The following is a 56,596-nucleotide window of genomic DNA, read 5'->3' as shown; positions in this document are numbered from 1 at the left end:
CCGTAGGCGGGCGCGTAGCCCTCGTTGACGTTGACCGTGCCGGTACGGAGGCGGGCGGCGACCTCGGCGCCACGGCGGGCGTTCTTCGTCCAGACGGAGGAGTTCAGGCCGTACGGCGTGGCGTTGGCGCGGTCGATCGCCTCGTCGTCGGTGGCGAAGCGGTAGACCGACACGACCGGGCCGAAGGTCTCCTCCTCGCACACCGCCATCGAGTCCGCCACACCGTCGAGGATGGTGGGTTCGAAGAAGTACGGGCCGATGTCCGGGCGGGCCACTCCGCCCGCGATCGCCTTGGCGCCCTTGGCCAGGGCCTCCTGCACATGCCGTTCCACGGTCTTCAGCTGGCGCTCGCCCACCAGCGAGCCCATGTCGGCGCCGTAGGCGAGGGAGTTGCCGAGCCGCATCGCCCTGGTGCGGGCGGCGAAGCGCTCCAGGAAGGCGTCGGCGACCGACTCGTGGACGTAGAGCCGCTCGATGGAGATGCAGAGCTGGCCGGCGGAGGAGAAGCAGGCCCGTACGGCGCCCGCGGCGGCCTTCTCGATGTCGGCGTCGTCCAGCACCAGCATGGCGTTCTTGCCGCCGAGTTCGAGGGACACGCCGACCAGGCGGGCGGCGGCGCTCTGGGCGACCTCGCGGCCGGTGCGGGTGGAGCCGGTGAAGGAGACGTAGTCGGCGTGCCGGACCACCTCGGGGCCGACGACCGGGCCCTCGCCGAGGACGACCTGGAAGACGCCCTCGGGCAGACCGGCCTCGATCAGCAGGTCGCGGGCCCACAGCGCGGTCAGGCAGGTCTCCGTGTCCGGCTTCATCACCACGGCGTTGCCGGCCACGAAGGCGGGCAGGGCGTCGCCGACGGACAGCTCCAGGGGGTAGTTCCAGGGGACGATCTGGCCGACGACGCCGCGCGGGTGACGGAGTTCGGTGACCTTGGTCAGGGTCGGCATGGCGCCGGCGTGCCGCTTGGGCCGCAGATAGGCGGGGGCCTTCCTGCCGTAGTGGCGGGAGGCGATGGCGACGGCCTGGATCTCCTCGTGCGCGTGCAGCCGGGCCTTGCCGGTCTCCAGCTGGATCAGGTCCAGGACCTCGGCCTGCCGCTCCAGGAGCAGATCGTGGAAGCGGAGCAGGACGGCGGCCCGCTGCCGTACCGGGGTCCGCTCCCAGACGGCCTGCGCGGTCCGGGCCGCCGCGAAGGCCTCGCGGACGTCCTCGGGGGTGGACTCGGGCAGGTCGGCCAGCTTCTCGCCGGTGAAGGGGGTGTGGTTGGCGGTGCGGCCGGAGCCCACGACCCCCTTGGTGAGCCGGGCCACCAGTTCCGGCGTGACCACGTCGACGGCGGTGCGGGCGCCTTCGGGGGCGGGCGCGAGGGGGTTGGTACCGGCGATGTCCTGGGACTGCGTGTCCGTCATGACGCGCAGGGTATGCCGCGGCGGAGCCTTTGTGTACCCGTCGGTAACGGGGATTCACCGAGCGCTCACACACCGCCAGCGATCACTGGCAGAGAATGCGCTGATCAGGGCGGCGACGGGCGGGGAGCGCCGGACGATCATTCGACTCCGGGTTTCTTCGCCAGCAGCAGGCCGAGGGCGGCGAGGGGGGTACGGCGGCGGGGGTCGGGGGCGGGGCTGGGGGTGGGGGAAGGGGTCGGGGTGGGGTGCGGGTCGGGGTCCGGTACGGCGGTCAGGCCGAGGTGGTCGCGCAGTGCGGCGTCCACCTCCGCCGCGCCGGGCCGGGCCTCGGGCTCCTCGGCCTGGAGCCGGTCCAGCAGCGGTGCCAGCGGGCCGGGGTCCGTGGGCCCGAGGGCGGTGCGCAGCAGCGCGCCCAGCGACCACAGGTCGGAGGCGGGTCCGGCGCCGGGCCCCGCGGCGCGCTCCGGGGCGACGAACCCGGCGGCGGTGTCACCGGCGGAGCTGCCACCCGTGCCGAAGCCGGTGAGGACGACACGCCCGGTGGCGGTCTCCAGGAGGACGTTGGACGGCTTGACGTTCCGGTGCACGATGCCGACGGTGTGCGCGGCGCGTAGGGCACCGAGCACGGCGAGTCCCATCCGGGCGGCCTTGGCGGGCGGGAGCGGGCCGCGCCGCAGGGCCTCCCGCAGGGACTCGCCCGCGACCAGCTCCATGACGGTCCAGGGCACCCCGGCCTCGGTGACGACGTCGTACACCGTGACGGCGGAGGGGTGCCGCACCAGGGTGGCGGCCCGGGCCTCGTGGTACAGCCGGCGGGCGAGGCGCCGGCTCGCCTCGTCCGTCGCCGGATCTCCGGGCAGCAACGGCTGTCTGACGGCGACGTCCCGGTGCTCCTGCTCGTCCCGGGCCCGCCAGACGGTGCCGGACGGACCGGCCCCGAGCCGCCCGGCCAACCGGTAGCGGCCGCCGATCAGGCGTGCGTCGGGCGGGTGTTCGCCGTCTTCGGTCATGTCCCATGAGTACCGTGCCCGCCACGCCCTTGTCGAAGCGGACGGGCGTGGCGGTCAGGCCGTCTCCCGCCGGTGGAAGGTGAAGCCGCCGAGCTCACTCCGGACCTCCACGGCGCCCGTGCCGCCGAAGTGCGCCGGCACCACCAACGCCCGCTCCTGCGCCGCGCGTTCCAGGACCTGCCGCCGGGTCGCCGCCGCCTGCCGCGGGTCGAGGCAGAAGCAGCTGTTGCACTCGGGGTGCAGGATCTGGACCGGGCTGTGCAGCAGGTCGCCGACGAACACCGCGTGTTCGCCCCGGGATTCGAGGCGCAGTACCGAGGAGCCCGGGGTGTGTCCGGGGGCCGGCTCCAGCACCAGGTGTCCGTCGATCCGGTACGTGTCCTCCCACAACTCCGCCTGCCCGGCCCGGTGCACGGGGGCGACGCTGTCCTCGTAGACGAGCCGGTCGTCGGGCCGTACGCCGCCCGCGTAGCCGCCCGTCGGGCCGAAGTAGCGGTCGTCGGCGGCCGGCAGCAGATACCGCGCCCGGGGGAACGCCGGCACCCACTCCCCGCCGGCGTCCACGGTGTTCCAGCCGACGTGGTCGGCGTGCAGGTGGGTGTTGACCACGATGTCGACGTCCCCCGGCCGGATCCCGGCCCGCTCCAGCCGGTCCAGGAAGTCGCCCTGCCGGTGGTGGAAGAGCGGGTTGCCGGGCCGTTCGCGGCCGTTGCCCACCCCGGTGTCGACCAGCACGGTGGGTCCGTCGCCGCGCACCACCCAGGTCTGGAGCGCCACCACGGCCCGGTCCGAGCCGGGTTCCCGGTGGTCGGGGACGAGCTGGTCCGCGTGCGCCTGCCACACCTGAGGGCCGACCTCGGGGACGAGGGTGGCGGCGGGCACGTACGGTCCCCGCCACTCCACGATCCGCAGCACCTCGACGTCCCCGATCAGGAAACGCTGTACGTCGTCTTCTTCAGCCATGTCCACGACCCTAGGCGCCGGGAGTGAGCGTCCCAATGCTCTTGTGGCTCACACGGATACGCTGACGTCTCATGGACGTGTTGAGCGATGCGATCTCCGCGGTCCGGGTGGGCAGCCCCTCCTCCGACCGGCTCCGGGTCGGGGGCGACTGGTCCGTGCGGCTGGCGCCGTACGAGGGCGCGGGCTTCCATGTCGTGCTGAGCGGAGCCTGTCAGCTGCTGCCGGACGGGGGCGGCACGCCGGTGCGCCTCGGCCCGGGAGACGTGGTGCTGCTGCCGCACGGGGCCGGTCATGTGCTCGCCGACGCGGCGGCGGGCCCGGACGCGGCACGCCGGGCGGTGCCCTTCGAGACCGTCTCGGCGCGCCGGGCGGCGCCCTTCCCGACCGTGTCGGAAGATCTGCCGCGGCCGGGCGCCGAGGTCGAGCTGCTGTGCGGCAAGTACCGGCTCGACCGCAGCCGCACCCATCCCCTGCTGGCCGAGCTGCCGCAGGTCGTGCATCTGCCGCACCGGGCCGGCGAGCAGCCCGGACTGCGCGCGGCCGTCGACCTGCTGGCGCGGGAGCTGGAGGACCGGCGGCCCGGCGGCTGTCTGGCCCTGCCGAGCCTGCTGGACCTGCTGCTGATCTACATGATCCGCGCCTGGACCGCCCGCGCGGACACCGGCGCCTGGCCCGCGGTGCTGGCCGACCCGGTGACGACGGCCGCGCTGCGCGCCCTGCACACCGACCCGGCGGCGCCCTGGACGGCCGGCCGGCTGGCCGCCGCGGCCGGGGTGTCGCGCGCCACCCTCGCCCGCCGCTTCACCGCCCTGGTGGGCCGGCCGCCGATGGCCTACCTCACCTGGTGGCGGCTGACGCTGGCGGCGCGGCGGCTGCGCGAGACGGACGCGCCGCTCGCGGCCGTCGCGCGCGAGACCGGGTACGGCAGCCCGTACGCCCTCTCGCACGCCTTCAGCCGGGAGTTCGGCATCACTCCGGGCCGGTACCGGGCGCGTCAGTCTCCCGTGGCCGTGAAGGTGTCGACCGCCACGTCGAAGTACTCCCGCGCCTCCCGCACCCTGCCGACCGGCGCCGACACCCACACGTCGTACAGCCGCCCGCCCTCCTCCCAGCACAGGTCGTAGGTGTGCCGCGGGCCCTGTGCCGCGCTGAAGCCGTCCCAGGTGAACTCCCAGAGCGCGGCGGGGTGTCCGTGGTGGGTGGTCGCCGTGACCCGGCCGTCGCGGTAACCGGGGTTCGTCGCGGGCCCGTTGGCGGCCGACGCCTCCATCACGGCCTGCGGCCCGCCCGGCTGCGGGTCGCCGGCCCGGACGCCGAGGCGGTACGTCTCCCCGGGCGAGAGATAGAAGACCCGCTCGCCCTCGGGACTGCGGACGAAGTCCTGCGGCACGGCGAGGGAGAAGCCCGCCGGGTCGTGGGCCGTGCGGTACCCGGAGGGCGCCGGGCGGACGGCCGCGTGCGACGCGGTGGCGCCGGGCCCGGTGGACCCCGGCCGGCGCGTCCCGGTGGCCGTCGGGGAGGACGGTCCGCTGCCGCTGGTTCCGGGGCTGGTCGCCGGTGCCGTCGCCGTACCGCCCGGGGTTCCGCCGCCCCCGCCGCCGCGGCCGTGCAGCAGCAGCGTGGCGGCCGACACGCCGGCCCCGGCCAGGGCGGCGACGAGCAGGGCCGCGATCAGCACACCGCGCGTGGAGGACCGGGCCGGCGACTGCTCCGCCGGCGGGTGCGGGGAGGATCCGTGGTGCGGCAGGTCCCGCTCGGTCGGCGGGTGGTGCGCCGCGGCCTTCACCGCCCGGACCGCGTCGCCGAACCGGTGGCCGTGCCCGGCCGGCGGCGATCCGGCCACGCCCGGTGCCTGCGGGGTGCGGCCCGTCTCCAGATAGGCCCGCAGCATCTCCTCGGCCTCCGCCGCGCGCAGCCGCCGGTCCGGGTCGCGCTCCAGCAGGCCCCGTACGACGGGCAGCAGCGGCTCGGCCTGCGCGGGTGGCCGGATGTCATCGGTGACGACGGCGTGCAGGATGCCGCCGAGCGAGTCGCGCCGGAAGGGCGACTCGCCGCTGAGCGCCGTACACAGCAGCGCACCCAGCGACCACAGGTCGGACTCCGGACCGCTGCGCAGCCCCGCCATCCGCTCCGGCGCGGTGTACTCGGGCGAGCCGACGAAGGACCCGGTCTCGGTGAGCGTGGTCGCGCCGGAGACCTGCGCGATACCGAAGTCGGTGAGCACCACCCGGCCGGTGCCGGACTCGATCAGGACGTTCGCGGGTTTGATGTCCCGGTGCAGCACCCCGGCCTCGTGCGCGGTGCGCACCGCGCTGAGCAGCGCGATCCCGATCCGCGCGGCCTCGGCGGCGTCCACCGGGCCCTGCCGGGCGATCCGGTCCGCGAGCGAGCCGCCGTCGATCAGCTCCATCACCAGATACGGCCGTCCGCCCTGCTCGACGACGTCGTGCACGACGACGATGTGCGGATGGCTCAACTGGGCCACCGCACGGGCCTCGCGGAGGATGCGGTCGCGGCGGCGGCGCGCCTCGTCGTCCGCGCGCGCCTCCTCCGCCGCGCGCGGGTCGCCCGCGGAACGCGCGTCGCCCTCCGGGCGTGTGTCCTGGGCCGGCGCGTCGTCCCCGAGGAGTTCCTTGACCGCGACCCGCCGTCCCAGCACCTGATCGCTCGCCCGCCACACGACACCCATGCCGCCGCGCCCGATCCGTGCCTCCAGTCGGTAACGGCCCGCGATCACCCGGCAGTCGGCGCCCTCGGTCCCCATGCGCCCCATCATGCCGCACGGGGCGCATGCGCTCCGGGGCACCGATCGGCCAACCGGGCGGTCCAGCCTGCGGTTTTCAGCCGTCTCGGTCCGGCGCCCCGGCCCCGGTCAGCCCGTCTGCGGCTCCTGCCAGCCCTGCAACACCCAGGTGAACTGCTTGCTCGCCGTCGCCCAGTCGGCGGCGGGCGACGACATGTAGAGCGCGTACTCGGTGCCCGTGCGCGAGAAGTACGTCTCCTCGACGGCGTGCCGCGGCCCGGGGACGTACGGCGGGTCCTTCTTCAGCGCGGTCCAGGTGTACTCCCACCGCGAGCCCTTGCGGTCGCGGTAGATGTTCGCCTTCATCTTCACGCGGCGGTAGTCGACCAGCCGCTGAAGCTGCTGCTCCAGGTCCACCTGGTGCTGGTAGGCGTCGGCGAAGTCGGGCGAGCTGTCGATGGCGATGCGGACGAAGTGCTTGCCGTTGTCGGGCGTGTAGTCGATCTGCTTGAGCGCGCCCGAGATCTCGTAGACCTTCCGCTTCCAGCCCTTGGGCAGGGAGAGGCTGAAGCCCAGCGGGTCGTGGTGGACCACCCAGTTGTCCGGGATCGTGCCCGAGGCCGTCGTGGTGTTCGTGGTCGCGGGGGCCGGGTCGGTGAGGCCGTTCGCCACGGTGTCCTGCTGCATCGCGTTCCACTGCTGGACACCGACGGCGGCGCCTCCGCCGAGGACGGCCGCGAGGGCGACGACCAGCGCGAGCGTCCGCAGCCGGCGGCGCGGGCGGCCCGCCCGTCCGGAAGCGCCGCCCGCCGGGCCGGCGGGTGCGGAGGGCGGTGCGGGCGCCACGGCGGTCGGGCCGGTGACGGACGGGTGACCGGATGCCTGAGTGGGCGGATACCCGGACGCGGTGGCGCCGGGGCCGTAGCCCGGGCCCGGTGCGCCCGGGGTGGGCCGGTACCCGGCACCGGTCATCGTGCCCGTGCTCTGCGTCGGCACGAACGCCTGGGCCGCGCTGGGCCGTCGGCCCTCCGCCGCCTCGGCGAGCATCTGCTCGGTCTCCTCGGCGGTCGGCCGCTGAGCGGGCTCCTTGCGCAGTAGCGCGGCTATCACCGGCGCCAGCGGACCGGCGTGCCGCGGCTCGGCGGCGTCCTCCTCGACCACCGCCTGCATGGTGCTCAGCGGCGAGGTACGGCGGAACGGCGACCGTCCCTCGACCGCCGTGTACAGCGTGGCGCCGAGCGCCCACAGGTCGGAGGACGCGCCCGGATCGTGGCCGCGCACCCGCTCCGGCGCGAGGTAGTCCACCGAGCCGACGACCTCCCCGGTGCGGGTGATGGTCGTGTCGCCGTCGATCTGGGCGATGCCGAAGTCGGTGAGCAGCACCCGCCCGTCGCGGCCGAGGAGAACGTTGCCGGGCTTGACGTCCCGGTGCAGCACACCGGCGGAGTGCGCGGCGCGCAGCGCCCGCAGCACCCACAGCCCGATGCGGGCGGCCTCCCTCGGCTCCAGCCGCCCCCGCTCCTTGACCGCGTCGGCCAGCGAGTGGCCCTCGACCAGCTCCATCACGATCCACGGGCGGCCGTCGTGGTCGAGGACGTCGTGCACGGTGACGACGGCGGAGTGGGTGATCCGGGCGGCGGCCCGCGCCTCGGCCCGGGTGCGGGCGAGCAGGACGGCCTGGTCGCTGTCGGAGACGTAGAGCGCGGCGGTCAGCTCCTTGATCGCGACCGTCCGGTGCAACACCTCGTCGTGGGCGCGCCACACCCGGCCCATGCCGCCGCTGCCGATGGAATCGGCGAGCCGGTAGCGGCCCGCTATGAGCAGGCCCTGCATCTGATTCACGTTGCCCCGCAATGCTCTTGACAGGGTCAGACTAAGGACCGGCCCCCGGTCAGGGAACCGGCGGGGTGCCAAGGTGACAGCACTGTGACGGTTGGCGCTACGCGCGTGTACGGGGCGCTCAACCCGTGTAGCGGTACGTCGCCGTGGCCTGCTCGTACAGCCGGGTCACCGCGTCGCGCTGCGCGTCCGGACCCCGCACCTGGATGATGTGGTAGCGACCGTCGAGCAGGATCGCCATGTTGCGCACGAACAGGTCGCGGCCCTGGCCGTCGGTCCAGGTGAACTGCCCCTCGGCCATGGTCCGTCCACCCACCTCGATGGTTCTCAACCCGGTCGCCGTGGCCCAGCTGGAATCGCGGTACGGCTGGAGTTCACGCTCCTTGTCCCGCTGGTAGGCCATCGGATCGCCGCCGTAGGCCGCCGCGCCGTCCCGCCCGGGTACGACGATCAGCTCCAAGTCGCCGTGTGCGTAGACCACCTGACCGCTGCCGTTCTTCGGGGTGCGGTCCCAGCCCTCGGGGACGGCGACCTGGAAACCCTCCGGGTCCTGGCGCAGGGTGAAGCCGGAGGCGACGGAAGGGTCGCCGCCGGTCTGGGTCTGGGTGCCGGTGGCGGCCGCGCTGCTCTCCGGCGTGCTCTGCCCGGCGGTCGGCTGCCCCGACGGCTGTCCGGCGGAGTGCTGCCCGGCGCGCGAGGGTACGGGTCCGGTCCGGCCGACGGCCCCGGTCCGGTCCGTCCCGCCCTGTTTGGGCATGAACAGCATGGCGTAGGCGATCGCGCCGGCCAGCAGCAGGAGGATCAGCAGGAGCAGGATGCGGCCGAGGCTGCGGGGCGAACGCTCCGGCTCCCGGCCGCGCTTGTGCCGGCCGTGCGGGTGGGTCGCGGGCAGTCCGGCGCGCCGGCGCCGCACCAGTTCGCCGCGGCGCCGGACGATCGGCAGCCGCCGCGGGTCGGCGGACGGTACGGGCACCACATGCCTGCCCGCGTCCGGCTCCGGTGCGGAACGCACCAGGGAGCGCAGCCAGCCGCTCAGCTCCTCGACGTCCGGCCGCTCGGTCGGGTCCTGCCGCAGCAGCGACTCCACGACCGGCCGCAGCGGTCCGCACTCCTCGGCGAACGCGGGCGGCTCCGCGCACACCAGCTGCACCAGCTCGGCCGTGGACTCCTCCGGGTAGGGGGCGTGCCCTTGCACGGCCCGGAACAGCAGCGCGCCCAGCGCCCACAGGTCGGTGGCAGGGCCGACCGGCGCGGCGAGCTGCCAGTTCTCGTGCACGGGCCCGGCCTGTTCCGGCGCCCATCGCTCGGTCACCGGCCCGACGACGGTCATCCTCAGCTGCCGCGCCCGCTCCGCGGCCAGCGCGGTCCCGGGCCCGCGCCGCCCACCGCCCCCGCGCTCGTCCCACCGGGCCTGCGCGGGCAGCACGGAACCGTCCCCCGCCCCGGGATACGGCGAGTCGGCCTTCTCGGCCGGGACAGGGACGCGCCCGGAGCCGGGGCGCGGGACGGCGGCACGGGCGCCCGCCGCGCCGTAGGGGTCGGCTGTGGGTCCCGTCCGGGAGCCGTACGGCGACTGCGCCGCGCCGTCGGCCGTCCGGCCGGGCGGTGGCGTGGGTCCCGTCCCGGAGCCGTACGGCGCCTGCGCCGCGCCGTCGGCCCGGTCGGCACCGGTGCCGCTGTCGGCGGGGGTGCGGGCGCCGGGCAGGGCGGCGCGCCCGCTCTGCCGGTCGTCCTGGACCCGGGCGGCGGCACGGGTACCCGCCCGGTAGGCGGCGATCGCCCCGGCCCGGGCCGCCCGGATGTCGGCGCCGCTCTCCAGCGCCCGCGGCCCGGCCGGCCTGGACGCGCCGTTCGCCCCCGGCGCCGGCAGTCCTCCGGCCGCCCTCGCCTGGATCGCGGCCCGCCGCGCGGCCTCGGGATCACGATGGGCACCGGCACCGGCACCGGCACCGGCACCGGCACCGGCATCGATGTCGGCGGACAGCCCACCGGCCGTCTCCGACACCCCGGTCGGCGCCGCTTCCTCGTCGTCCTGGGCCGGCACCGGGTCGTACCCGCACAGGGCCTCCTCCGCCGCGCCGGTGGCGAGGCCGGTCAGCAGCACCCGGCCGTCGTCGCAGACCAGCACCGTGCGGGCGGTGACATTGCGGTGCACCCAGCCGTGGGCGTGCAGCACCCTCAGCGCCATGAGCACATCGGAGGCGACCTCGGCGGCCCGGTACGGCGTCAGCGGTTTCTCGGCGAGCAGCGCGGACAGCGGGCGCGCGGCCACCCACTCGCTGACGATCCACAGCGAACCGCCCTCGGCGAACACGTCGAAGACCTGGTCCAGCCGGGGATGGTCGGGTATGCGGGCCGCCGCCTGGGCGGCCTCGACGGCGCGCCGCACCGCGGGGTCGGCGGGCCGCCGGGTGGCGGCTCTGGTCTCCGGCGCCCGGCGGGTCCCGCGCGCACGCGCCGTGAACCCCTCGGGCAGCCCCTCCGCGTCGAGCACCTCGGCCTCGACGACCTCGGGCAACGGCACCTGCCGGACCAGGACTTCCTGTCCGCTGTAGGTGTCGAAGGCGCGGGTCTCGGTGAGTTCGTACTCGTCGGCCGGCGGCAGCGGCAGGCGGTAGCGGTCGGCGAGCACCCGCCCCGCGTAGTCCTCCACTGTGCCTCCCCCGGCCGCCCGGTTGCTCACATCCGTTCGCCTCGCGACCCGTTTCGCACAGACATCCGGCTGCGTACGGTCCGCAACCATTCACGATACGTGCCGGAGGCAACCCTCATGGAGAGGATGCCGGATTATCCCGGCCCGAACCGGTACGCCCTGCTCTGCAATACGCCCTGCCCTGCATTACGACTTGGGCTCGAAGGACTTCCGCAGCGTCTTCCAGGTGTCCTTGCGCAGCTCACTGTCCCAGTTCGCGGCTTTCGCGGTGTACATCAACGCATAGCCGAGATGACCGTTCACCACGAAACCCCGGTCGATGGTGCGGTACTTGGTGCCGCCGTCGACGTAGGTGAACTCCCAGTCGGCCGTGTTCCAGCCGCGGTAGCCGACCTTCTCGATCCGGATCCGCTGGTACTGGGGGCGGATCATGGCGTGTTCCTGGTTCTTCCAGTCCGCCACCGGGTCACCCTTGGGCGTGCCGGTCCAGGCCACGAGCAGCTTCTGTCCGCCGGGGCCGGTGTAGCGGTCGCCGGCCCCGTCGCTGGACTTGTACGCCCACCCCTTGGGCAGCCCGATCGAGTAGCCCTGGCCGCCCTTGCGCGTGCTGACGGCCGGCGCGCTGCCGGCGTCCTTCGCCGCGGCGGAGGCGGAGGCCTCGGCGGACGCGCTCGCACCGGAGGCCGCCGTGCCGCCCGGCGCCGCTCCGGTGCCGGTGGGGGCCGAACTCGCGCCGTCCGTCCGGGCTCCGGTGTCCGCGCTCGCGTCCTTGCCCTTCTGCTGCCGGGTGGTGGCCCCGGCCGTCGTACCGGACGTGGCCGAGGCGCCCTTGTCGCCGCTGTCGTCACCGTTCAGCGCGAAGGCCAGTACGGTGCCCAGCACCGCGAGCGCGACCACCACCGCGATGACCACCAGCGTGCGCCGGGGCACCACATCGGTCAGCGGGGCCCGCGGCACCGGGCGCGGCGGCAGGTCCAGGTCCGGCGGCGGCACCACGGGCCAGCCCGTGCCGGGCTTGTTGCCGGAGCCGGAGTTCGGCACGGTGGCGGAACCGGCGGCCGGACCCGCCGGTCTTGTTATGCCGTCCGCAGCCGCCCTGGCCGGGGGCACGGCCGGTCGCGTCCCGCGGGGTCCGGCCCCGCCCGCGCCGGGCGCACCACCGGCGCCCGGCACGGCCGTGCCGCTGCCACTACCGCTGCTGCCGCTGCCGCTTCGGGCCCGCGTCGCGCCCCCGGCGGTGGCCGCGCCGGCCGCCTTGCGCACCGACCGCAGCGCCCCGCGGAGCTTGTCCGCGGCGTCCTCGCCCCGCTTGCCCTCGCCCCCGCCGGGCGGCACCGGCAGCGGCACCACCCGGGTGGCGTCCATCGGCTCCGGCTCGGGCGCGTGGATCACGGCGTTGAGCATGGCCCGGGCCCCGGCGTCGTCGAGCCGCTTGGCCGGGTCCTTGGTGAGCAGGCCGTAGATGACGTCCCTGAGCGGGCCCGCGTGCTTGGGCTCGTCCAGGGGCTCGGTCATCACCGCGGTGAGCGTGGCGATCGCCGAGCCCTTGTCGTACGGCGGGACGCCCTCGACCGCCGCGTAGAGCAGGCCGCCGAGCGACCACAGGTCGGCCGCCGGCCCGGGCTTGTGGCCGCGGGCGCGCTCGGGGGCGATGTAGGAGGGGGCGCCGACGAGCATGCCGGTGGAGGTGATGGACGGGTCGCCCTCGACCTGGGCGATGCCGAAGTCGGTGAGCACGACCCGGCCGTCCTCGGCGATGAGCACGTTGGAGGGCTTCACATCCCGGTGCAGGATGCCCTGGCGGTGCGCGGAGCGGAGCACGTCCAGGATGGCGAGCCCCACCTCGGCGGCGCGCCTCGGCTCCAGCAGGCCGTCCTCGCGGATGACCTCGGCGAGGGACTTGCCCTCCACCAGCTCCATGACGATCCAGGGCCGGTCGTCCTCGTCGACCACGTCGAAGACCGTGACCGCGCTGTTGTTGCGGATCCGGGCGATCGCCTTGGCCTCACGCAGGGTGCGCGTGATCAGGCGCCGCTTCTCGTCCTCGTCGATGTTCGACGGGAACCGCAGCTCCTTGACCGCGACCGTACGGCCCAGGGTCTCGTCCTCGGCCCGCCAGACCGTGCCCATGCCGCCGCGGCCCAGCACGTCTCCCAGCCGGTACCGCCCGGCGAGGAGACGCCGTTCGCTCTTGTCCTGACGAGTCTCCTGACGAGATGTACCCGCCCGCTCCGCCTCCGACATGCGTCCCCTCATACAACCCGCCCTGACAGAGCCTCCATTGTCTCTCACCCGACAAGTGGCCGACGCCCAGGGGCCCCGGCACCGGCCCCCGCCTCCGTACGCCGGAAGCCCGGATGAAGGACGAATTCCGCTTACCGGGACGACAGTCCGCGCGAAAGTGCGTGCGAAAGGGAGGAACCGCCACCGAAGCCACCCGTGGCGCCGTGCCGCTGACTTGGTTTCAGGCGGTTCTCACAGCGGCACGATGTCCGGTGCGCCCAGGCGGGCCGCGTCCGCCGTCTGGTCGTCCGGCTGGAGCTGGGACTCCCGCTCCGCCTCCACCCGCTTCTCGTAGTGCTCGACCTCGCGCTCGATCTGGTCCTTGCCCCAGCCGAGGACCGGTGCCATCAGCTCGGCCGCCTCGCGGGCGCTGCGGGTGCCCCGGTCGAAGGTCTCGATGGAGATGCGGGTGCGCCGGGTGAGGACGTCGTCCAGGTGCCGGGCGCCCTCGTGCGAGGCCGCGTAGACCACTTCGGCGCGCAGATAGTCGTCCGCGCACCGGAGTGGTTCGCCGAGCGAGGGGTCGGCGGCGACGAGGTCGAGGACCTCCTCGGCCATCGAGCCGTACCGGTTCAGCAGGTGCTCGACACGGACCACGTGCAGTCCGGTGCGGGCGGCGATCCGGGCGCGGGCGTTCCACAGCGCCTGGTAGCCCTCCGCGCCGAGCAGCGGGGTCTCCTCGGTCACGCAGTCGGCGACGCGCCGGTCCAGTCCGTGCACGGCCTCGTCGACGGCGTCCTTGGCCATCACCCGGTAGGTGGTGTACTTGCCGCCCGCCACCACCACGAGCCCCGGTGCCGGGTGGGCGACCGTGTGCTCGCGGGACAGCTTGCTGGTGGCGTCGGACTCGCCGGCCAGCAGCGGGCGCAGACCGGCGTACACGCCCTGCACGTCGTCGCGGCTGAGCGGCACCGAGAGCACCGAGTTGACGTGCTCCAGCAGATAGTCGATGTCGGCGCTGGACGCGGCCGGGTGGGCCTTGTCGAGGTCCCAGTCGGTGTCGGTGGTGCCGACGATCCAGTGCCGCCCCCAGGGGATGACGAACAGGACGGACTTCTCGGTGCGCAGGATCAGCCCGGTGGTGGAGTGGATGCGGTCCTTGGGCACGACCAGGTGGATGCCCTTGGAGGCGCGGACGTGGAACCGGCCCCGCTCCCCCACCATGGCCTGCGTGTCGTCGGTCCACACGCCGGTGGCGTTGACGATCTGCTGGGCGCGGATCTCGTACTCGCCGCCGCCTTCCACGTCCCGCACCCGGGCGCCGACGACCCGCTCGCCCTCGCGCAGGAACGCCGTCACGCGCGCGCGGTTGGCCGCCTGGGCGCCGTAGGACACGGCCGTGCGCACCAGGGTGGCGACGAAGCGGGCGTCGTCCATCTGGGCGTCGTAGTACTGGAGGGCGCCGACCAGGGAGTCCTTCTTCAGGCAGGGGGCCACGCGCAGGGCGTGACGGCGGGTCAGGTGGCGGTGCAGGGGCAGGCCCCGGCCGTGCCCGCGGGCCATGGACATCGCGTCGTAGAGGGCCACGCCCGAGCCGGCGTACCACCGCTCCCAGCCCCGGTGCTGGAGCGGGTAGAGGAAGGGCACCGGTTTGACCAGGTGCGGGGCGAGCCGCTCCAGGAGCAGGCCGCGCTCCTTCAGCGCCTCGCGGACCAGCGCGAAGTCGAGCATCTCCAGATAGCGCAGGCCGCCGTGGATGAGCTTGCTGGACCGGCTGGAGGTGCCGGACGCCCAGTCGCGGGCCTCGACCAGGCCGGTGGACAGGCCGCGGGTGACGGCGTCCAGCGCGGTGCCGGCGCCGACCACGCCGCCGCCCACGACCAGTACGTCCAGCTCGCGCTCCGCCATCGCCGCCAGTGCCCCGGCGCGCTGCGCCGGGCCCAGAGTCGCTGTCCTCACCGCTGCCTCCCGCTGTCGCTGACCCGCTCGCGTCGGCCGCACCCGGGTGGGCGAAGCCCGGTTCATCCCCTCCTCATGCCCAAATTCTGACCGGCTTGCCCGGCTTCAGCCACCAGAGGCCGGGGCGCTGTGGACAACTCGTGCAGCCCCCTGGAAAGACACACGAACACAATCCCACATAACGGTCATATTTACTCCTAGTGTGACAGTGCGCTCGCTCATCTTGTCCACAGCGGTTGCGCACCTGTCCCGCTTCGGCTACTGGGAAGGACGGCTCACGCCATGCCCGCAGACCTCGCCGTCATCGGACTCGGTCCCTACGGTTTGCCGCTCGCCCAGGCCGCCGTCGCCGCAGGCATCCCCACCATCGGCTATGCCACCGGTCCGGAGGCGGGCTCGCTCAGCCCGGCCGAGCTGCGCCGGATGCACGCCTCCGGCTTCCGGCCCGCCACCGACCCGGCCCAGCTCGGCCGGGTGCGTACGGCGGTGATCTGCGCGCCGACCCCGCGCGGCGCCGACGGCGGCCTCGACCTCGGCCAGGTGGAGGCCGCCGCCCGAGCCCTCGCCGAACGGCTCCGCCCGCACACCACGGTCATCCTGGAGTCGCCGGTGCCGCCCGGCACCACCGAGGAGTTCCTGCGGCCGCTGCTGGAGCAGGGTTCGGGGCTGAGGGCCGGCCGCGACTTCCACCTCGCCTACTCGCCCAGCCGGGTCGACCCCGGCAACCGCGAGCACACCCCCGCCAACACCCCGAAGGTCATCGGCGGCCTCACGCCCGCGTGCACCGAGTCGGCCGCCGCCTTCTACGGCCGGCTCACCGACAAGGTGGTACGCGCGCGCGGCCTGCGCGAGGCGGAGACCGTGCAGCTGCTGGAGACCAACTTCCGGCACGTCAACATCGCCCTCGTCAACGAGATGGCCGTCCTCTGCCACGAGCTGGGCGTGGACCTGTGGGACGTCATCCGGTGCGCGGAGACCAGGCCGTTCGGCTTCCAGGCGTTCCGGCCCGGCCCCGGCGTCGGCGGCCACGGCGTCCCGCAGGACCTCACCGGGCAGACCCCCCGCGCGCTGCGCATGGTGGAACTGGCCCAGCAGGTCAACCACCGGATGCCGCGGTACGTCGTACAGCGCGCCGCCGCGCTCCTGAACGAGCACGGCAAGTCCGCCCGTGGTGCGCGCGTGCTGCTGCTCGGCGTGACCTACAAGGCCGACCTCGCCGACCAACAGGGCACACCGGCCCACGAGATCGCCGTACGGCTGATGGAACTCGGCGCGTCCGTCAGCTATCACGACCCGTACGTGCCCGCGTGGAGCGTCCTGGACCGCCCGGTGCCGCGCGCGGACTCCCTCTACGAGGCCGCCGCGGACGCCGACCTGACGATCCTGCTCCAGCAGCACCGCACATACGACCTCCAGGGGCTGTCGGTGAAGGCCCAGTTGCTGCTGGACACCCGCGGGGCCACGCCCACCGGGGCGGCGCACCGGCTCTGAGTGCGGGTCACGAACGGAGAACAGCCGTCACGAACGGAAAACGGCCGGGGGCTTTGTCGCCCCCGGCTGTTAGTCTCCCCCGGACTCGCCGCACACGCGCGTGTGTGTGCGAGCAAACGTTCTCCGTCTGTCCTTCAGCAGCCATGCTCCACCATCGGGGGGTTCCTGTCATGAGCCAGTCAGTTCCACCGCCGCACCAGCCCGGTCCCGCGGACGGCAACCCGTACGCGCAGCAGCCGCCGGCCGGCCAGCCGTACCCGCCGGCCGGTCAGCCGTATCCGCCGCAGCCGGGCGGCTTCGCCGGTCCGCCGGCGCCGCCCGCGCCGGGCCGCGACAACCTCGTCGGCGGCCTGCTCGCCGCCGTCGCGGCCGCCGTGATCGCCGCCGCGGTCTACGGCATCGTCATCGGCCTCACCAAGCACGAGATCGGCTGGGCGGCCGTCGGCGTCGGCTTCGTCATCGGTCTCGCGGCCGGCAAGGTCGGCGGCCGCAACCCCGCGCTGGCGGTCGTGAGCGCCCTGCTCGCGCTCGGCTCGGTCTACATGGGCCAGCTGGTCGGCGAGGCCGTGATCGGCGCCAACGCGCTCGACGTGAGCTTCACCGAGGTGTTCTTCCAGCACTTCGACGTCGTCCAGGAGGCCTGGAAGCAGGACGCGGACCCGCTGACCTTCGTGTTCTTCGCGATCGCCGCGGCCGCCGCGTTCTCCGGCACCAAGAAGGCCGCCCAGTAACCCAGCGCCCCTACGGGAGCACCCCCACACGAAAGGGCCCGGCCACCGCATCGGTGGCCGGGCCCTCGCGTCATCGCACAGCGGTCAGCGGCGGTGCTGGCTGTCCGCCACCGTCACCTCGACCCGCTGGAACTCCTTCAGCTCGCTGTAGCCGGTGGTGGCCATGGCGCGGCGCAGGGCACCGAAGAGGTTCATCGAGCCGTCCGGGGTGTGCGACGGGCCGGTGAGCACCTCCTCGATGGTGCCGACCGTGCCGAGGTCGACCTTCTTGCCGCGCGGCAGCTCCTCGTTGACCGCCTCCATGCCCCAGTGGTGGCCCTTGCCGGGCGCGTCCGTGGCGCGGGCCAGCGGGGAACCCATCATCACCGCGTCGGCGCCGCAGGCGATCGCCTTCGGCAGGTCGCCGGACCAGCCGACACCGCCGTCCGCGATCACGTGCACATAGCGGCCACCGGACTCGTCCATGTAGTCACGGCGGGCCGCCGCCACATCGGCCACCGCGGTGGCCATCGGGACCTGGATGCCCAGCACGTTCCGCGTGGTGTGCGCGGCGCCGCCGCCGAAGCCGACCAGCACGCCGGCCGCACCGGTGCGCATCAGGTGCAGAGCCGCGGTGTAGGTGGCGCAGCCACCGACGATCACCGGGACGTCCAGCTCGTAGATGAACTGCTTCAGGTTCAGCGGCTCGGCCGCGGACGACACGTGCTCCGCCGAGACCGTCGTACCGCGGATGACGAAGATGTCCACGCCCGCGTCCACGACCGCCTTGGAGAACTGGGCGGTGCGCTGCGGGGAGAGCGCGGCCGCCGTGACCACGCCGGAGTCGCGCACCTCCTTGAGGCGGGCACCGATCAGCTCTTCCTTGATGGGCGCCGCGTAGATCTCCTGGAGCCGGCGGGTGGCCCGCTCGGCCGGCAGCTCGGCGATCTCGTCGAGCAGCGGCTGCGGGTCCTCGTACCGCGTCCACAGGCCCTCGAGGTTGAGCACCCCCAGACCGCCCAGCTCACCGATGCGGATCGCGGTGGCCGGCGATACGACGGAGTCCATGGGGGCGGCCAGGAAGGGCAGCTCGAAGCGGTAGGCATCGATCTGCCAGGCGATCGAGACCTCCTTCGGGTCCCGCGTACGGCGGCTGGGGACGACGGCGATGTCGTCGAAGGCGTACGCCCGGCGGCCGCGCTTGCCGCGCCCGATCTCGATCTCAGTCACGTCTGTGGCCTTTCCCTGATGCGTTTCAGCGCCTTCCAGTATCGCCGACGGCTACGACACCGGCCCTCCGCGGGGACCACAAGGGCGGCCCCGGTTGCTCCGGAGCCGCCCTGGGCCGCGCTCACGCGCACGCGTGGAGGTGCGTGCGTGCTACCTGAGAGCTACTTCCTGCTGTAGTTCGGCGCCTCGACCGTCATCTGGATGTCGTGCGGGTGGCTCTCCTTCAGACCCGCCGAGGTGATCCGCACGAAACGCCCGTTGGTCTGGAGCTCGGGCACGGTCTTGCCGCCGACGTAGAACATCGACTGGCGCAGACCGCCGACCAGCTGGTGGACCACGGAGGACAGCGGGCCGCGGTAGGGCACCTGGCCCTCGATACCCTCGGGGATCAGCTGCTCGTCGGAGGCGACGCCCTCCTGGAAGTAGCGGTCCTTGGAGAAGGACTTGCGGTCGCCGCGGGACTGCATCGCGCCGAGCGAACCCATACCGCGGTACGACTTGAACTGCTTGCCGTTGATGAACAGCAGCTCGCCCGGGGACTCCTCGCAGCCCGCGAGCAGCGAGCCCAGCATCACCGTGTCGGCGCCCGCGACCAGGGCCTTCGCGATGTCGCCGGAGTACTGGAGGCCACCGTCGCCGATCACCGGGACACCGGCGGCCCGGGCGGCGAGCGCGGCCTCGTAGATCGCGGTGACCTGCGGGACGCCGACACCGGCGACCACGCGGGTGGTGCAGATGGAGCCCGGGCCGACACCGACCTTGATGCCGTCGGCGCCCGCGTCCACCAGCGCCTGGGCGCCGTCGCGCGTGGCGATGTTGCCGCCGATGACGTCCACGCCGGAGGAGTTCGACTTGATCTTGGCGATCATGTCGCCGACCAGCCGGGAGTGGCCGTGCGCGGTGTCCACGACGATGAAGTCGACACCGGCCTCGATCAGCGCCTGGGCGCGCTCGAAGGAGTCACCGGCCACACCGACCGCCGCGCCGACCAGCAGCCGGCCCTCGGCGTCCTTGGCCGCGTTCGGGTACTTCTCCGCCTTGACGAAGTCCTTGACCGTGATCAGGCCCTTGAGGACGCCCGAGTCGTCCACCAGCGGCAGCTTCTCGATCTTGTGCTTGCGCAGCAGCTCCATGGCCTCCGGGCCGGAGATGCCGACCTTGCCGGTGACCAGCGGCATCGGGGTCATGACCTCGTGCACGCGGCGGCTGCGGTCGCTCTCGAAGGCCATGTCACGGTTGGTGACGATGCCGAGGAGCTTCTTGTCGTTGTCCGTCACCGGGACGCCGCTGATGCGGAACCTGCCGCACAGCGCGTCCGCCTCGGCGAGCGTGGCCTCGGGGTGGATGGTGATGGGGTCGGTGACCATGCCGGACTCGGAGCGCTTCACCAGGTCGACCTGGTTGGCCTGGTCCTCGATGGACAGGTTGCGGTGCAGCACGCCGACACCGCCCTGGCGGGCCATCGCGATCGCCATGCGGGACTCGGTCACCTTGTCCATGGCGGCCGACAGCAGCGGGATGTTGACCCGCACGTTCTTGGAGACGTAGGAGGCGGTGTCGATCTCGTCGGGAGCCATGTCCGACGGGCCCGGCAGCAGCAACACGTCGTCGTAGGTCAGCCCGAGTGTCGCGAATTTACCGGGCACTCCGTCGACGTTGGCAGTCATGACACCTTCCCCAAATGGCCTTGATCGGTGCGGATGTCCATGCTAACGGGAAGCATCGCTAGCAAATTCCACGGTACTGGGTCGCTTCAGGCTTCGTATGTTCGTACGACAGCAAGCCTGCGCCTGGTCAGGAAAGGCCGCGGCGGGGGCTTTGCCCAAGGGGTTACTGCTCGGCGAGCGCGCGCAGCCGGCTCAGCGCCCGGTGCTGGGCGACCCGGACGGCTCCGGGTGACATTCCCAACATCTGCCCGGTCTCCTCCGCGGTCAAGCCCACGGCGATGCGCAGCAGCAGCAGTTCCCGCTGGTTCTCGGGCAGGTTGGCCAGCAGCTTCTTGGCCCACTCGGCGTCGCTGCTGAGCAGGGCGCGCTCCTCCGGGCCGAGGGAGTCGTCGGGCCGTTCCGGCATCTCGTCGGAGGGCACCGCCGTCGAACCGGGGTGGCGCATCGCGGCGCGCTGGAGGTCGGCGACCTTGTGGGAGGCGATGGCGAACACGAACGCCTCGAAGGGGCGGCCGGTGTCGCGGTAGCGGGGCAGCGCGAGCAGCACCGCCACGCAGACCTCCTGGGCGAGGTCCTCGACGAAGTGCCGGGCGTCGCCGGGCAGCCGGGACAGCCGGGTGCGGCAGTAGCGCAGCGCGAGGGGGTGGACATGGGCGAGCAGATCGTGCGTGGCCTGCTCGTCACCGTCGACGGCACGATGCACGAGGGAGCCGATCGCCCCCTGGGCTGTGCCCGCCTCGTCGTCGCGCATCGGTCCATGGTGCCCTGCGGCCGTCCGGTCCGTCGCATCGTGCTCGTGGTTGTGCACCGAAGCGTTATGAGCAGGTGCGCCGGCACTCATTCCCTGCGCCCTCCCCTTCCGCTCGACCGACTCGTCCCCGAGAGACTCCACACCTCAAGGATGCGGCATCCGCGCCGAAACGAGCAGCGGGCGTCCGCCAGACCCCCGCACCCCCCACCAACCGGCGCATCCGACCAGCCCGGCAGCGCCTGGCACATCCCGTCGCACGGGCGGCCGTCGAGGGCGGAGGGAATCACCACCGCGGGGGCCGGCGGAGAGGGGGGCGCCGGGCGGGTCGGCGCTGGGGCGGACGCGGTGGCGCCCACGCGGCCGAGGGCGTCTCTCGCCACCCCCGGAACGCTCCGGCCCGGACCGGCCCCCGAGGCAGCACTACACGCAGCGCGTGACTCGGCAGCCGACGCAGCGCCCGTGGCGGAGACAGCACCCGGCACAGCAGCCGAACGAGCCGCGGCCTGGCCGACAGGCAGAGCAGCCGGAACCCTCACAGCCTCGCCGACAGGCACAGCAGCCGGCACCGTCACGGCCCAACCGGCCCGCACAGCACCCGCCACCGTGCCCGGCACAACGCCGAACGCGCCCACGGCCACCGGCCGGGCGCCCCAGTCATCGCAACGGCAGCCACAGGCGGCGGACACCCCGAGGCGACCGGGCACGGAGACAGCCAGCACGGCAGGCACCCCAAGGCGACCGGGCACGGAGACAGCCAGCACGGCAGGCACCCCAAGGCGACCGGCCCCGGAGACAGTCAGCACGGCAGGCGCCCCAAGGCGACCGGCCCCGGAGACAGCCAGCACGGCAGGCGCCCCAAGGCGACCGGCCCCGGACACCGCAGCCACGCCAAACGCCCCGAGCCGACCTGTCACCGACACCGCAACCAGGCCAGACACCCCAAGGCGACCAGTCGCAGAAACGGCCGACACGTCAGACGCCCCGAAGCGACCGGCCCCGGACACCGCAGCCACGCCAAACGCCCCGAGCCGACCTGTCACCGACACCGCAACCAGGCCAGACACCCCAAGGCGACCAGCCGCAGAAACGGCCGACACGTCAGACGCCCCAAGGCGACCGGCCACCGACACCACAGCCACGCCAAACGCCCCGAGCCGACCTGTCACCGACACCGCAGCCACGCCAGACACCCCAAGGCGACCAGCCGCAGAAACGGCCGACGCCTCAGACGCCCCGAAGCGACCGGCCACGAAGACGGCCGACACACCAGACACTCCGAGCCGACCAGCCACCGACACCACAGCCACGCCAAACGCGCCAAAGCGACCGGCCACGAACACGGCCGACACGCCAGACACCCCGAGCCGACCACCCACGGCGACGACCCGCCCAGCCGGCACCGCAGCCGCGCCGCCGATCACCGCCGTACGACGCCCGCTCCCGGCGCTCCGGCCACAGGCGCCCCCGCCCGCACCCACCACCCCACCGCAGCCGGTGCCACCGGCACACCCGCTCGGGCCGGCCGGGGCCGGATGCCGAGGAGGGGGTGCCGAGGGGGTAGCCGTGGGTGGCGCGGGCGCCGCCGAGTCGCCCGGCCGCCACCGCCGATGCCGTTGCCCGTCGGGGGTGCCAGGTCCCGGGAGGCGGCCGGTGCGCTGGCGCGCCGTCCGCCCCGCAGGGCTGTGCATGTCCTACCGGACCAGACCCCAGCGGAAGCCGAGCGCCACCGCGTGGGCCCGGTCCGAGGCGCCGAGCTTCTTGAACAGGCGCCGCGCGTGCGTCTTCACGGTGTCCTCGGAGAGGAACAGCTCACGGCCGATCTCGGCGTTGGAACGGCCGTGGCTCATGCCCTCCAGCACCTGGATCTCGCGCGCGGTGAGCGTGGGCGCGGCGCCCATCTCGGCCGAGCGGAGACGGCGCGGCGCGAGGCGCCAGGTGGGGTCGGCGAGCGCCTGGGTCACCGTGGCCCGCAGTTCGGCGCGCGAGGCGTCCTTGTGCAGGTAGCCACGGGCGCCGGCGGCGACCGCGAGGGCCACGCCGTCCAGGTCCTCGGCGACCGTGAGCATGATGATGCGCGCGCCGGGGTCGGCGGAGAGCAGCCGGCGGACGGTTTCGACACCGCCGAGGCCGGGCATGCGCACGTCCATCAGGATGAGGTCGGAGCGGTCGGCGCCCCAGCGGCGGAGGACTTCCTCGCCGTTGGCCGCCGTCGTCACGCGCTCGACGCCGGGCACGGTCGCGACCGCGCGGCGGAGCGCTTCTCGGGCAAGCGGGGAGTCGTCGCAGACGAGGACGGATGTCATGACCGCCCTCCGCAGCTGATGCGCGTCACCTTGAGCCTCCAGGCTGGTACGGAATCGTCACCTGTGCGGTCGACCGCCTCGGACGCCTGCCCGAGCGCTTGTGTTCTCAACCGCCTCCGCACTCTCAACGACGGTCACTCGAAAGAGTTACGGGCCCGCGTGCCGTCTTCGGCACTCTACGTGAGGGGCCCGACACGGTGCAGTCACGAGCAAGAGACCCTCAACTTTTCATCACAACCTATGCCCCATTCGGACCCTTTTCTTCCCGTTTCGTGGTGTCCGAGGCTAGATTCGCAATGAGTCATATTTTCATCTCCTTAGACCGGAGATGTACGGTCGTTGGCACCGTATCCGCCCAGAACGGCTACAAGGGGTCACGTAATGGCAGATTTCTCCCGCCTTCCCGGACCGAACGCGGACCTGTGGGACTGGCAGCTGCTGGCTGCCTGCCGCGGGGTGGACAGCTCGCTCTTCTTTCACCCGGAAGGCGAGCGCGGGGCGGCACGGAGCGCTCGCGAGAACTCGGCCAAGGAGGTCTGCATGAGGTGCCCGGTCCGTGCGGAGTGCGCGGCGCACGCGCTGGCGGTGCGCGAGCCGTACGGAGTGTGGGGCGGCCTGACCGAGGACGAGCGCGAAGAGTTGATGGGGCGGGCACGCAACCGCCTGGTGCCGGCCTCGGCCGGCTCCGGCGGCACCGCCTCGACCGCCTGAGAAGAGCTTGAAGCACGCCTGAAGGAACGTTTCTGCGAAGAAGTACGCACACAGCAGGCCGCGCAGAAGCCGCACCCGCGGCTCCGGGTTCCTCCGGCCCCTACGGCCGCCGGGCCGCGCGGGCCAGCTGCTCCAGCGTCGCCGCCACGGCCGGCACCTGTGCCAGGTCGGGCAGGGTGAGGGCGACGATCTCCCGCCGTACCGCCGGTTCCAGCCGGACCGCACGCACCCCCCTGGGCCGTACCGACTCCACCGCCAGCTGGGGCAGTACGGCGACTCCGAGGCCCGCGCCGACCAGGCCGGCCACCGCCGGATAGTCGTCCGTGGCGAAGTCGATGCGCGGGCTGAAGCCGGCCCCCTCGCACACCTCCACCAGCTGGCCCCGGCAGCGCGGGCAGCCCGCGATCCAGGGCTCCTCGGCCAGCTCGCCGATGGCCACGGTCTCCGCGCGCGCGAGGCGGTGCCGTTCCGGTACGAGGGCCACCAGACGGTCCGTCAACAGGGGGCGGACGACGAGGTCGTCCCAGTCCTCGGCGACGGCCGCGCCCTCGTAGCGGAAGGCGAGCGTCAGGTCGCAGTCGCCGTCCCGGAGCAGGGCGACGGACTTCGGGGGCTCGGCCTCCTCCAGCGAGACACGGGTGCCGGGGTGGGCGGCGCGCAGGGCGGCCAGGGCGGTGGGGACCAGGGTGGAGCTGCCGCTGGGGAAGGAGACCAGCCGGACCCGGCCGGCCCTCAGGCCCGCGATGGCGGCGACCTCCTCCTCGGCGGCGGTGAGTCCGGCGAGGATGCCGGAGGCGTGCCGGACGAGGGCCTCGCCGGCCTGGGTGAGGCGCATCTCGCGGCCGCTGCGCACCAGCAGCGGGGTGCCCACGGAGGTCTCCAGGGCCTTCATCTGCTGGCTGACGGCGGGCTGGGTGCAGCCCAGTTCGCGCCCCGCCGCCGAGAAGGACCCGGTGGCGGCTACGGCGCGCAGGACGCGGAGATGACGTGCCTCGATCACCCCTTGAGCATAAGGCAGCCTTAGGGAAAGCGCCCAATAATCGCTCGACGCTTTGAGGCAGGCCCCGTACCGTACCGGCATGAAGCTTCTCTCCCTCAACCTGGGCCGTCCGCAGCGGGTGCCGTACACGAGCCAGCGGGACGGCGTGACGGGCATCGACAAGAAGCCGGTCGACGGGCCGGTGCGGGTGACGGCGCCGGGGCCCAAGGGGACCGGCGCGAGCGGGCTGGCCGGGGACGCGGTGTGCGAGCTGCGCCACCACGGCGGCGACGACCAGGCGGTGTACGCCTACGCGCGCGAGGACCTCGACGACTGGGAGCGCGAGCTGGGCCGACCGTTGGCCAACGGTTGCTTCGGCGAGAACCTCACGACGATCGGGCTGGAGGTCTCCCGGGCGCTGGTCGGCGAACGCTGGCGGATCGGCGCGGAACTGGTCCTGGAGGTGACCGCCGGGCGGATCCCGTGCCGCACCTTCGAGGGCCATTTGGGCGAGCGGGGATGGGTGAAGAGGTTCACCCGGAAGGCCGCGACCGGTGCCTACCTGCGGGTGATCGAGCCGGGTGAGATCCGCGCGGGCGACGCGATCGAGATCGTCCACCGGCCGGACCACGGGGTGACGGCGGAGATGCAGTTCCGCGCGGCCACCACGGAGCGGGAACTGCTGCCGCGGCTGCTCGCCGCGGGCGAGGCGCTGCACTCGGAGTCGCTGGCGGCGGCCCGCAAGTACGTGGCGGAACAGGCCGGCTGAGGGCCGGTCACCGGCAGCGGGCGCTGTCGGTGCGGGTCACTACCCTTGGGCCATGACAACGGCTCTGATTACGGGATCGACCGCGGGGATCGGTGCCGCGTTCGCGCGGCGGCTGGCGGCGGACGGACATGACCTGGTCCTGGTGGCCCGGGACACCCGCCGACTGCGCGAGCAGGCGACGGAACTGCACGACCGGCACGGCATCGAGGCGGAGGTGCTGACCGCCGACCTGTCCGAGGACAAGGGCATCGAGGCGGTGGCCGACCGGCTCGGCGACCGGAAGAACCCCGTCGACCTGCTGGTCAACAACGCGGGGTTCGGCAACAAGGGCCGCTATCTCGAGGTGCCCATGGCCGACGAGCTGAAGATGCTCAAGGTGCACTGCGAGGCGGTGCTGCGGCTGACCTCGGCGGCGGTCGAGGGGATGCGGGAGCGCGGCCGGGGCGGGGTCGTCAACGTCGCCTCGGTGGCGGCCTTCGTGCCCCGGGGGACCTATGGCGCCTCCAAGTCCTGGGTCGTGCAGTTCACCCAGGGCGCGGCGCGGGACCTGGCGGGCAGCGGGGTGCGGCTGATGGCGCTGTGCCCGGGCTTCGTGCGCACGGAGTTCCACCAGCGGGCCGGGATGGGCACGGACAACATCCCGGGCTGGCTGTGGCTGGACGCCGACAAGCTGGTCGCCACGGCGCTCGCCGATCTCGCGCGGGGCCGGACGCTGTCCATCCCGGACCCCCGGTACAAGGCGCTGATGGGCCTGGTGAAGGTGGCGCCCCGGGGGCTGCTCGGCGGGGTCACCTCGAAGACGGGGCGCAAGTACGGGCCGCAGTAGTGCCCGAGGGCCGCACCCGTCGGTGAACGGGTGGCGCCGTCGCCCCGGTGGGAAGATGGGCCTGACGGAAACCGGGCCAGGGGGGCCGGGAGGCGGCGTCATGACCTTCGTACAGCTCATCGAGTGCAGGACGAGCCGGCTGGACGAGATGAACCGGCTCATGGACGACTGGGTCGAGCAGACCAAGGGGAAGCGGACGGCGCGGCACGCGCTGGTCGGCAAGGACCGCTCGGACGCGTCGCACATCGTGGAAGTGGTGGAGTTCTCCTCCTACGAGGAGGCGATGCGGAACTCGAACCTGCCGGAGACCGACCGGATCTTCGAGGGGATGGTCGCGCTGTGCGACGAGATGCCGACCTTCGTCGACCTGGACGTCGTACGGGACGAGCGGCTGGCGGAGGACGCCGTCCGCAGGTTCTTCGCCGCGTTGGAGCAGGCCGGCGAGCTGGCTCCGTTCAACGACCTGCTGGAGGAGGACATCCACAGCCATGACCCGGTGAACCCGCAGGACACCATCGGGCTGGACAACGTCCGCAGCGAGTTCCGGATGTGGCGGGGCGCCTTCGACTTCACCTGGTCGCTCGAGGACGTGTTCACCGAGGGCGACCGGGCCTGTGCGCGGTGGACCTGGCGGGCCACGCACACCGGTGACTTCCTGGGCATCCCGCCCACCGGCCGGAAGGTCACCATGACCGGGATGACGCTGTTCCGGTTCGGTGCCGGCGGAAAGATCGCCGAGCTGTGGTGGCAGCACGACCAGCTGGGGCTGATGCAGCAGCTCGGCGCGCTGGACGAGCTGGAGCAGTGAACGGCCGATGGCCCGGCGCCGCAAGGGCGGCACCGGGCCATCGTCAGGGTCTGCGCGTCACAGGGCGCGCGGTGACCGGTTCGCTCAGTGGGCGTGGCCGTGGCCGTGGCCCGCGGCGGCCGGCTCTTCCTCTTCCTTCTTCTCGACGACCAGGGTCTCGGTCGTGAGCAGCAGGGAGGCGATGGAGGCGGCGTTCTCCAGGGCGGAGCGGGTGACCTTCACCGGGTCGATGACGCCGGCCTTGACCAGGTCGCCGTACTCGCCGGTGGCGGCGTTGTAGCCCTGCCCCTTCTCCAGGTCCTTGACCTTGGAGACGATGACGTAGCCCTCCTGGCCGGCGTTCTCGCCGATCCAGCGCAGCGGCTCGACCACGGCGTTGCGGACGACCGCGACACCGGTGGCCTCGTCGCCGGTCTTGCCGAGGTTGCCCTCGAGGACCTTGGAGGCGTGCACCAGGGCGGAGCCACCACCGGAGACGATGCCCTCCTCGACCGCGGCGCGGGTCGCGGAGATGGCGTCCTCCAGACGGTGCTTCTTCTCCTTCAGCTCCACCTCGGTGGCGGCGCCGACCTTGATCACGCACACGCCGCCGGCCAGCTTCGCGAGGCGCTCCTGGAGCTTCTCGCGGTCCCAGTCGGAGTCGGTGTTCTCGATCTCGGCCTTGATCTGCGCGACGCGGCCGGTGACGTCCTCGGACTTGCCGCCGCCGTCGACGATGGTGGTGTCGTCCTTGGTGACGGTGACGCGGCGGGCGGTGCCGAGCACGTCGAGACCGGCCTGGTCGAGCTTGAGGCCGACCTCCTCGGAGATGACGGTGGCGCCGGTGAGGACGGCCATGTCCTGGAGCATCGCCTTGCGGCGGTCGCCGAAGCCGGGGGCCTTCACCGCGACGGCGTTGAAGGTGCCGCGGATCTTGTTGACGACCAGGGTCGACAGGGCCTCGCCCTCGACGTCCTCGGCGATGATCAGCAGCGGCTTGGAGGCGCCGGCCTGGATGACCTTCTCCAGCAGCGGCAGCATGTCCTGGATGGAGGAGATCTTGCCCTGGTTGATCAGGATGTAGGGCTCGTCGAGGACGGCCTCCATGCGCTCCTGGTCCGTGACGAAGTACGGCGACAGGTAGCCCTTGTCGAAGGCCATGCCCTCGGTGAAGTCCAGCTCCAGACCGAAGGTGTTGGACTCCTCGACGGTGATGACACCGTCCTTGCCGACCTTGTCCATGGCCTCGGCGATCAGCTCGCCGACCTGCTGGTCCTGGGCGGACAGCGCGGCGACGGCGGCGATGTCGGACTTCTCGTCGATCGGACGGGCGGTGGCCAGCAGGTCGTCGGAGACGGCCTTGACCGCGGCGTCGATGCCCTTCTTCAGGGCGGCCGGGGAGGCACCGGCGGCGACGTTCTTCAGACCCTCGCGGACCAGCGCCTGGGCGAGGACGGTGGCGGTGGTGGTGCCGTCACCCGCGATGTCGTTGGTCTTGGTCGCCACCTCCTTCACCAGCTGCGCGCCGAGGTTCTCGTACGGGTCCTCGATCTCCACCTCACGGGCGATGGTGACGCCGTCGTTGGTGATGGTGGGGGCGCCGAACTTCTTGTCGATGACGACGTTGCGGCCCTTGGGGCCGATCGTCACCTTCACCGTGTCGGCCAGCTTGTTGACGCCGCGCTCGAGGGCGCGACGGGCGTCCTCGTCGAACTTCAGGATCTTCGCCATGACAGCGGGAGCCCTCTCGGAAATCTGTGGGTGAAAAACCGAACTGCGCCCCGGGCGCCCGGCTTCGTTATCGGTCGCGGGGGCCAGGGGCGCAGCTCAGAATGCTTGAGGTGGTCTTACTTCTCGATGATCGCGAGAACGTCGCGAGCCGAGAGGACGAGGTACTCCTCGCCGTTGTACTTCACCTCGGTGCCGCCGTACTTGCTGTAGAGGACGACGTCGCCGACCTTGACGTCGAGCGGCAGACGCTCGCCGTTCTCGAACCGGCCCGGGCCCACGGCGAGGACGGCGCCCTCCTGGGGCTTCTCCTTCGCGGTGTCCGGGATGACCAGGCCGGAAGCCGTGGTCTGCTCGGCGTCGAGCGGCTGGACCACGATGCGGTCCTCGAGCGGCTTGATGGCAACCTTGGAGCTGGCGGTCGTCACGATCCGACCTCCCCCTTCGGAGATCTCACGGGGTTAACTGTCTGAGGTGGCGACCAGGTCGATCCGTCGTCGCGGGTGCCGGACCTGCCCGTCGCGTTTGTTGGCACTCTCCAGGGGGGAGTGCCAGAGCGAGACTATGACCGCGATTAGCACTCGGTCAAGCCGAGTGCCAATTCCGGCCGCGCGTCGCCCACAGGTCCGGCCGAGCACACCGCGGCACGCCCCCCGTGGGCCGGCCCTAGAGGTAGTCCTCCAGCCGTCCGACCGTCAGTCCCCGTCGCTGGATGCGGCGCAGCAGCCGCGCGGTCCGCCGGCGCAGCGACGGGCCCGTCGTCCCGTCCGGGCCGACGAGGACGATGTCGCCGGGTTCGAGCCGGTGTTCGCCGTGCGTGTAGACGAGGTCGGCCGGGGTCATCACGGCCCGCCACAGCACGATCGCCGAGATGCCGCAGTCGGCCGCCGCGCGCAGGGTGACCGTGTCGTACGTGCCGTGGGGCGGGCGGAACAGCCGGGGGTGGACGCCGAGGCGGGCGGCGAGGCGGCTCTGCTGGCCGCAGATCTCGGCGCGCTGGCCGGCGTACGGCACTCCGCGCAGGGCGCGGTGGTCCAGGGTGTGGTTCTCGATGCCGGCGCCGAGCCGGTGCAGCCGGGCGACGTGCGGGTAGCCGCGGCCGGCGACGCTGTCGGTGAGGAAGAGGCTCACCGGGAGCCGGAGTTCGCGGACTATGGCGAGGAAGCGGGGGTCGCGCTCGGCGCCGTCGTCGTAGGTGAGGAAGACGACCCGGTCCCGGGTGGGGACGTGGTCCAGGACGGGCGGGGTGGCGCGGCCGCCCGGGCGCGCCGCGAGCGGGCGGCCGGCGGGCGGTGCGGGGGGCCGGGCGAGCGGTTCGCTCAGCCCCCAGTGGCGGTACGGCTGGTCGGGGGCGGGGCCGTGCGGGCGCACCTCCTGGGCGGCTTTTCTGCCCAGGCGTTCGATGGGGTCGACGGACTGGGCGCAGCCGGCGAGGAGGGCGGCCGCGAGGAGGGCCGCGGCGAGGACCGCGGCCGGGCCCCGCCGCGGCCTCACAGGTAGTCCTCCAGGCGGGCCACCGCGTAGCCCTCGCGCGTGATCCGGTTCAGGAAGCGGCGCATGTCGTCGACCATCGTGCCGTTCCAGTCGGAGCGGCCGCGGAAGTGGGTCAGGACGATGTCGCCCTTGCGGAACTGCTGGTCGTCCTCGCGGAACTCCCAGTGGTCGACGAAGACCTCCTCGTTCCAGATCGGCGCGTATCTGATGCCGCAGGCCTTGGCGGCGCGCAGGGTGTCCTGGTTGTAGTTGCCGTAGGGCGGGCGGAAGACGGTCGGGCGCTTGCCGAACTCCCGCTCCATGATGTCCTGCATGCCGCAGATCTCGTCCTTCTGCTCCTCGTAGGACAGACCCGGCAGGTAGGGGTGGTGCAGGGTGTGGTTGTTGAGGGTGTGGCCGTAGGACTGCATCTTCCGGAAGTAGCCGTAGTCGTCCTTCACCAGGTAGTTGCTGAGGAAGGCGGTGTACGGGATCTTCAGGTCCCGCATCATCTTCAGGAACCGGGGATCCTTCTCCGAGCCGTCGTCGATCGTGAGGAAGACGACCTTGTCGCGGGTCGGGATCGTGGTGAAGACCGGGGGCAGGTCCCAGTCCTCCTGGTGGTCGACCTCGAAGCCGGGGCGTGCGGTGATCTCCGGCTTCTTCCTGGGCGGGGCGGGCGGAGTGAGCGGGACCTCGTCCAGCCCCCAGCGCCGGGCGGCGGCGACCAGCCGGGCGTGTTCGGCGGCCCGCCGGGCCTTCGGCGACAGCACGTGGGCGGGGCCGCCCTGGCCGGGGGCGGCGGGGGCCGCGGGGGCGACGGAGTCGGGACCGGCGCAGCCGGCGAGGAGCGCGGCCGAGGCCAGCGCGGCGGCGGCGCAGCCGAGGGCCGTCCGGCGGACGCGGGCCCGGGGACCGCATCGCAGTCCGGCCCGATTTTTATCGTTTTGTACGACTACTCGCATGGTGCCGGATCCTCCCAGGCCCCACCCGGCCACCCCGCCCGACACCACCCACCGCACGCGCACCATCCACCGACTGGCCCACAATGACCCGGTGAACGACCTCGCTCTCCTCCTCACCCCCGAAGGCCGTGCCCTCCTCGCCGAGGTCCGCGACACCGCCCCGGCGGACGAACTCGCCGTCGCCACCCGGCTGCGCCGCGACCACCCGGCCGAGCTGGTGTCGGCCGCGCTCGGCCAGGCCCGGCTGCGGCAGCGGGCGGCGGCGAAGTTCGGCGCGGCGGACGCCCAGCGGATGTACTTCACGCCCAACGGGGTCGAGCAGTCGACGCGCGCGAGCGTGGCGGCGTACCGGGCGGCCCGGCTGAAGGAGCTGGGCGTCACCTCGGTGGCCGACCTGTGCTGCGGGATCGGCGGGGACGCGATCGCGCTCGCCCGGGCCGGGATCCGGGTGCTGGCCGTGGACCGGGACCCGGTGACGGCGGCCACGGCGCGCGCCAACGCCGAGGCGCTCGGGCTCGCCGGGCTGATCGAGGTGCGGGAGGCCGATGTCACGGAGGTGGACACCGCCGGGTACGACGCGGTGTTCGTGGACCCCGCCCGGCGCGGGGGCCGCGGGCGGATCTTCGACCCGGAGGCGTACTCACCGCCGCTGTCCTGGGCCGTCGGCAAGGCCCTGGCGGCGCCCCGCGCCGCGCTGAAGATCGCGCCCGGCATCCCGCACGAGGCGGTGCCCGCCGAGGCCGAGGCGGAGTGGATCTCCGACGGCGGCGATGTGAAGGAGGCGGTGCTGTGGTTCGGGACCGGGGCGCCCGGCACGGTCCGGGCCACGCTGCTGCCCGGCCCGCGCACGCTGCTCGGCCGGGGGCTGCCCGATCCCGCGGTACGGCCGGTGGGGCGCTATCTGTACGAGCCGGACGGCGCCGTGATCCGCGCGCACCTGGTCGCCGAGGTGGCCGAGCAGGTCGGCGGCGGACTGATCGACGCGACCATCGCGTACGTCACCGCCGACGAGCTGCGACCCGTGCCGTACGCCTCGGCCTACGAGATCACGGACGTGCTGCCCTTCAACGTGAAGAAGCTGAAGGCGCTGCTGCGGGAGCGGGAGGTCGGCACGCTGACCGTGAAGAAGCGCGGGTCGGCCGTCGAGCCGGAGGAGCTGCGCAGGAAGGTCAAGCCGCAGGGCCCGAACGCGGCGACCGTCTTCCTGACCCGGGTGGCCGGCGCCCCGACCATGCTCGTCGGCCGCCCCGCCTGATCCGAAGAACCCCCCTAGTCCGGCGTCTCGGCGGCGCGGCGCAGCAGCAGGGTGCGTTCGCGTGCGTTGCGGGTGAGGCCGGCCGCGCGCGTGAACTCGGCCCGTGCCTCCGTCGTACGGCCCAGCCGGGACAGCAGGTCGCCGCGGACGCTGGGCAGCAGGTGGTAGTCGCGCAGGGCCGGTTCGCCGGCCAGGGCGTCCACCAGCGCCAGGCCCGCGGCGGGGCCTTCGGCCATCGCGACGGCGACCGCGCGGTTCAGCTCCACCACGGGGGACGGAGCGCGGGCCGCGAGCAGGTCGTACAGGGTGGCGATGGTGGGCCAGTCGGTCTCCTCGTACGTGTACGCGTGCGCGTGGCAGGCGGCGATGGCCGCCTGGAGGGCGTACGGGCCCGGGGCGCCGGGGGCCAGGGCCTCGGCGCGGGAGAGGGCCTGCACGCCGCGGGCGATGAGCAGGCGGTTCCAGCGGCGCCGGTTCTGGTCCTGGAGCAGCACCGGTTCGCCGTCCGGGCCGGTGCGGGCCGCCGTGCGGGAGGCCTGGAACTCCAGCAGCGCGGTCAGCGCGTGCACCTCCGGTTCCTTGGGCATCAGCGCGGACAGCACACGGGCCAGCCGCAGGGCGTCCTCGCACAGCCCGGGGCGCAGCCAGTCGTCGCCCGCGGTGGCCGCGTACCCCTCGTTGAAGATCAGGTAGATGACGTCCAGGACGGAGCCGAGGCGGGCCGCGCGGTCCGGGCCGTACGGCACCTCGAAGGCGACGTTCCGCCGGGCCAGGGTGCGTTTGGCGCGGACGATGCGCTGGGCGACCGTCGGCTCCGGGACCAGGCAGGCGCGGGCGATCTCGGCGGTGGTCAGACCGCCGAGCAGACGCAGTGTGAGCGCGGTGCGGGCCTCGGCGGACAGCACCGGGTGGCAGGTGGTGAAGACCAGCCGGAGCAGGTCGTCGTCGATGTCGTCCGGGTCGGCGGGCTCGTCGTACGCCGGCGGGGCCGTCCGCAGGTCCCGGCCGATCTCGGCGAGCTTGCGGGCGTAGGTCTCGCGGCGCCGGATCAGGTCGACGGCGCGGTGCCGGGCGGTGGCCATGAGCCAGCCGCCCGGGTTGTCGGGCACGCCGTCCCGGGGCCACTGCTCCAGGGCCGCGACCAGCGCGTCCTGCGCCAGTTCCTCGGCGAGGCCGACGTCCCGGACGATCCGGGCGACGCCGGCGATCACGCGCGGGGACTCCAGACGGAAGACGGTCTCGATGGCCTGGGCGGTGTCGCGCCGGGCGGTGTCGTACACGACGGGCTCGGGGTGTGCCGGGGTGGGCTGTGGTTCCACAGCCCACCATGCAACACCCCCGTACCGCACCGCGCCAGGCGCCTCAGCCCTCGGCGATCTCGCGTACCTCACAGGTCACGGTCCAGTACTCCTCGTGGGCCTTGAGGAACCGCTTGGTCCACTCGATGGCCTCGTCCATGTCCTTGCACTGCATGAGGGCGTATCCGCCGACGACCTCCTTCGACTCGGTGAACGGCCCGTCCGTGACGGTGACCTGGCCGCCCTCCCAGCGCACTCGCCGGCCCTGGCTGTGCGGGGTGAGTCCGGCGGTGTCGAGCATGACGCCCGCCTTGGTGATCTCCTCGATCAGCGCGCCCATGCGCTCCATCAGCTCGGGGCTGGGGCCCTCGGCCGGGGCGGTGGACTCGTCGACGCGCACGATCGACAGGTAGCGGGGCATGGTGCACTCCTTCGGTGGTGGGCGGGGCCTCTCCCCCGCCGCTCACCTGTGTGTCGAACGGGCCCCACCCCGAATCGACACCCCGCCGAAGTTTTTTTCCGGCTGCCGGCGACGGCGCCTGACGGTACACGTGACTCCGAAAGTTTCGACTGAGCAACCGATTGACTTCGGAGGAATGTCGGGGCACCCATCCAACCCGTCAAAACATCAACTTTCGGCCACCGGCGCCGCCGTACTCGACCGCACCACCAGACTCGTCGCCAGCTCCACCCGGCTCGCCGCCGGCTCCTGCTGCTCGCGCCCCAGCTCCAGCACCAGCCGGGCGGCCGCCTCGGCCATCTCGGTCAGCGGCTGCCGTACGGTCGTCAGCGGCGGGCCGACCCAGCGGGCCACCGGCAGATCGTCGAAGCCGACCACGCTGAGGTCCTCCGGGATGCGCAGTCCCAGCTCGCGGGCGGCCTCGTACAGCCCGAGCGCCTGGAGGTCGTTGCCCGCGAAGACGGCCGTCGGCCGGTCCGGGCGGCGCAGCAGCTCCAGGCCCAGCCGGTAGCCGGCGTCGTGGTGGAAGTCGCCGGTCAGCACGAGCGAGGGGTCGACGGGCAGGCCGGCGGTCTCCAGGGCCGCCCGGTAGCCGTCGACCCGGGCCCGGGCGCACATCATCCGGGACGGGCCGCTGAGCGCGCCGATCCGGGTGTGCCCGAGGTCGACCAGGTGCCGGGTGGCGGCGAGCCCGCCCTGCCAGTTGGTGGCCCCGACGGACGGCACGTCCGGGCCCGGGTCGCCGGCCGGGTCCATCACCACGAACGGGATGGACCGGCTGGTCAGCAGCGCCCGCTGGGACTCGTCGAGCCCGGACAGCACCAGCACCACCCCGTGCGGCCGGCGGGCGGCGACCTGGTCGGCCCAGGTGCGGCCCGGGGTGAGCCGGCCGGCCGACTCGGACAGCACCACGCTCAGCCCGGCGTCCCGGGCCACGTTCTCCACGCCCCGGATGACCTCCATCGCCCAGGCGCTCTCCAGCTCGTGGAAGACCAGGTCGATCAGCGGGGAGCGGGAGGCCTCGGCGCGTCGGCGCCGGTAGCCGTAGGCGCGCAGCAGTTCCTCGACCCGGGTGCGGGTCGCCGGGGCCACGTCGGCACGGCCGTTGAGCACCTTCGAAACAGTCGGAGCGGAGACCCCGGCCTCACGGGCGATTTCGGCGAGGGTCGCCGTCTGCGTTTCTGCGGGCTTCGAAGGCTTCATGCCCGCGATCGTATCGCCGCAGCACCCCTTGACGAAGGCCTTCGCGAGCCATAGGTTCCCGGAACATTCGCTATACACTTCGAAACATTCGTAGTCGCCGTACAGAGAACCGAACAGCCACAGCCAAGAGTCCAGCTGAGTCAGACGGGAGTTCCATGACCACCGCCCCTTGGCGCGACCCCGACCTGCCCGCCGGCGCCCGCGTGGACGACCTGCTCTCCCGGATGACCCTGGAGGAGAAGGCCGCCCAGCTGTACGGCGTGTGGGTGGGCGCCGCCACGGACGGCGACGGAGTCGCCCCCCTGCAACGCGAGATGAGCGCCGCCTACGACTGGGACGAGCTGATCACCCTCGGCCTGGGCCAGCTGACCCGCTCCTTCGGCACGGCCCCGGTCGAGCCGGACGTCGCCGCCCGGGCCCTGGCCCGCGCCCAGCGCCGGATCGCCGGGGCCGGCCGGTTCGGCATCCCGGCCGTCGCACACGAGGAGTGCCTGGCCGGGTTCACCGCCTGGCAGGCGACGGCGTACCCGGTGCCGCTCGCCTGGGGCGCCTCCTTCGACCCGGAGCTGGTCGAGGAGATGGGCCGGCACATCGGCCGTGATCTGCGCTCGGCCGGGGTCCACCAAGGTCTGGCACCGGTGCTGGACGTCGTCCGCGACCCGCGGTGGGGACGGGTCGAGGAGACGATCGGCGAGGACCCGTACCTGGTCGGCACGGTCGGCACGGCCTATGTGCGCGGCCTGGAGTCGGCCGGCGTGGTGGCCACGCTCAAGCACTTCGCCGGCTACGCGTCCTCGGCGGGCGCCCGCAACCTGGCGCCGGTCCGGGCGGGCGTCCGGGAGTTCGCGGACCTCACCCTGCCGCCCTTCGAGATGGCCCTGCGCGAGGGCGGGGCCCGGTCGGTGATGGCGGCCTACACGGAGACCGACGGGGTGCCGGTCTCCGCCGACCCGCGGCTGCTGACCGATGTGCTGCGCGAGGAGTGGGGCTTCACCGGCACGGTGGTCGCCGACTACTTCGGCATCGCCTTCCTCCAGACCCTGCACCGGGTGGCGGCGGACGAGGAGGAGGCGGCCCACCGGGCGCTGGTGGCGGGCATCGACGTCGAGCTGCCCACCCTGAAGTGCTACGGCACCCCGCTGGTGGCCGCCGTCCGCGCGGGCCGGATCCCGGAGTCGCTGGTGGACCGCGCGGCCCGCCGGGTGCTGGTGCAGAAGTGTGAACTGGGCCTGCTGGACGAGGACTGGCGGCCGGAGCCGGAGGGCCCGGTCGACCTGGACTCGGCGGCGAACCGCACCCTCGCCCGCCGGCTGGCCGAGGAGTCGGTGATCCTGCTGGACAACCCGGGCGGCGCGCTGCCGCTGGCCCCCGACGCCCGGATCGCGGTCGTCGGGCCGCGTGCGGCGGACGCGTTCGCCATGCTCGGCTGCTACTCCTTCCCCTCCCATGTCCTGCCGCAGCACCCCGAGGTCCCGCTGGGCATCGAGATCCCGACCCTGCTGGACGCGCTGCGCGGCGAACTGCCGGACGCCAAGGTGACGTTCGCCGAGGGCTGCGGCGTCGCGGAGCCGGACACCGCCGGGTTCGCGGAGGCGGTGGCCCGGGCGGCGGAGGCGGACGTGTGCGTGGCGGTGCTCGGCGACCGGGCGGGCCTGTTCGGCCGGGGCACCTCGGGCGAGGGCTGCGACGTCGCCGACCTGAGCCTGCCGGGCGTGCAGGGGGAGTTGCTGGACGCGCTGGTCGAGACCGGCGTCCCGGTCGTCCTCGTGCTGCTGACCGGACGGCCGTACGCCCTCGGCCGCTGGCACGGGCGGCTCGGCGCGGTGGTCCAGGCCTTCTTCCCCGGGGAGGAGGGCGGCCCTGCGGTGGCCGGGGTGCTGTCCGGCCGGGTGAACCCCTCCGGCCGCCTGCCGGTGAGCGTGCCGCGCGTGCCCGGCGGCCAGCCGTGGACCTACCTCCAGCCGCCGCTCGGCCTGCCGAACGACGTCAGCAGCCTGGACCCGACCCCGCTGTACCCCTTCGGGCACGGCCTGTCGTACACCACCTTCGCCTGGGAGGACGTCCAGGCGACGGAAACAAGTGTTTCCACGGACGGCACCTGCGACCTCTCGCTGACCGTCCGCAACACCGGAGAACGTGAGGGGGCGGAGGTCGTCCAGCTGTATCTGCACGACCCGGTGGCGAGCGTGACCCGGCCCGACGTACGGCTGATCGGATACCGGCGGGTGGACCTCGCCCCCGGCGCGTCCCGCCGGCTCACCTTCCGCTTCCACGCCGACCTGTCCGCCTTCACGGACGGCACGGGGACGCGGGTGGTGGAGCCGGGCGCGCTGGAGCTGCGGCTGGGCACCTCCAGCGCGGAGATCCGGCACACGGCCCGGCTCGAACTGACCGGTCCGGTGCGGGTGGTGGGCGCGGAGCGCCGGCTGCGCTGCGAGACGCTCCTCGACGGGTCCTGAAACGACGAGACCCGCCTCCGGAGATTCGGAGGCGGGTCTCGGATGGAGCGCCGGGCAGGCCTTGCACCTGCATCTCCCCGCAGGAAGCGGGACGTCTTTCCTTGGACCACCAACGCACTGCGTCCGGGCCGGTGTTCCGGCCGTTCGCGGTGAGATGATCATAGCGGAAGTGCGGCCCGGTCCGTCAACTCACCTGCTCGAACCGCCAGCGGTGCACCGCCCGGGTCACCAGCTCCGGGTCCGGCTCGGGCAGTTCGGGCAGCTCCGCGTCGTACGGCGCGTCCCACCAGGTGATGACCAGCACCCGGTCCTGCGGCGCCCGGAAGGTCTCCCGGCGCACCGGCTCGGCGGCGAGGGGCTGCGCGCGCACCCAGTCCAGCAGCCGCCCGCCGCGCCCCTCGGCCGCCCGGGCCTCCCACATCAGCGCGACCGTCACGAGTACAGGTTCTCCTTGCTGACCTCGTGCACATGGTCGTGGTCGTGGCCGGGCACGTGCGGCTCGGTCACCGGCAGGGAGGAGTCGGCCGACAGGTCCCAGGCGGAGGCGGCCCGGTTCCGGGCGACCATCTCGGCGCCGAGCGCGGCCACCATCGCGCCGTTGTCCGTGCACAGCTTGGGGCGCGGGACGCGCAGCCGGATGCCGGCCGCCTCGCAGCGCTCCTGGGCGAGGGCGCGCAGCCGGGAGTTGGCCGCGACCCCGCCGCCGATCATCAGGTGGTCGACGCCCTCGTCCTTGCAGGCACGGACGGCCTTGCGGGTCAGCACGTCGACCACGGCCTCCTGGAAGGAGGCGGCCACGTCCCGGACCGGGACCTCCTCGCCGGCCGCGCGCTTGGCCTCGATCCAGCGGGCCACGGCCGTCTTCAGACCGGAGAAGGAGAAGTCGTAGGCGGGGTCGCGCGGGCCGGTCAGGCCGCGCGGGAAGGCGATGGCCTCCGGGTCGCCCTCGCGCGCGTACCGGTCGATGACCGGGCCGCCGGGGAAGCCCAGGTTCAGCACGCGGGCGATCTTGTCGAAGGCCTCGCCGGCCGCGTCGTCGATGGTCGAGCCCATGGGCCGTACGTCGGCGGTGATGTCCTCGGACAGCAGCAGCGAGGAGTGGCCGCCGGAGACCAGCAGGGCCATGGTCGGCTCGGGCAGCGGGCCGTGCTCCAGCTGGTCGACGCAGATGTGGGAGGCGAGGTGGTTGACGCCGTAGAGGGGCTTGCCGAGGGCGTAGGCGTACGCCTTGGCCGCCGAGACCCCGACCAGCAGGGCGCCCGCGAGCCCGGGACCGGCGGTGACGGCGATGCCGTCCAGGTCCCGGGCGCTCACCCCGGCCTCCTTCAGCGCGCGGTCGATGGTCGGGACCATCGCCTCCAGGTGCGCCCGGGACGCCACCTCCGGTACGACACCGCCGAAGCGGGCGTGCTCGTCCACGCTGGAGGCGACGGCGTCCGCCAGCAGGGTGGTGCCGCGGACGATGCCGACGCCGGTCTCGTCGCAGGAGGTCTCGATGCCGAGGACGAGCGGTTCGTCAGCCATTGATCTCGGTTCCTTGTACAGATGAGGCGGGGTCGGTCAGGCGCATGACCAGGGCATCCACGTTCCCCGGCTGGTAGTAGCCGCGTCTGAACCCGATGGGGGCGAAGCCGAAGCGCTCGTAGAGCTTCTGGGCACGGACGTTGTCGACCCGGCACTCGAGCATGACCTCGGTGCACTCGAAGGCGGTCGCGGCCCGCAGCAGCTCGGTCAGCAGCCGGGCGCCGAGGCCGGTGCCCTGGAGGTCGCGGGCGACGGCGATGGTCTGGATGTCACCGACCGCGGCGGAGCCGCTGTCGGACCCGGTGCCGGAGGCGGCGAGCCCGGCGTATCCGACGATCCGGCCGTCCTCCGCCGCCACCAGGTACCGGCGGCTCGCCTCGGGGCCCCGCGCGTGCGCCAGCTCGGACCAGAACATGCCCCGGGACCAGGCGTCCTCGGGGAACAGGTCCTTCTCCAGCTCCAGGACCGGGTCGATGTCCCACCAGCGCATCTCGCGCAGTCGTACCGTCACTTCGGGGTGACCACCTTGTAGTTCTTGGGAACCTGGGCGTCCGGGCGGCGCAGATACAGCGGGCGGGGCGCCGGCAGCTCCTCGCCGGCCGCCAGCCGGGCCGCGGCGAGCGAGGCGAGCGCGGCGGCGGACACGTGCTCGGGCTCGTGGACGCTCGGGAAGGTGTCCGGGTAGAGCAGCGCGCCCGCGCCGACCGCCGGAAGCCCGGCGACCTGCTCGGCGATGTCCGCCGGGCGGTCCACCGCCGGATCGGTCAGCCGGGTGTGCGAGTCGGCGTACTTCGCCCAGTAGACCTCCTTGCGCCGGGCGTCGGTCGCCACGACGAAGGGGCCGGTCTCGATGTCGGCGGCGTGGGCGAGGCCGTCCAGGGTGCAGACCCCGTGCACGGGGACGCCGAGCGCGAGCCCGAAGGTGTCGGCGGTCATCAGCCCGACGCGCAGGCCGGTGTAGGGGCCGGGTCCGATGCCGACGACGATCCCGGTGACCGCCTCCAGCTTCAGCCCGGCCTCGGCGAGCACGCGGTCGACGGCCGGCAGCAGCAGCTCTCCGTGCCGGCGCGCGTCCACCTGGCTCGACGAGGCGATGACGTCCGTGCCGTCGTGCAGCGCGACGGTGACGGCGGGTGTTGCGGTATCCAGAGCGAGCAAGAGCACGCGAACAGCCTACGGCGCCCGCGGCTCGCGCACGCCCGTCCGGGGCGCACGGTCACCGGCTGCTACGGTCTGTACGGAGTACGTCACGAAGTACGACATATGACAGCTCTTGTCCGGCAATCCTGTCCGGCATTTCCTGTCCGGCATTTCTTGTCCGGCATTCGGTGCGAGCAGAGGTGGGCGCAGGTGGCAGGGACCAGCTCGGGGATCGTGGCCGCTCTCACCGCGGCGGCCGTCGGCGCCGTCGGCTTCCTCGCCTACCAGGCCCAGGCGACCGTGCCGGCGGGCCTGGGCGGCAGGCCCGCGCCGGGCGCGTCCGCGTCGGCGGCCGCCAGCAAGGCGCCCCGGGACCGGCACAACCCGACCGCCCTGCCGAGCGGCTCCGGCACGGGTGAGCGGGTCGTGTACTCGGTGGACGACGACCGGGTCTGGCTGGTCGGCGAGAGCGGCCGGGTGGAGCGCTCGTTCCCGGTGTTCCCGGGCACCCTGGACCCGCTGCCGGGCACCTACTGGGTGTCGTCCCGCTCGAACGCGATCACCGGCACGGACGGGCTGCCCGTCGAACACGTGGTGCGGTTCACCAGCGTGGACGGGGTGGCGATCGGCTTCAGCGCGGCGGTCGGCAGCGGCGACTCCGGCTCCGGCGCGGGGCCCGAGCCGGGCGTCAAGACGGGCGGCATCCGGGAGAACCGGGAGGACGGCGACGCGATGTGGAAGTTCGCCACGATCGGGGTGCGGGTGGTCGTGATCCGCTAGGCGGCGTCACGGTGGGCACGGTCGGCAGGGTCGCGGTCCGCAGGGCCATGGTCCGCAGGGGGCTGCGGGGGTGTCCCGCCTTCGGGGGGTTCCGGAGCCCTCGAAATCGCGTCCGCCGCCGCGCACGACGCCAGCAGGTCGCTCATCGACACGTCGGACATGGACGCCTCCTGAGGTGCGGGGGCGGGCGGGGTTAGGCATGCCTAACCAAGGGCTGGATACCATGTCATCACGCCCGGAGGTCCCGCGCAACAGGTTGCCGACGGCCTGTCGGAAAAGGTCGGACGCCGAAAGGGTCGGACGCCGAACGGGTCAGACGGTCAGGGCGGCCAGGTCCGAGCCGGTCCACCGCGCGCCCAGCCCGGTCAGCGTCACATGCCGTACCTCGTCGGTGGTGTCGCCGACGGCACGGTGGATGACGACCTGGAGGCGGTCCTCGGTCAGCTCCTCGACCTTGCCCTCGCCCCACTCCACGACGATCACCGAGTCGGACAGCGAGACATCGAGGTCGAGGTCCTCCATCTCGTCCAGGCCGCCACCGAGCCGGTAGGCGTCCACGTGGACCAGCGGCGGACCGTCGCCGAGCGAGGGGTGCACCCGGGCGATCACGAAGGTCGGCGAGGTGACCGCGCCGCGCACGCCCAGGCCCTCGCCGAGTCCCCGGGTCAGCGTGGTCTTGCCCGCCCCCAGCTCACCGCTGAGCATCACCAGGTCGCCCGCGCGCAGCAGCGCGGCCAGCCGGCGGCCCAGCTCGCGCATCTGCTCGGGCGAGGTGATCGTCAGGCGGGTCTCAGCGGGGAGGTGCGGTGCTGCTGGTGCTTCCATAGCCCATAACCGTAGCCCCTGCGGGTACCGCACCCGCGCGGGTGAGCAGGTCGGCGAGGCGGTCGGTGACCACTTCCGGGTGTTCCAGCATCACCAGGTGCCCGGCGTCCGGCACCAGCACCAGCTCGGCGTCCGGGAGCAGGCCGGCGATGGCCTCGCTGTGCTCGCTCGGCGTCACCAGGTCCTGCATCCCGGCCAGCACCAGCACCGGCAGCTCCCGGAAGCAGGCCAGTGCCTCGGTCTTGTCGTGCTCGGTGAAGGCCGGATAGAACTCGGCGACCACGTCGATCGGGGTGGACTCGATCATCCGCTCGGCGAACCGCTCGACCGCCGGATCGACGTCCCGCCCGGCGAACGAGTACCGCTTGATGATCCCGGCGAACAGGTCGGCGGTGGCCCGGCGCCCCTTCTCCACCAGCTCCGCCTGCTGCCCGAGCGCCCTGAGCACCCCCGGGAGTATCCGGCGGATCGCGTTGACCCCGGCCATCGGCAGCCCGAAGTTGACCTCGCCCATCCGGCCGGAGGAGGTACCGACGAACGCGGTGGCGACGACCCGGTCCCGGATCAGCTCGGGAAAGTGCGCGGCGAGCGCCATCACCGTCATCCCGCCCATCGAGTGGCCGACCAGCACGATCGGCCCCTCCGGTACGGCGGCGTCCAGGACGGCCTTCAGATCGCGGCCGAGCTGGTCGATGGTGACGGGCACCCGGTCCCGGGTCTGGGCCACGCCCCGCCCGGAGCGCCCGTGGCTGCGCTGGTCCCAGTGCACGGTCCGGACCACCCCGCGCAGCGCCGCCCGCTGGAAGTGCCAGGCGTCCTGGTTGAGGCAGTAGCCGTGGCAGAGGACGACGGTGACCGGGGCGGGCGCCTTGCGGCCGAACAGCCGGCGCCGGCGCGGCGAGACCTGCGCGCCGGAGTCGGGCTCGACCTCGTCGACCTCGTAGTACAGCTCGGTGCCGTCGTCGGCGACGGCCTTGCCCGGGGTGCCGCGCAGGGTGCCGTACGGCCCCGCCGAGTCCAGCGCCAGCCGTGCCTTGCGGCGCACCCCGCGGCCGACCGTCATCCGCTCCAGGGCGACACCGGCCGCCGCTCCCGCGGCCAGCACGCCGATCGCGGCTCCGGCGAGGCCGGTCGCCCTGCGCCAGCTCCCGGCCGCCCCCGCGGCGGAGGCGGCGGCCGCCGAGGCCACGACGTCCGCCACGGCCTCCGCACTGCTCTCGCTCACGTACCGCTCCTCTTCGCCGTACCGCAGTTCGCCCGGACGGGTTACGCGTGCTCGTTCACATAGACGCGCGGAACCCGGGTTCCGATGCGCGTCACGATCTCGTACGCGATGGTGCCGCAGGCCTGCGCCCAGTCCTCGGCGGTGGGCTCACCGCGGTCCCCGGGCCCGAACAGCACGGCCTGGCTGCCCACCGCGGGCTCGTCGCCGCCCAGGTCCACCACGAACTGGTCCATCGCGACGCGCCCGGCGACCGTCCGCCACTTGCCGTCGACCAGCACCGGGCCGGTGCCGGAGGCGTGCCGCGGGATGCCGTCCGCGTACCCGACCGGGACCAGGCCGAGGGTGGTCTCGCCGGGGGTGACGTAGTGGTGGCCGTACGACACCCCGTGGCCGCCCGGGACATGCTTGACCAGCGCCAGCGAGGCGCTGAGCGTCATCACCGGGCGCAGCCCGAAGTCGGCGGGCGTGCCCAGCTCCGGGCTCGGCGCGATGCCGTACATCGCGACGCCCGTGCGGACCAGGTCGAAGTGGGTCTCGGGGAGGGTGAGCGCGGCCGCGGAGTTGGCGATGTGCCGCACCTCGGGGCGCACGCCCTGCCGCTCGGCGTACGACACCATCTCCCGGAAGCCGGCGAGCTGGGCGGCGATGGACGGATGGCCCGGCTCGTCGGCGCAGGCGAAGTGCGACCACAGGCCGGTGACCCGGACCAGCCCGGCGGCCTCGGCGCGCAGCGCCTCGGCGACCAGTTCGGCCCAGTCGGCGCCGGGCTGGCAGCCGTTCCGGCCGAGCCCGGTGTCCGCCTTGAGCTGCACCCGGGCGACCCGGCCGGCCTGCCGGGCGGCCGCCACGACCTCCTCGAGGGCCCACATCCCGCTCAGCGACACGTCGATGTCCGCCTCGATCGCCTGCCGCCAGGGGCCGCCGGGCACCCACAGCCAGCACAGGATCCGGCCCGGCAGCCCGGCCGCCCGCAGTGCCAGGGCCTCCTCGGGCGTGGCCGTGCCGAGCCAGGTCGCACCGGCCTTGAGGGCCGCGCGGGCACAGGGCACCGCCCCGTGGCCGTAACCGTCGGACTTGACGACGGCCATCAGGGCGGCGCCGTTCACCCGGGCGCGCAGGGTCCGCACATTGGCGCGCAGGGCGCCGAGATCGATCTCGGCGCGGGCGCGCAGGGGGGCGGTCGGCACAGCTGCTGTCTCACTCATCGCGCCCCCAGTCTCTCAGAGGCCCGAACGGGGCCTCGGGTGCCGTCTCAGGTACCCGGGCGCCGCCCCCACACATACACGTGGTCGCCCTTCTTCGTGACATCCCACAGCTTGCGCGCGTCGGCGAGCTTGAGGTTGACGCAGCCCATGGAACCGACGGTGGTGTAGATGCTGCCGTAGACGGCGTGGAAGGCCTGGCCGCCGTCGAAGAACTGGGCGTACGGCATCGGCTGGTTGTAGAGGGTCGAGACATGGTTCTTGTGCCGCCAGTAGATGGTGTGCCAGCCCTTGCGGGTGACATATCCCTTGCGGCCGCTGCGGATCGGCACCGGGCCGAACACCACCTTCGACCCCTTTTGCACCCAGGTGAGCTGACGGTCCAGATCGACGCAGGCGACCCGGTACGACCGCACCGGGCACTTCTTGGCCGCGTTCGGGTTCTTCTTGGCCGAGAGCAGCATCATGGTCGACCAGGTCACCGGCCCGGCGAAGCCGATCGCGGGCTTGATCTTGTAGGTGATCTGGAAGGCGCGGATCGCCTTGCAGTCGGAGGCGGACTGCTTGCCGTCCACCTTCAGCTTCAGCCAGCGCTCGACCTGGCGCTGGTAGGGGCCGGCCTGTTTGCTGCACGTCACCTTGGCGACGGCGTCGTTCAGGGGCACGTACTCGATGAGGTCGTACGTCCCCGGTGCCGCGTCCCTGGGCTCTACGGCGTCCTCCTGCCGGCTCGGCGTGTACACCTTCGGCGGCAACGCCTGGTCGGGCGTGTCGATCTGCCAGGGCTGACCGGGACGGGGGGCGACACCCGGGACGAGGTCGGTGGTGGGGGTCGGGGAGACGGGGTGCGCCGCCGCGGGCTCGGCGGCTGCGGTGAGGGCCCCGGCGGGAAGGGTCACCGCTGCCGCGAGCAGCACGGCGAGGCCTCGCTGTGCGATTTGTCTGCTGATCACCTCTTCAGCCAAGCGTGGGGCTCCGCCGGTTCAGCGGTGGCGCGCGGGAAGGTCACCCGGGTGGAGCGGAGCCCGAGCTGCGGGCAGTCGTGCCGCTGGGGCGGCACGGGTGGGCGCAGCGGCACCTCTCAGCGAGCAGCGCCCTGTCCCACCCCCGCCCAACCACAGCACCGCGCACACCCTCACACGCCCCGCACATCACGCCACGCCTCCGGGATGCGGTCCGAGACGTCATGCGCCCCCACCGGCGCCCCCGCCGCCGCGAACCGCCCCGCCAGGCCGTGCAGATACGCGCCCACACTCCCCGCATCCCGCGCCGACAGCCCCGCCGCCAGCAAGGAGCCCGCCAGCCCGGACAGCACATCCCCGCTCCCGGCCGTGGCCAGCCACCCCGTGCCCGTGGGGTTCACCCGCACCGCCCCGGCGCCCCCCGCCTCGGCGACCAGCGTCGTCGACCCCTTCAGCAGCACCGCCGCCCGGTACCGCGCCGCCAACTCCCGTACCGCCGCCAGCCGGCCGCCCTCGACCTCCTCCCGCCGTACCCCCAGCAGCGCGGCCGCCTCCCCGGCGTGCGGCGTCATCAGGGTCGGCGCCGTACGCCCCCGTACCGACTCCGGCTCCGCCAGCCGCAGCCCGTCCGCGTCGAGCAGGACCGGCACATCCGCCGCCAGCACCTCGGCCACGGTCGCCGCGTCCTCGCCGGCCCCCGGTCCGACCACCCACGCCTGCACCCGCCCGGCCTTCGCGGGTCCGGCGTCGGACACCAGCGTCTCGGGGAACCGGGCGATGACCGCGTCCCCGGCCGGCCCCACATAGCGCACCGCCCCGGCCCCGCCCCGCAGCGCCCCGGAGACGGCGAGGACCGCGGCCCCGGGATACCGCGCGGATCCGGCGGCGATGCCCACCACCCCGCGCCGGTACTTGTCGCTCTCCGCCGCCGGCACCGGCAGCAGCCGCGCCACCTCGGCGTGCTGCAAGGCCTCCAGCTCGCCCTCGGCGGGCAGTTCGAGCCCGATGTCGACGAGCCGTACGACACCGGCGTACTCCCGCGCGGGATCCACCAGCAGCCCCGGCTTGTACGTCCCGAAGGTGACGGTCACATCGGCCGCGAGCGCGGCGCCCCGCACCTCGCCGGTGTCCGCCTCCACCCCGCTGGGCAGGTCCACCGCCACCACCGCCGCCCGGGACCGCGCCACCACCCCGGCCAGCCGCTCGGCGTCCGGCCGCAGCCCGCCTCTGCCGCCGATCCCGACGATCCCGTCCACCACCAGATCGGCCCGCAGCAGCAGGTCCTCGGCGCGGTCCGGGGAGGTCACCGTCCCACCGGCCCGCCGCAGCGCGGCCAGGCCGCCGGCGTGCGTCCGGTCCGGCGCGAGGAGCACGGCGGTGACCCCGGCGCCGCGCCGGGCCAGCCGGGCTCCCGCGTACAGCGCGTCCCCGCCGTTGTCGCCGCTGCCCACGAGCAGTACCACCCGGCTGCCGTACACCCGCCCGAGCAGTTCGGCGCAGGCGGCGGCCAGCCCGGCGGCGGCCCGCTGCATCAGCGCGCCCTCCGGCAGCCGTGCCATGAGGGCCCGTTCGGCCGTCCTTACCGTCTCCACGCTGTACGCAGTACGCATGGAACCGAGTCTGCCCGGTATCCCCCGCCCGCCACACCCGGTCCGGGCCGCTCAGCCCTCCGCGACCACCACCGCGGAGGCGACGCCCGCGTCATGGCTCAACGACACGTGCCAGGAGCGCACTCCCAGCTCCGCCGCCCGGGCGGCCACCGTCCCGCGCACCCGCAGCCGGGGCTGCCCGCTGTCCTCCACGTACACCTCGGCATCGGTCCAGTGCAGTCCCGGCGGCGCCCCCAGCGCCTTGGCCAGCGCCTCCTTCGCCGCGAACCGCGCCGCGAGCGAGGCGATGCCGCGCCGCTCCCCGCCGGGCAGCAGCAACTCCCGCTCCACGAACAGCCGGTCGGCCAGCCCCGGCGTCCGCTCCAGGGACGCCCGGAAGCGGTCGATCTCGGCGACGTCGATGCCCACCCCGATGATGCTCATGCCGAGAACCCTAAGGCGCGACCGGGCAACGCACCCTCGGCGCGGCGCCGTAGAGTGACCGGATGTCCGAGCCCTCCCGTCCGCCCGCCGACCCGGGCACCGCCCCGGAGCAGTTGTACGAGCTGGCCCTGGCCGCGCCCGACCGGTACCGGACCGCCGAGCTGTCCCGCGCCCTCGCCGAGCACTACGCGCAGGAGTCCGCCGACTGGGCCGTACGGCTGGCCGCGGATCTGGCCGCGGTGCGGGACCCGGAGTCCTGGCGGCGGCTGGTACGGCAGATCGCCTGGCAGCTGTCCCGGCGGACCAGCCTCGTCACACTCCGGCCGCTGTTCGAGACCCACTCCCCCGTCGCCCTCGACGACCCGGCGACCGAGGTCCGCGCCTGTCTGCTGTACGAACTGGCCCTGCGCTCCGGCTTCCACCACCCCCGCCACCACGCGGCCTACCTCGCCTACGGCGCCGGGCTGCGCGACCTCGGCCACCCGCTGGCCTGGCTGCCGCTCACCTCGTACCGCTTCGAGCAGGTGATGTGGCTGTCCAGCCGTACCGAACACGGTGCCGTCGGCTCGGACGGCCCGGAGCGCCTGCGCGCCGGCTACCCCGAGATACCGCCCACCGCCGGCGGGGCCCGCGCCGGACGGGCCGCACACCGGATCGCGGACCCCGCCCGCACCACGGCCGCGGCCGGCGGCTTCGGCCAACTCGCGCAGCAGGAAGCGGTGTTCTACGCGCTCCCGGAGCCCCTCGACCCGGCCGACTTCAACGGCGCCCTGCTCGCCGAGCTGGACGCGGAGTGCCTGGAGGCCACCACCGGCGACACCGTCACCACGGTCCACACCACCGCGGACGACCTCGCCGGCGACCTCTTCCTCGCCGATTTCGGCGGCGGCTGCTACGGCGAACCGCAGTACGGCGCCTACGCCCGGCTGCACGCCTGGCAGAGCCTGTACGCGGTACTGGACCTCGGTCCGGAGACCCCGCACGCGGAGGCGATCCGCCGCGCCGCCGACTTCCGCTTTCTGCGTTTCGCCCTCCCCCAGCACTCCGACAACCGCTGGTTCACCTGGGACTTCACGGACACCGCGTTCGCCTGTCTGGACCCGGACCGCACCCGGGTCACCGTCCTCGCGGCGAGCGAGACCGACTGACGGACCGTCCGGCCCCCTCGCCCACACACCCCTTAGCCTGCACGCATGACGCCGCAGACGTATCTCTCCGAGTTGTTCTCCCTCGAGGGCCGGGTCGCCCTCGTCACCGGCGGCAGCTCCGGCATAGGCCGGGCCATCGCCGAGGCGCTGGCGCTGGCCGGCGCCCAGGTGGTGGTCGTCGCCCGCGGCAAGGAACAACTGGCCGCCACCGTCGAGGAGTTGCGGGCGGCCGGCGGCCGGGCCGACTGGGTGAGCGGGGACCTGACCGACCGTGCCGGGGTGCGGGCGGCGGCCGAGGAGGCGGCCGGGGTGTTCGGCGAACCCGACATCCTCGTCAACTCCGCCGGGATCAACCTGCGCCCGCCGATGAACGAGCTGGACGAGGACGTCTGGGACACCACCATGGCGGTGAACCTGACGGCGCCCTTCCTGCTGGGACAGCGGTTCGGCCCCGGCATGGCCGAGCGGGGCTTCGGCCGGATCATCCACATCACCTCCCAGCAGGCGCACCGCGCCTTCGTACAGAGCGGTGCGTACGGCGTGTCGAAGGGCGCGCTGGAGTCGCTGGCCCGCTCCCAGGCCGAGGCCTGGTCCCCGCACGGCGTCACCGTCAACACCCTGGTGCCCGGGTTCGTGATGACGCCGCTCAACCGGCGGCTGTCGTCCGACCCGGAGCGGGTCGCGGCGCTGGCCGCGCGCACCATGACCGGCCGCAACGGCCTCGCCGAGGACTTCGCGGGCGCCGCCGTCTTCCTCGCGAGCCGCGCCTCCGCCTACCTCACGGGCCAGTCGATCTGCGTGGACGGCGGCTTCTCCGTCCACTGACCACGCACACCGGCCGCGCTCCCCGCCGCTACTCCACCGTCACCGACTTCGCCAGGTTCCGCGGCTGGTCCACGTCGTTGCCCCGCGCCGTGGCCAGCTCGCAGGCGAAGACCTGGAGCGGCACCGTGGCCACCAGCGGCTGGAGCAGCGTCGGCGTGACCGGGATGCGGATCAGGTGGTCGGCGTACGGGACCACCGCCTCGTCACCCTCCTCCGCGATGACGATCGTGCGCGCACCCCGCGCCCTGATCTCCTGGATATTGGAGACGATCTTGTCGTGCAGGACCGAGCGGCCGCGCGGGGACGGTACGACGACCACCACCGGCAGGTCCTCCTCGATCAGCGCGATCGGGCCGTGCTTCAGCTCGCCCGCCGCGAAGCCCTCGGCGTGCATATAGGCGAGTTCCTTGAGCTTCAGGGCGCCTTCCAGGGCGACCGGGTAGCCGACGTGCCGGCCCAGGAAGAGGACCGTGTCCTTGTCGGCGAGGGTGCGGGCCAGCGCCCGTACCGGCTCCATCGTCTCCAGGACCCGGTCGACCTCCTCCGAGATGCGCGAGAGGTCCCTGATCACGGCCTGGATCTCGTCGCCCCACTTGGTGCCGCGCACCTGGCCCAGATAGAGGGCCACCAGATAGCAGGCGACCAGCTGGGTCAGGAACGCCTTGGTCGAGGCGACCGCCACCTCCGGGCCGGCGTGCGTGTACAGCACCGCGTCCGACTCGCGCGGGATCGTCGAGCCGTTGGTGTTGCAGATGGCCAGCACCTTCGAGCCCTGCTCGCGGGCGTGCCGCAGCGCCATCAGGGTGTCCATGGTCTCGCCGGACTGGGAGATCGCGATCACCAGCGAGCGGCTGTCCAGGATCGGGTCCCGGTAGCGGAACTCGCTGGCCAGCTCCACCTCGCAGGGGATCCGCGTCCAGTGCTCGATGGCGTACTTGGCGATCAGGCCGGAGTGGAAGGCCGTACCGCAGGCGACGATGACGACCTTGTCGATCTCGCGCAGCTCGGAGGGGCTGATCCGCACCTCGTCCAGCGTCAGCGAGCCGGACGGGTCGATCCGGCCGAGCAGGGTGTCGGCGACCGCCTTGGGCTGCTCGGCGATCTCCTTGAGCATGAAGTAGTCATAGCCGCCCTTCTCCGCCGCCGACGCGTCCCAGTCGACGTGGTAGGAGCGGACCTCCGCCGGGCGGCCGTCGAACCCGGTGACCGTCACGCCGTCGCGGCGCAGCTCCACCACCTGGTCCTGGCCCAGCTCGATCGCCGAGCGGGTGTGGGCGATGAACGCGGCGACGTCGGAGGCCAGGAACGCCTCACCCTCGCCGACGCCCACCACCAGCGGCGAGTTGCGGCGCGCGCCGACCACCACGTCCGGCTCGTCCGCGTGCACCGCGACCAGCGTGAACGCGCCCTCCAGCCGTCGGCACACCAGCCGCATCGCCTCCGCCAGGTCGGCGCAGGAGGAGAACTCCTCGGCGAGCAGGTGGGCGACCACCTCGGTGTCGGTCTCGGAGTTCAGCTCATGACCGCGCTCGGCCAGTTCGGCGCGCAGCACCGCGAAGTTCTCGATGATGCCGTTGTGGACGACGGCGACCCGGCCCGCGTTGTCCAGATGCGGGTGGGCGTTGGCGTCGGTGGGGCCGCCGTGGGTGGCCCACCGGGTGTGACCGATGCCCGTCGAGCCCGTCGGCAGCGGCCGCTCGACCAGCTCCTTCTCCAGGTTGACCAGCTTCCCCGCCTTCTTGCCCGCGGCCAGCCCGCCGTCGGCCAGCACGGCGACGCCCGCCGAGTCGTACCCCCGGTACTCCAGCCGCTTCAGCCCGGCCATCACGACATCGAGCGCCGACTGCGATCCCACGTATCCCACGATTCCGCACATGCGCCGCAGCCTACGGTCCACACGGCGCCGGAAACCGCTTCCGCGTGCCCGAATTCGGAAATTCCCACCGCCATACGAGCGCTCCGGCAGGCGTGACGGACCCCACCTCCCCGCGCCGTACAAACTCCGTTAACAATGGAATGTGATCTCACCGGTCTCCTCGATGCCCCGGAGCGCCCACCGGCACAGGCCGGAGGCGACTCCCTACGTCGACCTCACCCGCGCCGAGTGGAGCGCGCTGCGTGACAAGACGCCGCTCCCCCTCACCGCCGAGGAGGTGGAACGGCTGCGGGGCCTGGGCGATGTGATCGACCTGGAGGAGGTGCGGGACATCTACCTCCCGCTCTCGCGCCTGCTGAATCTCTACGTCGGCGCCACCGACGGCCTCAGAGGCGCGCTGAACACCTTCCTCGGCGAGCAGGGCTCCCAGTCCGGCACCCCGTTCGTCATAGGGATCGCCGGCTCCGTGGCCTGCGGCAAGTCGACCGTCGCCCGGCTCCTCCAGGCGCTGCTGTCCCGCTGGCCCGAGCACCCGCGGGTGGAGCGCGTCACCACCGACGGCTTCCTGCTGCCGACCAAGGAGCTCCAGGCCCGCGGCCTGATGTCGCGGAAAGGTTTCCCCGAGTCCTACGACCGCCGGGCCCTGACCCGGTTCGTCGCCGACATCAAGGCCGGCAAGGACGAGGTCACCGCCCCCGTCTACTCGCACCTGATCTACGACATCGTGCCGGGCGAGAAGCTCGTCGTCCGCCGCCCCGACATCCTGATCGTCGAGGGCCTCAACGTCCTCCAGCCCGCCCTGCCCGGCAAGGACGGCCGCACCCGGGTCGGTCTCGCCGACTACTTCGACTTCAGCGTGTACGTCGACGCGGCCGCCGACGACGTCGAGCGCTGGTACCTCAACCGCTTCCGGAAGCTGCGGCAGACCGCCTTCCAGGACCCCAACTCGTACTTCCGCAAGTACACCCAGGTGTCCGAGGAGGAGGCCCTCGACTACGCCCGCACCCAGTGGCGGACGATCAACAAGCCCAACCTGGTCGAGAACATCGCCCCCACCCGCGGCCGCGCCACCCTGGTCGTCCGCAAGGGCCCCGACCACAAGGTGCAGCGGCTGAGGCTGCGCAAGCTGTAGTCCACAGGGTTGGATGGGCGCCATGCTGCATCTGCGCCTGATCACCCCCTCTGACACGACGGACGAGGTGGTGCGGCTGATCGAGAAGACGGTCGGCACCGCCCACCTCGTCGTCCTGCCGGGAGCCGCCCGCAATCCCGTCGGCGACGTGGTGCTCTGCGACGTCGCCCGCGAGGCCGGCGACGAACTCCTCACCGAGCTGCGCCGCCTGGAGCTGGACCGCACCGGCTCCATCGCGGTGGAGAACATCGACCTGTCGCTGTCCCGCCGGGCCGACAAGGCGGAACAGGAGGCGCCGGGCGAGGGCGCGGACGCCGTGCTGTGGGAGGGGCTGACGGACGCCACGCACGAGGAGTCCACGCTCTCCGTCACCTACGTCGCGTTCCTGGCCGTGGCCACCATGCTCGCCGCCTGCGGTGTGATGCTGGACAACGCGATCCTGATCGTGGGCGCGATGGCGGTCGGCCCGGAGTTCGGTCCGCTCGCGGGCATCTCCACGGCCCTGGTGCAGCGGGCCCCGGCCCTGGTGGCGCGGTCGCTGTGGGCGCTACTGGCCGGATTCGCCGCCGCGATGGTGCTGACGGCGGGCTTCAGCTGGCTGATGGACCAGCTGGGGTACTTCGACCGCTCCATGGTGGAGGCGGCCCGCCCGAACACCGGGTTCATCTGGAAACCGGACGCGATGTCCTTCGTCGTGGCCTTCCTGGCCGGCATCGCCGGAACCCTGTCCCTCACGTCCGCGAAGTCCGGTGCGCTGATCGGCGTGGCGATCTCGGTGACCACGGTTCCGGCGGCGGCGAACGCGGCGGTGGCCCTCAGCTACACCGACTACTCCCAGACCTGGGGCTCGACCTGGCAGCTCCTCGCCAACCTCGGCGGCATCGTACTGGCCGGCACCCTCACGCTGCTGGCCCAGAAGTGGTTCTGGGCCAGGCAGCGGGCACGTACCGCGAAGACCGGGAGCTTCTCGTAGTGCAGCGCGCGGTCCGGGCCGATGCGGCCACCGGGCCGTCACTGCCCACCGAGTCACTCCATGCCGGCTAGCCCAGCGCCGACTTCACCGCGTCGGCCAGCCGGCCGGCGACCGAGCGGGCCTGCTCGATGTCCGCGGCCTCGACCATCACCCGCACCAGCGGCTCGGTCCCCGAGGGACGCAGCAGCACCCGCCCGGTGTGGCCCAGCTCCCGCTCGGCCTCGGTGACGGCTGCGGCCAGGTCGCCGGACGTCCTCACCCGCGACTTGTCCACGTCCGGCACGTTGATGAGCACCTGCGGCAGCCGCTCCATCACCGACGCCAGCTCCCGCAGCGACCGCCCGGTCTCCGCGACCCGCGCCGCCAGCAGCAGCCCGGTCAGCGTGCCGTCCCCGGTCGTCGCGTGATCGAGGATGATCACGTGCCCGGACTGCTCGCCGCCGAGCGCGTACCCGTGCTCCTTCATCTCCTCGAGCACATAGCGGTCGCCCACCGCCGTCTGCACCAGCTGGATCCCGGCCCGCTCCATCGCCAGCTTGAAGCCCAGGTTGGACATCACCGTGGCGACGACCGTGTCGCTGCGCAGCGCCGACCGCTCCCGCATCGCCAGCGCCAGGACGGCGAGGATCTGGTCGCCGTCCACCTCGGCGCCGGTGTGGTCCACGGCCAGGCACCGGTCGGCGTCACCGTCGTGCGCGACCCCGAAGTCCGCGCCGTGCTCCACGACCGCGGCCTTCAGCCGGTCCAGATGGGTCGAACCGCAACCGTCGTTGATGTTGAGCCCGTCCGGCTCGGCGCCGATCGTCACGACCTGGGCACCGGCCCGCGCGAACACCTCCGGCGAGACCCCCGAGGCCGCGCCGTGCGCTTCGTCCAGGACGATCTTCAGTCCGTCGAGCCGGTTGGGCAGCACCGACAGCAGATGGCCGACGTACTGCTCGAAACCCTCGTCGTAGGGCCGGACGCGGCCCACCCCGGCGCCCGTCGGGCGCTCCCAGGGCTCACCGTGGCGGTGCGACTCGTAGACCGCCTCGATCCGGTCCTCCAGCTCGTCGGCGAGCTTGTGGCCGCCGCGGGCGAAGAACTTGATGCCGTTGTCCGGCATGGCGTTGTGGCTGGCGGACAGCATCACGCCCAGGTCGGCACCGAGCGCACCGGTCAGGTACGCGACCGCCGGGGTCGGCAGCACGCCGACCGTCAGGACGTCGACGCCCGCGCTCGCCAGACCGGCGACCACGGCCGCCTCCAGGAACTCCCCGGACGCCCGCGGGTCCCGTCCGACCACGGCTTTCGGCTTGTGGCCCGCGAAGGTGCCCGCCTCGGCCAGCACATGCGCCGCGGCGACGGAGAGGCCGAGCGCCATCTCGGCCGTCAGATCCGCGTTGGCGACACCGCGCACGCCGTCCGTGCCGAAGAGTCGTCCCACTTGTCCTCCATCCGATCACACAAGCCGGTCACACAAGCCTCTGAGCGCCTGAACGTCTTGTGTCGTTATACGCCCTTGGCTTGGATAAACGAACGCCCCGACGGCACAAGTGGCGTGCCGCCGGGGCGTTCGGAGTACGCAGGGGCCGAAGCCCGTACACGTACGAGCAGGCAGCGAAGCTTAGCGCTTGCTGTACTGCGGAGCCTTGCGGGCCTTCTTCAGACCGGCCTTCTTGCGCTCGACCGCACGGTCGTCGCGCTTCAGGAAGCCGGCCTTCTTCAGCGGGCCGCGGTTGTTGTCGACGTCGGCCTCGTTCAGCGCACGGGCGACACCGAGACGGAGCGCACCGGCCTGACCGGAGACACCGCCACCGGCGATGCGGGCGATGACGTCGTAGCGGCCCTCCAGCTCGAGCACCTTGAAGGGCTCGTTGACTTCCTGCTGGTGCACCTTGTTCGGGAAGTAGTCCTCGAGGGTGCGGCCGTTGATCTTCCACTTGCCGGTGCCCGGAACGATCCGGACGCGGGCAATGGCGTTCTTACGGCGGCCCAGGCCGGCAGCCGGCTGGGGCTCACCGAAGCGCGAGGCGAGGGACTCGGAGGTGTACTCACCCTCCACCGGAACCTCGGACTCGGTGGTGTAGCTGTCGATGTCAAGCTCTTCGAGCGGCTGCTCGGCAGTGGTCTCGGCCACGATTCTCCTCAGATTCTCTTCAGTCTTAGGGGGTGGCCGGACTTACTGCGCGACCTGGGTGATCTCGAACGGCACCGGCTGCTGGGCAGCGTGCGGGTGCTGGTCACCCTTGTAGACCTTCAGCTTCGAGAGCATCTGACGGCCCAGGGAGTTCTTGGGGAGCATGCCCTTGACGGCCTTCTCGATCGCCTTCTCAGGGTTCTTGTCGAGAAGCTCGTCGTAGCGGACGGAACGCAGACCACCCGGGTAGCCGGAGTGGCGGTACGCCATCTTCTGGGTCCGCTTGTTGCCGGACAGGTGCACCTTGTCGGCGTTGATGATGATGACGAAGTCACCAGCGTCGACGTGCGGCGCGTAGATCGGCTTGTGCTTGCCCCGGAGGAGGGTCGCAGCAGTGGTGGCGAGACGGCCCAGGACGACGTCCTGAGCGTCGATGACGTGCCACTGGCGCGTCACATCGCCGGGCTTGGGGCTGTACGTACGCACGGTTCGTAGCCTTCGCTTCGAGTGAATGGTCCTGAACAGGTCACCGAAACGATCACGACAGCCTTGACCGCACTGCGGTGACGCAAACCGCGTGCTGGTCGCTGGTCATCGGCCCGGTGGACCGGTGTAAGGGCCCGTCCCGTGAGAATGAGCAAGCCAATACACAACGAAGAAGCAGGTTACCTGGCTGGCCCCGGACGGGTCAAAACGAGGCAGGCCGTACGACGGACCCCGCACCACACGCCCCCCGTCTAAGATGCGCCCCATGAGTTACGGGCAGGGGGGACCCCAGTCTCAGTGGGATCCCTGGAAACCTCAATCCCAGCAGCCGTGGAACAGCGGCGGCGACGACGGGACTCCCGACTGGGCCGCGCTGGCGGAGGCCTCGGAGACCCGCACCAAACGCCGCAAGGTGCTGTTCATAGCCGGCGGCGCGCTCGCCACGGTCGCCATCGGCGCCGCCGTGGCCATGGCCGTCGTCAACG

At 73.0% G+C, this 56,596-nt stretch carries 48 protein-coding genes and 1 pseudogene (2 of these 49 running past the window's edge); 15 read left to right on the top strand and 34 right to left on the bottom strand.

Annotated features, from left to right (window positions below; translation table 11 throughout):
- From ACFVIU_RS17745 to ACFVIU_RS17735, 3 genes are all read right to left on the bottom strand, one after another.
- On the bottom strand, window positions 1-1,406 hold the 5' portion of the coding sequence (locus ACFVIU_RS17745) for a succinic semialdehyde dehydrogenase (RefSeq protein WP_385843411.1). It extends 208 nt beyond the left edge of the window; the window shows 1,406 of its 1,614 coding nt (coding positions 1-1,406); its start codon is at window positions 1,404-1,406; the stop codon falls past the left edge of the window.
- Between the two features lie 137 nt (window positions 1,407-1,543).
- Window positions 1,544-2,416: a serine/threonine-protein kinase gene (locus tag ACFVIU_RS17740; protein WP_385843410.1), complete on the bottom strand. Its 873-nt coding sequence runs from the start codon at window positions 2,414-2,416 to the stop codon at window positions 1,544-1,546.
- A gap of 54 nt (window positions 2,417-2,470) precedes the next feature.
- A complete protein-coding gene (locus tag ACFVIU_RS17735) occupies window positions 2,471-3,379 on the bottom strand; it encodes an MBL fold metallo-hydrolase (RefSeq protein ID WP_385843409.1) in 909 nt (302 codons plus the stop codon).
- Window positions 3,380-3,450: 71 nt separating this feature from the next.
- Here ACFVIU_RS17735 and ACFVIU_RS17730 point away from each other — a divergent pair.
- Window positions 3,451-4,368, top strand: a pseudogene (locus ACFVIU_RS17730) (AraC family transcriptional regulator); the annotation flags it as partial.
- A 5-nt stretch (window positions 4,369-4,373) separates the two neighbouring features.
- Here the strand turns inward: ACFVIU_RS17730 and ACFVIU_RS17725 are convergent.
- The 5 genes from ACFVIU_RS17725 to ACFVIU_RS17705 form a co-directional block, all read right to left on the bottom strand.
- Window positions 4,374-6,143 (bottom strand): serine/threonine-protein kinase, encoded by a 1,770-nt coding sequence (locus ACFVIU_RS17725; RefSeq protein ID WP_385843407.1) that lies wholly within the window; start codon window positions 6,141-6,143, stop codon window positions 4,374-4,376.
- 108 nt (window positions 6,144-6,251) lie between these two features.
- On the bottom strand, window positions 6,252-7,955 hold the full coding sequence (locus ACFVIU_RS17720) for a serine/threonine-protein kinase (RefSeq protein ID WP_385843406.1): 1,704 nt from the start codon (window positions 7,953-7,955) through the stop codon (window positions 6,252-6,254).
- Between the two features lie 127 nt (window positions 7,956-8,082).
- Entirely contained in the window at window positions 8,083-10,614 is a 2,532-nt protein-coding gene (locus ACFVIU_RS17715; RefSeq protein ID WP_385843405.1) for a protein kinase, read from the bottom strand.
- Between the two features lie 186 nt (window positions 10,615-10,800).
- Window positions 10,801-12,858 (bottom strand): serine/threonine-protein kinase, encoded by a 2,058-nt coding sequence (locus tag ACFVIU_RS17710; RefSeq protein ID WP_385843404.1) that lies wholly within the window; start codon window positions 12,856-12,858, stop codon window positions 10,801-10,803.
- A 231-nt stretch (window positions 12,859-13,089) separates the two neighbouring features.
- Complete coding sequence (locus ACFVIU_RS17705; RefSeq protein WP_385843402.1) at window positions 13,090-14,796, bottom strand: glycerol-3-phosphate dehydrogenase/oxidase; 1,707 nt, start codon at window positions 14,794-14,796, stop codon at window positions 13,090-13,092.
- Between the two features lie 282 nt (window positions 14,797-15,078).
- Between ACFVIU_RS17705 and ACFVIU_RS17700 the strand changes: the two genes are divergently transcribed.
- Window positions 15,079-16,287, top strand: a complete 1,209-nt coding sequence (locus ACFVIU_RS17700) for a nucleotide sugar dehydrogenase (RefSeq protein ID WP_385843401.1) — start codon at window positions 15,079-15,081, stop codon at window positions 16,285-16,287.
- Window positions 16,288-16,457: 170 nt separating this feature from the next.
- A complete protein-coding gene (locus ACFVIU_RS17695; RefSeq protein WP_385843399.1) occupies window positions 16,458-17,018 on the top strand; it encodes a hypothetical protein in 561 nt (186 codons plus the stop codon).
- 84 nt (window positions 17,019-17,102) lie between these two features.
- Here ACFVIU_RS17695 and ACFVIU_RS17690 read toward each other — a convergent pair whose 3' ends face one another.
- The 4 genes from ACFVIU_RS17690 to ACFVIU_RS17675 form a co-directional block, all read right to left on the bottom strand.
- Window positions 17,103-18,227, bottom strand: a complete 1,125-nt coding sequence (locus ACFVIU_RS17690) for a GuaB3 family IMP dehydrogenase-related protein (RefSeq protein ID WP_385843398.1) — start codon at window positions 18,225-18,227, stop codon at window positions 17,103-17,105.
- A gap of 161 nt (window positions 18,228-18,388) precedes the next feature.
- Window positions 18,389-19,894, bottom strand: a complete 1,506-nt coding sequence (gene guaB, locus ACFVIU_RS17685; RefSeq protein ID WP_385843396.1) for an IMP dehydrogenase — start codon at window positions 19,892-19,894, stop codon at window positions 18,389-18,391.
- Window positions 19,895-20,057: 163 nt separating this feature from the next.
- Window positions 20,058-20,645, bottom strand: coding sequence for a sigma-70 family RNA polymerase sigma factor (locus ACFVIU_RS17680; RefSeq protein WP_385843395.1), 588 nt, complete (start codon window positions 20,643-20,645; stop codon window positions 20,058-20,060).
- 1,691 nt (window positions 20,646-22,336) lie between these two features.
- Window positions 22,337-22,948 (bottom strand): response regulator transcription factor, encoded by a 612-nt coding sequence (locus tag ACFVIU_RS17675; protein ID WP_003948568.1) that lies wholly within the window; start codon window positions 22,946-22,948, stop codon window positions 22,337-22,339.
- A 381-nt stretch (window positions 22,949-23,329) separates the two neighbouring features.
- Between ACFVIU_RS17675 and ACFVIU_RS17670 the strand changes: the two genes are divergently transcribed.
- Window positions 23,330-23,659, top strand: coding sequence for a WhiB family transcriptional regulator (locus ACFVIU_RS17670; RefSeq protein ID WP_385843393.1), 330 nt, complete (start codon window positions 23,330-23,332; stop codon window positions 23,657-23,659).
- A gap of 100 nt (window positions 23,660-23,759) precedes the next feature.
- On the opposite strand, the gene ACFVIU_RS17665 is transcribed toward ACFVIU_RS17670, so the two are convergent.
- A complete protein-coding gene (locus ACFVIU_RS17665) occupies window positions 23,760-24,659 on the bottom strand; it encodes a LysR family transcriptional regulator (RefSeq protein WP_385843392.1) in 900 nt (299 codons plus the stop codon).
- Between the two features lie 79 nt (window positions 24,660-24,738).
- On the opposite strand from ACFVIU_RS17665, the gene ACFVIU_RS17660 reads away from it, so the two are divergent.
- The 3 genes from ACFVIU_RS17660 (at window position 24,739) to ACFVIU_RS17650 (ending at window position 27,041) form a co-directional block, all read left to right on the top strand.
- Entirely contained in the window at window positions 24,739-25,407 is a 669-nt protein-coding gene (locus ACFVIU_RS17660) for an MOSC domain-containing protein (protein WP_385843391.1), read from the top strand.
- 52 nt (window positions 25,408-25,459) lie between these two features.
- Window positions 25,460-26,233 carry an SDR family NAD(P)-dependent oxidoreductase gene (locus ACFVIU_RS17655; protein ID WP_385843389.1) on the top strand — a complete coding sequence of 258 codons (774 nt, stop codon included), beginning with the start codon at window positions 25,460-25,462 and terminating at the stop codon, window positions 26,231-26,233.
- Window positions 26,234-26,333: 100 nt separating this feature from the next.
- The gene (locus ACFVIU_RS17650) at window positions 26,334-27,041 is read left to right on the top strand and encodes an ester cyclase (RefSeq protein WP_385843388.1); all 708 of its coding nucleotides are present in this window, start codon (window positions 26,334-26,336) and stop codon (window positions 27,039-27,041) included.
- Window positions 27,042-27,125: 84 nt separating this feature from the next.
- Here the strand turns inward: ACFVIU_RS17650 and groL are convergent, their stop codons facing one another.
- From groL to ACFVIU_RS17630, 4 genes are all read right to left on the bottom strand, one after another.
- On the bottom strand, window positions 27,126-28,751 hold the full coding sequence (gene groL, locus ACFVIU_RS17645; RefSeq protein ID WP_385843387.1) for a chaperonin GroEL: 1,626 nt from the start codon (window positions 28,749-28,751) through the stop codon (window positions 27,126-27,128).
- Window positions 28,752-28,867: 116 nt separating this feature from the next.
- On the bottom strand, window positions 28,868-29,176 hold the full coding sequence (groES, locus tag ACFVIU_RS17640; protein WP_039652762.1) for a co-chaperone GroES: 309 nt from the start codon (window positions 29,174-29,176) through the stop codon (window positions 28,868-28,870).
- A gap of 238 nt (window positions 29,177-29,414) precedes the next feature.
- Entirely contained in the window at window positions 29,415-30,242 is an 828-nt protein-coding gene (locus ACFVIU_RS17635) for a polysaccharide deacetylase family protein (protein WP_385843386.1), read from the bottom strand.
- Complete coding sequence (locus ACFVIU_RS17630) at window positions 30,239-31,186, bottom strand: polysaccharide deacetylase family protein (RefSeq protein WP_385843385.1); 948 nt, start codon at window positions 31,184-31,186, stop codon at window positions 30,239-30,241. Before ACFVIU_RS17630 ends, ACFVIU_RS17635 begins: the two co-directional genes overlap by 4 nt.
- A gap of 91 nt (window positions 31,187-31,277) precedes the next feature.
- On the opposite strand from ACFVIU_RS17630, the gene ACFVIU_RS17625 reads away from it, so the two are divergent.
- Window positions 31,278-32,441, top strand: coding sequence for a methyltransferase domain-containing protein (locus ACFVIU_RS17625; protein WP_385843383.1), 1,164 nt, complete (start codon window positions 31,278-31,280; stop codon window positions 32,439-32,441).
- Between the two features lie 14 nt (window positions 32,442-32,455).
- Here ACFVIU_RS17625 and ACFVIU_RS17620 read toward each other — a convergent pair whose 3' ends face one another.
- From ACFVIU_RS17620 to ACFVIU_RS17610, 3 genes are all read right to left on the bottom strand, one after another.
- Window positions 32,456-33,721 (bottom strand): RNA polymerase sigma factor, encoded by a 1,266-nt coding sequence (locus tag ACFVIU_RS17620; protein WP_385843566.1) that lies wholly within the window; start codon window positions 33,719-33,721, stop codon window positions 32,456-32,458.
- Window positions 33,722-33,803: 82 nt separating this feature from the next.
- Window positions 33,804-34,160 carry a YciI family protein gene (locus ACFVIU_RS17615; protein ID WP_385843382.1) on the bottom strand — a complete coding sequence of 119 codons (357 nt, stop codon included), beginning with the start codon at window positions 34,158-34,160 and terminating at the stop codon, window positions 33,804-33,806.
- A 207-nt stretch (window positions 34,161-34,367) separates the two neighbouring features.
- A complete protein-coding gene (locus tag ACFVIU_RS17610; RefSeq protein WP_385843380.1) occupies window positions 34,368-35,402 on the bottom strand; it encodes a LacI family DNA-binding transcriptional regulator in 1,035 nt (344 codons plus the stop codon).
- Window positions 35,403-35,557: 155 nt separating this feature from the next.
- On the opposite strand from ACFVIU_RS17610, the gene ACFVIU_RS17605 reads away from it, so the two are divergent.
- Complete coding sequence (locus tag ACFVIU_RS17605; protein ID WP_385843379.1) at window positions 35,558-37,861, top strand: glycoside hydrolase family 3 N-terminal domain-containing protein; 2,304 nt, start codon at window positions 35,558-35,560, stop codon at window positions 37,859-37,861.
- A 184-nt stretch (window positions 37,862-38,045) separates the two neighbouring features.
- Here ACFVIU_RS17605 and ACFVIU_RS17600 read toward each other — a convergent pair whose 3' ends face one another.
- Genes ACFVIU_RS17600 through tsaB form a run of 4 tightly spaced genes read right to left on the bottom strand, consistent with a single transcriptional unit; the run spans window position 38,046 to window position 40,549 of the window.
- A complete protein-coding gene (locus tag ACFVIU_RS17600) occupies window positions 38,046-38,297 on the bottom strand; it encodes a hypothetical protein (protein ID WP_385843378.1) in 252 nt (83 codons plus the stop codon).
- Window positions 38,294-39,385 carry a tRNA (adenosine(37)-N6)-threonylcarbamoyltransferase complex transferase subunit TsaD gene (tsaD, locus tag ACFVIU_RS17595; protein WP_385843376.1) on the bottom strand — a complete coding sequence of 364 codons (1,092 nt, stop codon included), beginning with the start codon at window positions 39,383-39,385 and terminating at the stop codon, window positions 38,294-38,296. Before tsaD ends, ACFVIU_RS17600 begins: the two co-directional genes overlap by 4 nt.
- The gene (rimI, locus tag ACFVIU_RS17590) at window positions 39,378-39,875 is read right to left on the bottom strand and encodes a ribosomal protein S18-alanine N-acetyltransferase (RefSeq protein ID WP_385843564.1); all 498 of its coding nucleotides are present in this window, start codon (window positions 39,873-39,875) and stop codon (window positions 39,378-39,380) included. The genes tsaD and rimI overlap by 8 nt, the downstream gene beginning before the upstream one ends.
- Window positions 39,876-39,892: 17 nt before the next feature.
- Window positions 39,893-40,549, bottom strand: a complete 657-nt coding sequence (tsaB, locus tag ACFVIU_RS17585; protein WP_385843375.1) for a tRNA (adenosine(37)-N6)-threonylcarbamoyltransferase complex dimerization subunit type 1 TsaB — start codon at window positions 40,547-40,549, stop codon at window positions 39,893-39,895.
- 186 nt (window positions 40,550-40,735) lie between these two features.
- On the opposite strand from tsaB, the gene ACFVIU_RS17580 reads away from it, so the two are divergent.
- Window positions 40,736-41,305 carry a hypothetical protein gene (locus tag ACFVIU_RS17580; RefSeq protein ID WP_385843374.1) on the top strand — a complete coding sequence of 190 codons (570 nt, stop codon included), beginning with the start codon at window positions 40,736-40,738 and terminating at the stop codon, window positions 41,303-41,305.
- 312 nt (window positions 41,306-41,617) lie between these two features.
- Here ACFVIU_RS17580 and tsaE read toward each other — a convergent pair whose 3' ends face one another.
- The 6 genes from tsaE to ACFVIU_RS17550 all read right to left on the bottom strand — a co-directional run bounded on the left by tsaE (window position 41,618) and on the right by ACFVIU_RS17550 (window position 47,552).
- The gene (gene tsaE / locus ACFVIU_RS17575) at window positions 41,618-42,130 is read right to left on the bottom strand and encodes a tRNA (adenosine(37)-N6)-threonylcarbamoyltransferase complex ATPase subunit type 1 TsaE (protein WP_385843372.1); all 513 of its coding nucleotides are present in this window, start codon (window positions 42,128-42,130) and stop codon (window positions 41,618-41,620) included.
- The gene (locus ACFVIU_RS17570) at window positions 42,096-43,355 is read right to left on the bottom strand and encodes an alpha/beta fold hydrolase (RefSeq protein WP_385843371.1); all 1,260 of its coding nucleotides are present in this window, start codon (window positions 43,353-43,355) and stop codon (window positions 42,096-42,098) included. Before ACFVIU_RS17570 ends, tsaE begins: the two co-directional genes overlap by 35 nt.
- A gap of 41 nt (window positions 43,356-43,396) precedes the next feature.
- Window positions 43,397-44,560 carry an alanine racemase gene (alr, locus tag ACFVIU_RS17565; RefSeq protein ID WP_385843370.1) on the bottom strand — a complete coding sequence of 388 codons (1,164 nt, stop codon included), beginning with the start codon at window positions 44,558-44,560 and terminating at the stop codon, window positions 43,397-43,399.
- Between the two features lie 47 nt (window positions 44,561-44,607).
- Window positions 44,608-45,510: a L,D-transpeptidase gene (locus ACFVIU_RS17560; protein ID WP_385843369.1), complete on the bottom strand. Its 903-nt coding sequence runs from the start codon at window positions 45,508-45,510 to the stop codon at window positions 44,608-44,610.
- A gap of 182 nt (window positions 45,511-45,692) precedes the next feature.
- Entirely contained in the window at window positions 45,693-47,129 is a 1,437-nt protein-coding gene (locus tag ACFVIU_RS17555) for an NAD(P)H-hydrate dehydratase (RefSeq protein ID WP_385843368.1), read from the bottom strand.
- A 51-nt stretch (window positions 47,130-47,180) separates the two neighbouring features.
- Entirely contained in the window at window positions 47,181-47,552 is a 372-nt protein-coding gene (locus tag ACFVIU_RS17550; protein ID WP_385843367.1) for a holo-ACP synthase, read from the bottom strand.
- Window positions 47,553-47,614: 62 nt separating this feature from the next.
- Between ACFVIU_RS17550 and ACFVIU_RS17545 the strand changes: the two genes are divergently transcribed.
- Together ACFVIU_RS17545 and ACFVIU_RS17540 are read left to right on the top strand one after the other, a co-directional pair.
- Window positions 47,615-48,700 (top strand): DUF6183 family protein, encoded by a 1,086-nt coding sequence (locus ACFVIU_RS17545; protein WP_385843366.1) that lies wholly within the window; start codon window positions 47,615-47,617, stop codon window positions 48,698-48,700.
- 45 nt (window positions 48,701-48,745) lie between these two features.
- Window positions 48,746-49,525: an SDR family NAD(P)-dependent oxidoreductase gene (locus ACFVIU_RS17540; protein ID WP_385843365.1), complete on the top strand. Its 780-nt coding sequence runs from the start codon at window positions 48,746-48,748 to the stop codon at window positions 49,523-49,525.
- A gap of 28 nt (window positions 49,526-49,553) precedes the next feature.
- On the opposite strand, the gene glmS is transcribed toward ACFVIU_RS17540, so the two are convergent.
- Window positions 49,554-51,401 carry a glutamine--fructose-6-phosphate transaminase (isomerizing) gene (glmS, locus tag ACFVIU_RS17535; RefSeq protein ID WP_385843364.1) on the bottom strand — a complete coding sequence of 616 codons (1,848 nt, stop codon included), beginning with the start codon at window positions 51,399-51,401 and terminating at the stop codon, window positions 49,554-49,556.
- A 163-nt stretch (window positions 51,402-51,564) separates the two neighbouring features.
- Here glmS and coaA point away from each other — a divergent pair, with 163 nt between their 5' ends.
- Both coaA and ACFVIU_RS17525 read left to right on the top strand, forming a co-directional pair.
- Window positions 51,565-52,533: a type I pantothenate kinase gene (gene coaA / locus ACFVIU_RS17530; RefSeq protein WP_385843563.1), complete on the top strand. Its 969-nt coding sequence runs from the start codon at window positions 51,565-51,567 to the stop codon at window positions 52,531-52,533.
- 22 nt (window positions 52,534-52,555) lie between these two features.
- Window positions 52,556-53,506 (top strand): DUF389 domain-containing protein, encoded by a 951-nt coding sequence (locus tag ACFVIU_RS17525; RefSeq protein WP_385843363.1) that lies wholly within the window; start codon window positions 52,556-52,558, stop codon window positions 53,504-53,506.
- Between the two features lie 67 nt (window positions 53,507-53,573).
- On the opposite strand, the gene glmM is transcribed toward ACFVIU_RS17525, so the two are convergent.
- From glmM to rplM, 3 genes are all read right to left on the bottom strand, one after another.
- Window positions 53,574-54,932 (bottom strand): phosphoglucosamine mutase, encoded by a 1,359-nt coding sequence (glmM, locus tag ACFVIU_RS17520; protein ID WP_385843362.1) that lies wholly within the window; start codon window positions 54,930-54,932, stop codon window positions 53,574-53,576.
- Window positions 54,933-55,112: 180 nt separating this feature from the next.
- Window positions 55,113-55,625, bottom strand: coding sequence for a 30S ribosomal protein S9 (gene rpsI / locus ACFVIU_RS17515; protein ID WP_103812805.1), 513 nt, complete (start codon window positions 55,623-55,625; stop codon window positions 55,113-55,115).
- A gap of 42 nt (window positions 55,626-55,667) precedes the next feature.
- Window positions 55,668-56,111, bottom strand: a complete 444-nt coding sequence (rplM, locus tag ACFVIU_RS17510; protein WP_014674395.1) for a 50S ribosomal protein L13 — start codon at window positions 56,109-56,111, stop codon at window positions 55,668-55,670.
- A gap of 265 nt (window positions 56,112-56,376) precedes the next feature.
- On the opposite strand from rplM, the gene ACFVIU_RS17505 reads away from it, so the two are divergent.
- Window positions 56,377-56,596 carry the 5' portion of a hypothetical protein gene (locus tag ACFVIU_RS17505; protein ID WP_385843361.1) on the top strand. The gene runs 659 nt beyond the window's last position, so only the first 220 of its 879 coding nucleotides appear in the window; the start codon lies at window positions 56,377-56,379; the stop codon falls past the right edge of the window.

Origin of the sequence: Streptomyces sp. NPDC127190, from assembly GCF_042672505.1 — a bacterium.
Taxonomy (GTDB): domain Bacteria; phylum Actinomycetota; class Actinomycetes; order Streptomycetales; family Streptomycetaceae; genus Streptomyces.
The sequence above is the reverse complement of the archived record's forward strand: the minus strand, read 5'-3'. Positions and strand labels throughout refer to the sequence as shown.

Coding starts and splice junctions, on each gene's coding strand:
- ACFVIU_RS17615 (WP_385843382.1), bottom strand. CDS start 34,160: ATGCCCCGCTACCTGTCGATCGTGCGCGTCGACGAGTCCACCGCCCCG.
- ACFVIU_RS17605 (WP_385843379.1), top strand. CDS start 35,558: ATGACCACCGCCCCTTGGCGCGACCCCGACCTGCCCGCCGGCGCCCGC.
- ACFVIU_RS17650 (WP_385843388.1), top strand. CDS start 26,334: ATGACCTTCGTACAGCTCATCGAGTGCAGGACGAGCCGGCTGGACGAG.
- ACFVIU_RS17680 (WP_385843395.1), bottom strand. CDS start 20,645: ATGCGCGACGACGAGGCGGGCACAGCCCAGGGGGCGATCGGCTCCCTC.
- ACFVIU_RS17550 (WP_385843367.1), bottom strand. CDS start 47,552: ATGAGCATCATCGGGGTGGGCATCGACGTCGCCGAGATCGACCGCTTC.
- ACFVIU_RS17735 (WP_385843409.1), bottom strand. CDS start 3,379: ATGGCTGAAGAAGACGACGTACAGCGTTTCCTGATCGGGGACGTCGAG.
- ACFVIU_RS17610 (WP_385843380.1), bottom strand. CDS start 35,402: ATGAAGCCTTCGAAGCCCGCAGAAACGCAGACGGCGACCCTCGCCGAA.
- ACFVIU_RS17695 (WP_385843399.1), top strand. CDS start 16,458: ATGAGCCAGTCAGTTCCACCGCCGCACCAGCCCGGTCCCGCGGACGGC.
- alr (WP_385843370.1), bottom strand. CDS start 44,560: ATGAGTGAGACAGCAGCTGTGCCGACCGCCCCCCTGCGCGCCCGCGCC.
- ACFVIU_RS17525 (WP_385843363.1), top strand. CDS start 52,556: ATGCTGCATCTGCGCCTGATCACCCCCTCTGACACGACGGACGAGGTG.
- tsaE (WP_385843372.1), bottom strand. CDS start 42,130: ATGGAAGCACCAGCAGCACCGCACCTCCCCGCTGAGACCCGCCTGACG.
- ACFVIU_RS17655 (WP_385843389.1), top strand. CDS start 25,460: ATGACAACGGCTCTGATTACGGGATCGACCGCGGGGATCGGTGCCGCG.
- ACFVIU_RS17710 (WP_385843404.1), bottom strand. CDS start 12,858: ATGTCGGAGGCGGAGCGGGCGGGTACATCTCGTCAGGAGACTCGTCAG.
- ACFVIU_RS17545 (WP_385843366.1), top strand. CDS start 47,615: ATGTCCGAGCCCTCCCGTCCGCCCGCCGACCCGGGCACCGCCCCGGAG.
- ACFVIU_RS17700 (WP_385843401.1), top strand. CDS start 15,079: ATGCCCGCAGACCTCGCCGTCATCGGACTCGGTCCCTACGGTTTGCCG.
- ACFVIU_RS17630 (WP_385843385.1), bottom strand. CDS start 31,186: ATGCGAGTAGTCGTACAAAACGATAAAAATCGGGCCGGACTGCGATGC.
- glmS (WP_385843364.1), bottom strand. CDS start 51,401: ATGTGCGGAATCGTGGGATACGTGGGATCGCAGTCGGCGCTCGATGTC.
- coaA (WP_385843563.1), top strand. CDS start 51,565: ATGCCCCGGAGCGCCCACCGGCACAGGCCGGAGGCGACTCCCTACGTC.
- groL (WP_385843387.1), bottom strand. CDS start 28,751: ATGGCGAAGATCCTGAAGTTCGACGAGGACGCCCGTCGCGCCCTCGAG.
- rimI (WP_385843564.1), bottom strand. CDS start 39,875: ATGCGCTGGTGGGACATCGACCCGGTCCTGGAGCTGGAGAAGGACCTG.
- tsaD (WP_385843376.1), bottom strand. CDS start 39,385: ATGGCTGACGAACCGCTCGTCCTCGGCATCGAGACCTCCTGCGACGAG.
- ACFVIU_RS17675 (WP_003948568.1), bottom strand. CDS start 22,948: ATGACATCCGTCCTCGTCTGCGACGACTCCCCGCTTGCCCGAGAAGCG.
- ACFVIU_RS17740 (WP_385843410.1), bottom strand. CDS start 2,416: ATGACCGAAGACGGCGAACACCCGCCCGACGCACGCCTGATCGGCGGC.
- ACFVIU_RS17725 (WP_385843407.1), bottom strand. CDS start 6,143: ATGGGGACCGAGGGCGCCGACTGCCGGGTGATCGCGGGCCGTTACCGA.
- ACFVIU_RS17720 (WP_385843406.1), bottom strand. CDS start 7,955: ATGCAGGGCCTGCTCATAGCGGGCCGCTACCGGCTCGCCGATTCCATC.
- guaB (WP_385843396.1), bottom strand. CDS start 19,894: ATGACTGCCAACGTCGACGGAGTGCCCGGTAAATTCGCGACACTCGGG.
- ACFVIU_RS17555 (WP_385843368.1), bottom strand. CDS start 47,129: ATGCGTACTGCGTACAGCGTGGAGACGGTAAGGACGGCCGAACGGGCC.
- ACFVIU_RS17660 (WP_385843391.1), top strand. CDS start 24,739: ATGAAGCTTCTCTCCCTCAACCTGGGCCGTCCGCAGCGGGTGCCGTAC.
- ACFVIU_RS17540 (WP_385843365.1), top strand. CDS start 48,746: ATGACGCCGCAGACGTATCTCTCCGAGTTGTTCTCCCTCGAGGGCCGG.
- ACFVIU_RS17670 (WP_385843393.1), top strand. CDS start 23,330: ATGGCAGATTTCTCCCGCCTTCCCGGACCGAACGCGGACCTGTGGGAC.